This window comes from Candidatus Chloroploca asiatica, from assembly GCF_002532075.1.
GTDB classification, from domain to species: domain Bacteria; phylum Chloroflexota; class Chloroflexia; order Chloroflexales; family Chloroflexaceae; genus Chloroploca; species Chloroploca asiatica.
The window spans coordinates 1-57055 of the sequence record NZ_LYXE01000089.1 but is presented as its reverse complement, the minus strand read 5'-3'; the positions used below and the strand labels follow the sequence as shown (position 1 = coordinate 57055).

The following is a 57055-nucleotide window of genomic DNA, read 5'->3' as shown; positions in this document are numbered from 1 at the left end:
CTTTTCATAAAGAGAATCTCGAAAAAATCGCCAATCGCCGCATTGTCGAAGACGTCATTAGCCGTCAACTCGGTGGCACCTACGGGATCCGTTGCACCATCGAGGCCCGTGCCGAGGTCCAAGATCTGCGGGGGAAAATCCGCGAAGCGCGCAAGGATGACCTTGTGCGGGCAGCGATGAATATCTTTGAAGCGCACATTGTTGACATTGAAACCGACGAGGGCTGATCGCTATGACGACTGAACTGTTGGACGAGCGCTTTGCCTCGCTCCAACGTCGCTACCAAGAGCGCAACCCTGCATCCACCTGGCAGCGGCGGGCTGGGGAATTGAGTTCACCAAATACCCATCGTTTTTGCGCCGTTTGTGAGCGCACGATGGGCTGGGATCCCGCTCAGGAAGGTGTCGCGTCGTTCGGAGCGTACCAACTCGGTGCGGTGCGCTAGCTCATGCTTGGCCCGTGCGATGAGTTGCTCGGCCCGTGGATCGCCCGCAGCCCGCAGCGTCTCGGCGGCGCTCAGCAGCGTGCGGATCGGCTCGTCCATCCCCGTCAGTGGGCCACCGAGCAGCAGCGTGAGCTGGGGCGCGATCACGCCGATCGCGCCAGTGCGATCGCCCTGGGCGTGGCGTATCGCTGCGAGGGCGACGCTGTCGGCGGCAACCCGGGCGCTGTGGGCGAAAACGAGTTCGTACTCCAAAGCCTTTGTGAAGCTCTCTGCCGCCGCGGCGAAGCGGCCGAGCCCGGCCTGCGTGTGTCCGAGCATGACGTACGTGCGCGGGATCAGGCGCTGGAAGCCTTCCTCGTAGGCTAGGCGTAGGGCTTCGTCGGCGAGGACCAGCGCACGTGGATTTTCGCCGCGCTGCTCTGCTACCCGCCCTCGCCCCAGCAGCGCTAGGCATGCGAGCAGCGGCGCGCCCAGGGCCTGCCCACGCTGCAGGGCGTCCAGGTAGAGTTGGTCGGCCTCGGCCCTATCGCCCTGCCCAAAGACCGCGTCGGCAAGCTGGAGCGTCGCGAGGATCGGGACAAAGCCATTGCGCAGCGACATGGCCCGCTCCAGCGCCGGGCGCATCAACTCCTCGGCCCGTGCGTAGCGGCCCTCGGCGCAGGCGACAAACCACTCCAGCGACCAGCGCCAGTACTGCATCTGGTGGTGCTCCAACTCGCCTGCTGCCCGCTCCTATAGATAAAATTTTGGGTCGTTGGAGGCCAGGTTTCAAGGTTGGGGTGCTGAGCGCAACGCTTGCGACCACGCCGCATATTTGCGTGCGTACGGGATCGCTGCGTTGGCCGGGCTGGTCGACGGCAGCTGAACATAGACGAGATCTGGGCGCACGGCACGGATCCTGGCTGCTAGATGCTTGTCGTAGATAGCCTTCGCTTTGGCACCATTGAAACAGACCTGGTGAATGTAGGGATGGTTGGCCAAAAACAGCGCCAGGTCGTTGGGCACCACCGACCTGGCATCAATGTCTGCATCGAGGCTCGACGTACGCGTGCAGCATTGCACCACATCCCAGAGCGCGATCCGGGCGGCCTGGAGGGCCAACTGACGTTGCTCATACGAAGCCTCGGGCGAGAACCCCAGGATTTCCGCCATGAGCCGCCAGAAGAGGTTGCGCGGATGCGCATAGTATTGCCCGGCTGCCAGCGAGGCCTTGCCCGGCATCGTGCCAAGGATCAAGCGTTCCGCTGTCTCAGCGCTGATCGGGGGAAAGCTATGAAGATATGGTGGTACGTTCATCAGCCGCCATCCTTTGATTACACACGTTAGGCGACCACCAGCGCTTACCTGGGGCAGGTCGGTGCTGCTGAGATCGCGGATAGTGGACGAGCGCAGATCGATCATCGTTTGTGCAGCCGCCGATCCCAGCGGTTCATACACCAGCGGCGCGGCCAGCGACGTGAGGCTAGCCATCAACAGAAGTCGGTCATCCTCGACGAGTTTGTCGCTGCCACGGGCTCTGCCCGCACGTATGCTGTCCGGTTGCTGACCGGCCCGCTCGTCGCCCCTCGCCCCGCCATCACCCGGTCGCGGGAGCGACGCGATGGGCCCGAGGTGCAGGCGGCGCTCCGGCTCGCCTGGGAGGCGACCAACGGCATCTGTGCCAAGCGTCTGGTACCGTTCCTTCCCGAACTGATGCCAGTGCTCGAACGCCACGGTTATCTGACGCTAACCGACGAGGTGCGGACACAACTCCTTGCCATCAGTCCAGCCCCTGTTGCGTTACGGCACTGTCTGCTCGAGCGAGCGGCTCTCCGTTTCACCCCAGATCTGCACACAATTGCGACCAGCATCTTTGGCTGCATAGAGAGCTTGATCCGCCCGGTTGATCAGTTCATCGAGGTGCGTATTGTGGAGACAAGTCTCCACGACAACGCCGATACTCGACGTGACCTGGATCTCCTGTTCGTCGAACTGGACACGCAAGCTTTCGATCGCATGCCGGATCCGCTCAGCCACCCGTGCGGCTCCTTCAAGATTAGTACTGGGCATCAGGACGGATAATTCTTCCCCTCCATATCGCCCCACAAGGTCTTCGGCACGCACGCACGCCTGACAGGTCTGGGCGACACATTGCAAGACACGGTCGCCTGCCTGGTGCCCATAGGTATCGTTGATCAGTTTGAAGTGATCAAGATCGAGCAAGAGCAGTGTAAGCGGCTGGCGTTGCCGCCGTGCGTTCAGGATGGCCTGCCACATCACGGCGAAAAAATGACGTCGATTTGCCAGGCCCGTTAGCGGATCGGTTGTTGCGAGCCGTTCGACTTCGGCAAAGAGCGTACAATTTTCCATCGCTGTCGCCACATGCGAGGCAAGCAGATCAAAGATGGCGAGATCATCGTCACTATAGGCAAAAGCCTGCGGGCTATGGATCACCATCATCCCAATGACATCCTCACGTCCATGCAGCAGCGTGGCAAGCACGGTGCGAGTCGCGAGCCTGAAACCCGGAAGTTCGGGGTGCAATTCGGTGTCATTCAGATGCGTGAGACACCAGGTCTGACCACGGTTGAGCAGCGTCTCGGCGAAACTATGCGCAAAGGCATAACAACTACCCTCGCGACTCTCACGCGGATCAGCGATATAGAGATCGCAAACTTCGCTGCGGGCCAGGTCAAAACGACTGATCACCAGCACTTCGGCCGCCAGGAGCTCCTCTACAGCACGATAGACCTCGTGAAAGAGGGCCGCAGGGTTGGCGCTATTGGCTGCAATCTGGCGGGCCGCCTGTTGCAATTTGGTCAGGCGGCGCTGCATGCGCACCTCACGTCCATACATCTGGGCCTGTTCAAGTGAGACCGCGACGTGACTGGCAAACATCCGCCCGATACTGGCGTCTTCTTCGGTGAAAAAGCTCGCTCGCTGACTGTCAATCGTCAGAATACCGATCACGCGCTCGCCAACAATCAGGGGCAAGGCGAGCCAAGAGCGAATGATCATACCCGGTGGATGGGTAAACTCAGGATGCTCCAGTTCGGTGTTGTCCAGTCGGATTGTCTCGGCACGCTCGTAGATCGCCTCTTCATAGCTCCCTGGCTTGATCTGAAAACGTAGGCCCTTGACCTGCGCTGGATGAGCAAAACCGCGGCAATCAAAGATTTCACTGTATTCGCCGCGCCGCAGTTGCACCGATGCGCTGTCATAAGGCACCACGTGGGCCAGCTGCTCCATCATCCGGCCAACGGCTTCGTTGGCATCCAGGGTGGCCGCAACGGTGGCAACCGCCTGTCGGAGTGTCTCTACCTGATCGGCACGCTTCCGGGCCTCTTCATAGAGACGGGCATGTTCAAACGCGAGTTCCCGAAAGGCTCCTTCGCTCTCACGTAGCGCTTCGTTCGCTTCAGCCTGCGTCGTAATATCACGCAGTACCACTAGCATCCCTCCGACCCTGCCCCAACGGTCGTGCAGGCGCGTTATCACGGCTTCGTAGAGCACCCGTTTGCCGTTGGCTTCTGTATGGCTCAGGCTTGTGATGAACAACTCGCTATTATTCGGCTTCGTCGTGGGCCCCAGTTCTGGGAGCAGGCTCGTTAGGCTGATGGGTAGGCGTTGTTTCGCTCCCAGGCGTTCATATGCCTTTTGATTCATCGCTACGACCTGGTTGTGCTCATCAAGAATGAGCACACTATCAGGCAACTTCTCAAAGAGCATGTCATAGGCAATGGGCATCAACTCAAAGAGCCGTTTATAAAAGATGCTCCAGCCCATAATCGGGTAGCCAACCAGAAAACTGATTGGTGAAACCTCAAAGTCGGGGATGGCTGGCACGGGGACGATCTGCATCACGACCAAGAGCGAAATCATGGTGGGCAAGAGCAGGCTTATAGGTAGAGCCCAGGCTTGCAAACGGGCATAGCGGGTTGCCTTCGCAGCAGCTTCGGCAAGTATCAGAATGGCTGACCCAATTAAGAGGTATTGATAGCTCGTGATGACCCAGAACCACGGCCCGTAGCTGTAGAAGAGCCAGGGAAAGGCTCCATCAGTCAGCATCGTAACATTGGTTCGTACGAGGCCGTGAAACCCATCCGACCAGATGATCAGGACATTGAGGAACGGGATGATCATCAGCAGGTAACGGAGCCGACGGGCTAGTTCTTGACGGCCAGTATAGCTGAGGGCAAAGAGCAAGGCCCCGACAACCGTCAGGTCAACGGCGAGAAAAATCAGGCTGTCCCAGATGAGTTGTCCTGTGAGGGTCGGGGTTACGGCTTTGCCAAGGGCAAACGCTGCCCACGCGCTCTGGCCGCCGAGCATCAAGCTAAACGAGACAGCGCCGGGCATCGCCCGGTGGCGTAGGGCATAGAGGGCCAGTAAAAAGGCTACGATGGAGGATACGGCAAGAAGGAAAATGAGAATGCTATTGATTGACATGGCCTCAACCCTGGTTTGCCAAGACTGTCTCTATTGTAACATATGGCCTTTACCACAACATAATTCCTTGTGAAAAAAGGTCTTTATTATGAATAATAGCAAGCTCTAAACATCGTTTTAGCCCATCAGAATGACAAATAACATCTGAAGATGAACCTTGCACAGGTTTTGCATATACACATGCAATGTTGACTATAGTGCTATAATCTTGTTGCACGAATGTAGTTTGCAGTCTGCACTACGAAACCTGTCTGGAAGTGTGGGGGGGCTATGGATCTGGTTCGGCACAAGGCTCAGTTGCGCCAGTATTTCAATGGAGTAGGTTTTGAACGCTGGTCGGCAATTTATGGCCAGGCCGAACTTTCACCGATTCGACGGTCGATTCGGCAAGGCCATACCACCATGCTTGCCGTTGCCAGTCAGTGGCTCGACGCAACGGCTATGTCGGCTGATGCGACAGCCCTTGACGCAGGTTGTGGCACCGGGCTCTTTACCCTGGAGCTCGCCCGTCGTGGTTTTCAGGTCACGGCGACTGACCTGGCCCCTCAGATGGTCGCGGCAACCGCCGAGGCCGCAGCTCAGGCAGGCCTCGCTGAGCAGGTCACGACGCGAGTCGCCGATGTCGAAGAGTTGCAGGAACGCTATGACGTGGTTGCCTGTTTCGATGTGCTCATTCACTATCCAGCCCAGCCCTTTGCCTTGATGTTGGCCCAGTTGTCCAATTGCTGCGAACAGACCCTCCTCTTCACCTATGCACCTCACAGTACGCTGCTCGCTGCACTCCATCGTGTTGGTGGGTTCTTTCCCCGCAGTCAGCGTCGCACGACCATCCAGATGATCCCTGATGCGTTGGTGCGCTCAACCCTCGCTGATGCCGGAATGAAGGTGTGTCGCGCCCAGCGTATTAGCTGTGGTTTCTATCACGTAACGCTGGTGCAGGCCCAGCGCTAGCCGGGTCTCCGTCGGATTGATAGATCTTTTCAGGCGAAATAATTATTGTCTTAAAATGTTGCTGTAGTTCACAGTCTGAACTACAATCATCCTCTCGGGGAAGGGTTTGCGCATGCGGATTATCTTTCTCACCATTGATGGCAATCACGCTGCGGCTCTGCACGCTGCCGCTGCCCGGATCAAGACCGAGCACGGCGTTGAGGTGCATGCAGCGTGTTACGACGCGGCTTCGCTTCGCGATGAGTCGGGTTGGCAGCGCCTTGAACGTGATCTCAAGGGGGCTGCGTTTGTCTTTGGGGCGCGCCTCTTTGGTGAGGAGTATGTGCGTCCCCTCGAGCGTTTGCTTGGCGCGGCGTCGTGTCCGGTGCTTGTGATTACGTCCAATCCGGCGCTGATCCGTATGACCCGCATTGGTAAGTTTAGTCTCGCCCCCCAGGCAGAAGAGTCGGGCGGCATGTTGCGCCAGTGGGTCAAGAAGTTGCGCCCGCAAGGTGGGGCCGGTGAGGCGCGTCGCCAATTGGCGGTGCTCCGCAACCTTAGTAAGGTGCTCAAGCTTATCCCCGGCAAGGCGCGTGATCTCTATACCTATATTGTTGCGCATCAGTACTGGACCAATAGCTCGCCCGAAAATGTCTATCGCCTGGTCTGTCTCTTGATCGAGGCGTATGTGCCGGGCTATAAGGGGAAGTTGCCGGTGCTTGATCCTGTGACGTATCCCGATCAGGCGCTGATCCATCCTGATGCCCCGGCACCCTTTGCGACGCTTGAGGAGTATCAGAAGTGGCGACGTTCGCTGCGCGGCAACAAGCGGGTTGGTGAGCAGGGGAGCGTGGGTATTCTGGCGATGCGAACCGTGGCGCTTAGTGGCAATACGGCCCACCTCGATGCACTGGTACGCTCCCTTGAAGCCCGTGGTATCGAGGCCCGGATGGCCTATGCGACTGGTCTTGATATGCGGCCAGCCATCACGACCTTTTTTCAGTCCCACGCCCATGGCAAGGCGAAAAAGGGTGCCCCTACGACCAATGGACACGCCGCGACCGTTGATTTGCTGGTCAATGCGAGTGGTTTTGCGCTGGTCGGTGGCCCCGCCGAGAGCCGTCCCGCCGATGCTCGCGCTGCGCTCGGCGCGCTCGATGTTGGCTATCTTGCGCCAGTGCCGCTGGCGTTTCAGCGCGTGGAGGATTGGCGTCGTGATTGGGCCGGGTTGACACCCGTGCAGGCGGCGTTGAGTGTGGCCGTGCCTGAACTCGAAGGGGCCGCTGATCCGCTGGTCTATGGTGGTCCCACTGCGGCTGGTGATGGCTTTGTCCCGGCGACGGCTGAGGTTGAGTTGCTCGCCGGGCGGATCGCCCGCCGTTTGGCGCTGCGCCGTACCCCTAACCATGCCAAACGGCTTGCCCTGGTGCTCTTTAGCTTTCCCCCGAATCTTGGCAATCTTGGTACTGCCGCTTACCTCGATGTCTTCCGTAGTCTCCATAAGCTCCTGGTGGCGCTCAAGGAAGAAGGCTATCAGGTGGAGGTGCCTGAGGATGCCGAAGCCCTGCGCAATCTGGTGGTTGGTGGCAATGCGCTGGCCCACGGGGCTGATGCCAACGTGGCGGCGACCTTCCCCGTCGAGCACTATATGCGCCTCTTCCCCAGTTATACCGAGATTGAGCCATGCTGGGGGCGGGCCCCCGGTGAGTTGTTGAACGATGGGCGACGCTTCCGTATCCTCGGGCGGCAATTGGGCAATATCTTTATTGGGGTTCAGCCGCCGTTTGGCTACGAACGTGATCCGATGCGGATGCTGATGGCCCGTGATGCGGCCCCCAACCATGCTTTTGCTGCTTTTTATACCTGGCTGCACCATACGTTTGACGCGCATGCGGTGGTGCATATCGGTACCCACGGGGCGCTCGAATTTATGCCCGGCAAGCAGGTTGGCCTCGGTGCTGATGATTGGCCTTCACGCTTGATTGGCGAACTGCCCAACTTCTACCTCTATAGTGTCAATAATCCGAGTGAGGCCGCGATTGCCAAGCGCCGGAGTGCCGCAACGCTCGTGAGCTATCTGGTGCCCCCCTTGCAGCAGGCCGGTCTCTATAAGGGTCTCCGTCAACTCAAGGATAGTATCGACGCCTATCGCCAGCGGCCCGACCCCGGGATGCTCGATGTGATCCGTGAGCAGTCCGCTAAACTTGGTATGCAGCAGGTCAATGCGACCTTGCAGCACGGTGTTGGTGAGGCGCACGCGACGCTTGAGGTTGCGCCAGATACCTACCTGGCTGCGTTGAGCCACGAGTTGCTGCAGATCGAAGAGCGCATGATCCCCGCTGGCCTGCACGTCTTTGGTCAACCCCCTGAACCAGTTGAGATGGTTGATCTGCTGAGTCTGACGGCGACGTTCCATCAGTTCCCGTTGCGGGGTGCGCTCGTGACCTTCCCAGAGTTGATCGCACGCAGTCTCGGCCTGGAATATGCCGCCCTCCGTGAACGCCTCACGACCGATCTTGAGGCACAGGCCGCTTGGCAGCGGATCGAAGGGCTTGGCAAGGACGCGATCCGTCGGTTTGTCGAGGGCGGGCCGTTTCACGTGCCCGGTCTTCATCATCGTGATCTTGATCCGCTTGCTGATTTCCTTGGCGATTTGCTCAACCGCCTCAGTAGCGATAATGAACTCACCGGTTTGTTGCACGGGCTCGAAGGTGGCTTTGTGACCCCATCGCCGAGCAATGATATTGTGCGTGATCCGTCGGTGGTGCCAACCGGGCGCAATGTCTATAGCCTCGATCCCGCCCGTGCGCCAACGGCCCAGGCGGTCGAGAAGGCCGAGCGCCTGACGAATGAGTTGCTGGCGCGTGCCGTTGCCGATACGGGTGCGCCTCCTGAAAGCGTGGCGGTGGTGCTCTGGGGGAGTGATAATCTCAAGAGTGACTGCGAAGGTGTCGCGCAGGTGCTGGCTTTGATGGGTGCACGCCCGGTGCCTGATGAACTGGGCAATATCTCGGATGTCACCCTTATTCCGCTCATCGAACTGGGTCGCCCCCGCGTTGACGTGGTGGTGACGGTCAGCGGCATCTTCCGCGATCTCCTTGGGCATCAAATGCGCTTGATTGACAAGGCGGCCCGTCTGGCTGCCTGTGCCGATGAGCCCCTCGAGGGCAACGCGGTGCGGCGCCACGCGCTGGCAACCGCTGCCGAACTTGGCCTTCCTCTGGAAGAGGCCGCTACCCGCGTCTTTGCCAATGCACCTGGTAGCTATGGTGCCCATATTAACCACATGGTCGAGAGCGGTTCGTGGGAAGATGATGAGCAATTGAGCGAGACCTTCCTCAGTCGCAAGGGTTTCACGATGGGCAAAGGTGGCGAGTGGAATGACTCGCGCCCGTTGCTCGAAAAAGCCCTCGCGAATGTCCAGGTTACTTTCCAAAATGTCGATAGCTTCGAGGTGGGTATTTCGGATATTGATACCTACTACGAGAGCCTCGGCGGTGTGACCAAGAGCATTGAGCATCTGCGTGGCGAGCGCCCCTCGATCCTTGTCTCAGACGCGGTCAGCACGGGGGCGAACCGGGTCGGCTCGTTAGACCAGATGGTGCGCTTGGAGACCCGGGCCAAGTTGCTTAATCCTAAGTGGTATGAAGCGATGCTGTCCCATGGGTACGAAGGTGCCCGCGAAATCGAGGCGCGCCTGAACAATACCTATGGCTGGAGTGCGACGACGAATGCGGTGGAGGGTTGGGTCTACCAGGGGGTTGCCGAGACGTACGCACTCGACGACGAGATGCGCGAGCGCCTGGCGAAGTTGAACCCGCACGCGGCGGCTGGCATGGTTCGCCGCCTCCTTGAAGCCAATGGCCGCGGTTTCTGGGATGCGGATGAAGCGACCATCGAGCGTCTGCGCACGCTCTATGAGGATCTGGAAGACCAGTTAGAGGGTATCGGAGTGGCGCAGGCATAAGTGGCCTAAGATGAGGAGTTTGTGATGAACCGTGTGCGCGTGACGCCTGAACAGATCGATCACTACAATAAGCCCGGCCCCCGCTATACCAGCTACCCGACAGTCCCGGTCTGGGATAATACGTTTGGCGAAGCTGACTATCGTGAGGCCCTGGCTGCGGTTGCAACCCAGCCTGATGATGGACTCTCTGTCTATGTTCACTTGCCTTTCTGTGCCGAGCGCTGTGCCTACTGTGGCTGCAATGCAACGGTGACGCGCCACCCCCATGTGGTGGACGCCTACCTGGATCGTGTCGAGCGCGAGCTTGCGCTGGTGGCTCCCCAACTTGGTGGGCGACGCCAGGTGGTGCAGTTGCACTGGGGTGGGGGCACGCCGAATTTTCTCAATGAAGCCCAGACGCGGCGCTTGATGGCGATGCTTGACGAAGCCTTTCTTATTGACCGCAATGGCGAAGTTTCGCTTGAGATGGATCCTCGGATCGGTAGCCGCGCTCAGGTTGAACTCTACCGTGAGCTGGGCTTCAATCGGGTGAGCCTCGGTGTCCAGGATATTGACGCGCAGGTTCAGGTTGCGATTGGCCGGATTCAGCCTTTTAGCCAGACCGAAGGCCTCTATGAAGCCTGTCGTGAACTCGGCTTTGCGAGTGTCAACGTTGATCTGGTCTATGGCTTGCCCTATCAGACCGCTACGGTCTTTGGCCGGACGCTTGATGCTATCATCGGGTTGCGGCCTGACCGGTTAGCCTGCTTTAGCTATGCCCATTTGCCCCAATCGCGCTCCAATCAGAAGCAGGTTGATACCAATGGCCTGCCCGAGCCATACGCCAAGTTCGGGCTCTTCCAGATGGCGGTCGAGCGCCTGACTGATGCGGGCTACGACTGGGTCGGGATGGATCATTTTGCGCTTGAGGCCGATGAAATGGCCGTGGCCGCCCGTGAACTCAGGCTCCATCGCAATTTTATGGGCTACACCACGCGCCCGGCGATGCACATGGTGGCCTTTGGGGTCAGTTCGATCGGTGATATGGCTGGCTACTATGTGCAAAATGATGTCGGTCTGGGGCGTTATCAGAAGAGTCTTGATGCTGACAAACTGCCGGTTGTGCGGGGTATGAAGCTCACCGAAGATGATCAGCGGCGGCGGGCGGCGATTACCCATCTGATGTGCAACCTCGAATTGCCCTTTGCGATGGCGGCTGATGAGGCTATGCACGAATCCTTCTTGCGGGTGGCAGGTTATGCCGATGAAGGCCTGGTCATTGTCCATCCTGATCGGATCGTCGTGACCCCGCTCGGGCGTTATTTTGTCCGTAATCTCTGCATGGAACTGGATGCCCATCTGTCACGTACGGCTGGTCGTCCGATCTTCTCCAAGACGGTGTAACCTTGTTCGGCCTGCCCCTCGCTCGATGGGCAGGCCGCTTGCGCCCCCAACCACAGGCAGATCAGGCATCTTCGGGGAAGGTTGGTTGGACGTAGCGTTCAGGTGCCCCTATCTTCCCAAAAGATGTCATTGATAAGTGTCTAGTGTGGAGAGAGTTATGCGACCGTTTCGTCTGGTGTTATCGCTCGTTGTTTTGCTGGTGCTGGTCGCCTGTGGCAGCCCCCCGGTGGCCGCCCCGACTGCGGCCCCGACAGATGCTCCTGTGGCTGAACAGCCGGCCACCACTGTCCCCGAGGTTCCTGCTGCGCCGACCGAAGTTCCTACGCAAGAGCCTCAGGTGCAACCAACTGGGCCAGTGCGTGGTGGTTTTGTCACCCGTGCGCTGACAACCGAGCCAACCGGGCTTGATCCGGCAGGTGCGCAGGGTTCTGGTCAGAATGTTGTTTTGCCCTACATCTTTGATACGCTCGTTGCCGCTGATGTGACGAACACAACCCAGCCGTTGCTCGCAGAGCGCTGGGACGTCAGTGAAGATGCGTTGAGCATTGTCTTTACGTTGCGTGAAGGCATTACGTTCCACGACGGGACGCCGCTTGATGCTGATGCCGTCGTTTACAGCTTCGAGCGCCTGCGTGCCCCTGAGAGCACTTCGCCTATGAGGGCCAGCTTGAGTAACGTCACAACTATCGAAGCGGTTGATGCACGTACGGTGCGCTTTGACTTTAGCGAACCCTCGGCAGTCTTTTTTGCGACCATCACTTCCCCGTATGCTGGTATCGTGAGCCCGACCGCGGTTGAGGCGCTTGGCGAAGGCTTTGCCCAGCAGCCGGTGGGCAGTGGCCCCTTCAAGTTGAGAGCGTGGAATACGGGCATCGATATTACGCTTGAGCGCAACGAGGATTATGCGTGGGCTCCCCCAATGGTGACGAATGAGGGCGCTCCTTACCTCGATGGCGCGATCTTCAAAGTTGTCCCTGATGCCTCGACTCAATTGACCGCACTCCAGGCGGGTGAAGTTGACCTGATCTTCCTCAATTTGCCCGATCAGATTACTCGGCTTCGTCAGGAGGCTACGATCAATCTGCTCCCCCTGACGCTCAACAGTCTGTCCTATCTGGGCTTTAACATGGTGCGAGCGCCTTTTGATGACTTGCTGGTGCGCCAAGCGATCTCGCACGCGATTGATAAAGACGTTATTGTCCAGGCTGCTGCCGGTGGCGAAGGTACGCCTGCTTTTGCGCCGATGGCCGTGACGCTACCCGGTTTTGACCCGAGTTTGCAAAGTGGTGAACTGGCCTATGATCCCGAGGCGACGACAACGCTCTTGACCGAGGCTGGCTTTGTGCAGGGTAGTGATGGTTCCTGGAGCAAAGATGGGACGCCGCTGGCGTTGACGTTGCTCACCTTTACGCGCGCACCAAACCAGGATATTGCGACGGTTATTCAGGCTCAACTGAAGGACGTCGGCATTCCGGTCGAGATTCAGCAACTTGACGCACCGGCGGCCGGTCGGCAGGCCGTCGAGGGTCAGTATGACCTGTTGCTCTGGCGCTACGATTGGAATGACCCAGATGTGTTGAATATCAACCTCAGTTCGAGCCGGATTGGCAGCACGAACCGGGTCGCCTATAGCAACCCTGAGGTGGATGCGCTGCTTGATGCGGCTAGTCGTGAGCTTGATCCTGCGGCACGCGCCCAGATCTATGTTGAAGCCCAACGGCTGATTATGGCCGATGCCCCGTGGCAGCCACTCTATACTCCGGTGGATATGTTGGCTGTGCATGGGCGCGTCAAGGATGTCGTCTTGTCGGCGATGGGACGGGTGTTGCTGAACGATGCCACGGTAGAAGAGTAAGAGGATTGTCCTTATGCTGCGTTTTCTCGTTCGCCGTCTGCTAGGGGCGCTTGCTGTATTGCTGGCTGTCAGTTTCTTCACTTTTGTGATGCTGGAACTGGCCCCTGGTGATGCGGCCGATACGCTGGTGGGTGAAACCGCCAGTGCCGAGCAGATGGCGGCGATCCGCAGCAGTATGGGGTTGGATCTGCCGTTATTGGTACGTTATAGCAACTTTCTCACGGCGGCAGTCTTTGAAGGTGATCTAGGACGCTCGGTGATTTCGGGGCGTTCGGTGGGCACACTGGTAGCCGAGCGGTTTAAGTATACGTTTGTGCTTGCGGTGACGGCGATGAGTGTCGCCGTTGCCGTGGGTGGCTTGGCTGGTGCCGTCGCTGCGGCGCGTCCGCGGGGTTGGTTTGATCTGCTGGTGATGGGTTTTATGACGTTGGGGCAGGCGTTGCCGACCTTCTGGATTGCCCTGTTGATGATCTTGGTCTTTGGCCTGCATTTGCGCTGGTTACCTGTGCTTGGCGCAGGTACCCCACAGCATCTGATCCTGCCAACGGTCGCGCTGGCTTTGCCAGCGGCGGCGGTGGTGGCACGGTTGGTGCGGGCCAGTCTGCTTGATGTGAAGGGTGCCGATTATGTGCGTACCGCTCGCGCCAAAGGGCTTGGGCCAGTTACGGTCTGGGGGCGGCATCTCTTGCCCAATAGCCTGATGCCAGTCATTACGCTGATCGGGCTCTACCTTGGGCAGATGCTCGGCGGGGCCTTTGTGATCGAGACGATCTTTGGGTGGCCCGGGTTGGGGCGCTTGCTCGTGCAGGCGGTCTTTGACCGTGATCTGCCGGTGGTGCTTGGGGCGGTGCTGTTGATTGCGGTAATCGTCGTGTTCCTGAATGTGCTGGTAGATGTTGTCCATGCGTTGCTTGACCCACGCATTGGCCACGAGGCAGTCTAACGATGACAGTGCGGATCGAGCCAGGGCTCCATCAGAGTAAGCAGGCGCACGCTCCCCTGCGTCGGGCGCTGCGTCGGGCGCGTACTCGGCAGCGGCGTGGTCTGATGTGGGCACTGCAGCGGTTGAACCTGACGGTTGGTGGCCTCTTGATTGGGACACTCCTGTTGACTGCGCTCTTTGCGCCGCTCCTTGCCGTGGCACCCCCTGATGCGATTGCGCCGGCGAGCCGCTTTCAGCCGCCCGGTCTGGCGCATCCGTTTGGGACGGATGGGCTCGGGCGGGATCTCTTTAGTCGGGTTGTCTATGGTGCGCGCACAGCTTTGCAGATGGCCGTGCCGGCGGTGATGATTGGTTCGTTTTCGGGGATCATCCTTGGTTTGCTGGCTGGTTACTATTGTGGCCCGCTTGATCAGATCCTCTCCCGGATCATGGATGCCTGGTTGGCCTTGCCGGGCCTGCTGCTGGCGATTGTCTTTGTGGCCCTGCTCGGGCCTTCGTTGCAGACGACCGTGATTGCGCTGGGGCTTGTGGGTATCCCTGGCTACTATCGTATGGTGCGGAATGGTACCCTCTCAACGCGCGAGATGCTCTATGTCGAGGCGGCTCGTACGATGGGGCTTGGTGATGGGCGTATTTTGCTGCGTCACATCTTGCCCAATCTTACTTCGCCCCTGGTTGTGCTCATTACGCTCCGGCTGGGGACAGTCATTCTCGCTGGAGGCGCGTTGAGCTTTATTGGCCTTGGGGCGCAACCACCAACCCCCGAATGGGGTGCGTTATTGGCCTCGGGTCGGGATAGCATGGATCGGGCCTGGTGGGTCGCTTTCTTTCCGGGGATGGCAATTACAGCCAGTGTGATGGGGTTCAATCTGCTGGGCGATGGCTTGCGCGATCTGCTTGCCCCTGAAATGGCGCAAGACCATCGTACCCATGCCGGCGCAGATGAAGATGAATGTGGATCTTAGGGTGGAGTAGCAAGATGCATACCTATGATGCGGTCATTGTTGGCGGTGGAATTAGTGGTTTGAGTGCAGCGTATACGCTCTATAAGCGCGGCTTTGAGGTGCTTGTTATCGAGGCCCATGCCGAGGTTGGTGGCTCGATGCAGAGCATGACAACCCCTGATGGCTATGTGCTCGATTGTGGCCCCAATACCGTAACCACCAAAGATGCGCGGCTGTGGGCCGAGTTTGCTGATCTGGGGTTGCTTGATTCGTTGATCGCGGCTGATCGTAGTGGCACCAAACGCTATATTTTGCTTGATGGCAAGCCGGCCATCATTCCCTCTTCGCCCCCCGCGCTTATCAAGACTCCGCTGCTCTCGACGGCGGCCAAGTTGCGCTTTGTTCGTGAGCCCTTTGTCCCGCGCAGTGGGGCTCCCGATGAGAGTGTCGCCGCTTTCTTTACCCGTCGGCTTGGTCCTGAACCAACCGAACGCCTGATTGATCCGTTTGTTTCGGGCGTCTACTCGGGTGATCCGCGCAAGATGTCGGTCAAGGCAGCTTTTCCTTCGCTCTGGGAGGCCGAGCAGCGTGGCGGCAGCATTGTGCGTGGCATGCTGAAAGGGCGGCAGCGACCGGCCAAGGGCACCCCCAAAGGCCCCAAGATGCGCAGTGTGCTCTTTGGGTTCCCCGGCGGGATCGCCGATTGGCCCAAAGCAATTGCGCGGACGCTTGGGCCAAATCGGGTCTGGTCTTCAGCCAGGGCAACTGATCTCTTCCAGGAAGGCGCAAACTGGCGGTTGGTGGTCGAGCGCGATGGCCGTACCGAGCCGGTCGTGGCGCGGGCGGTGGTGCTGGCTACCCCGGCCTTTGTTGCCGCCGACCTGATTGACGCCATTGCAAACGCGGCGGCGGCGGCGTTGCGCGCTATTCCCTATGCGCCCGTCAATGTGGTGCATCTTGGCTATCGGCGTGACCAGGTCGCTCACCCGCTCGATGGCTTTGGTGTCCTGGCTCCTTCATGTGAGCAGCGTAACTTCCTCGGCATTCTCTGGTCTTCCACGCTCTTCCGTGGGCGCGCCCCCGAGGGCAAGGTTTTGACGACGACGTTGGTTGGTGGCTCGTTGCGGCCTGATCTGACTGAACTAGACGATGCTAGTCTGGTCAAGACGATTGCCGCCGAGAATGCCGATGTGCTGGGCATTACCGGTCTCCCCGCGATGAGTAACGTCGCACGTTGGCCACACGCGTTGCCGCAGTATACCTTTGGGCACACCGAGCGCATTGCTACCCTCGAAGCGGCCGAGCAACGCCTGCCAGGACTCTTCTTTGTGGGCAATTACCGGGGTGGGGTTGGCGTGCCGAAATGCTGGAAGAACGGGGCTACGATGGGCGAACGGGTCGCTGCAGCGCTGCACGCTCAACCCGCCCAGGTGGCAGTAGAGAAATAAGTACTGAAGGCTCTCGTATGGCCTACGATGAGGCAAGGATAAGGATTGCAGGGAGAAGCGTATGAACATCGTCAAGAACTTTCGTCTGGGGTTGCTCCATGTGGCTGTGGCTGTCTGTCTTGTACCGATTACCGGTATCCTCAACCGGATTATGATCCACGAGATGCAGTTGATGGCGACCCTGGTCGCGGGCCTGATTGTTTTGCCCAACCTAATGTCGCCGTTGCAGCCCTTTCTCGGCCAATATTCTGATCACCATCCTCTTTTTGGCTATCGGCGCACGCCCTATATTGCGTTGGGCCTGTTGCTCTGCATTACCGGCTCGGTGCTGACACCGATGGCTGCGCTAATGATGGATGCAACCTTCTGGCCCGGCCTGGCCTTCTCAATTCTTGCCTTTGCGCTCTGGGGGTTGGGTTATAACCTTTCGGTGGTCTCATACCTCTCCCTCGCTAGTGATATGTCTGGCGAAAACGATCGCTCGCGTACGATTGCGGTCATGTGGTTTATGATGATCACCGCCGTCATTTTGACGGCGACCATCACTGGACGAGCGCTGGAAAACTATAGCTCTGAGGCGCTGGTTCGCGTCTTTATGGGATGTGGCCTGGTGGCGTTTGTGCTGAGTGCCATTGGTCTGATTGGCCTCGAACCACGCAATGCGCAGTTGACCGAGCAGGCGCGCCATAGTGTGCGCGAAGCGGTCGGCGCCGTGGTCAGCAATCCCCACGCTCAGGTCTTCTTTGTCTATTTGATGCTGTTGCTTGCCGCCATCCTTGGCCAGGATGTCTTGCTTGAGCCGTTTGGGGCGCAGGCGTTTGGCATGAGCGTCCGTGAAACGACGCAACTCACAGCGATCTGGGGAAGCGCGACGCTCTTCTCTCTGTTGCTGCAAGGACTCTTGTTGAGCCGCTTTCTGGCCAAAAAGACGGCGGCAACGATTGGGGCAGCCGTGGCGGCCTGTGGCTTTATCCTGATCGCGTCAAGTGGTCTGTTCCATATGCAACCTCTCTTCATTCTTGGTATCGTTGTGCTTGGCCTGGGAACGGGTATTGCAACGACGACCAACCTGGCCTTGATGCTCGATATGACTACCCCCGCGAATGTTGGTCTCTTTATTGGTGCCTGGGGCATGGCCGATGCCGCCGCACGCGGCGTCGGTAATGTGATGGCCGGGGCTGTACGTGATGTAATGAGTGTCACGCTCGGTAGTCCGGTTGGTGCGTATGTCACCGTCTTTATGCTGGAGGCGTTGATGCTCTGTGCGGCGTTGGTCTTGCTCCAGCGGATTGATGTCTCGGCGTTCCGTGGCGAACAGCAGAAGATTACGACGCTGATTGCCGTAGCAGGTGATGCATAGCGCGGGTCGATGCCCCTGGTTTTGCTGCTGGACGTGTCCCGATACAAGAGCCAGCGCTCGCGATGGCCGACGGATAAGCCTGTAGACACACAGCGAGAAGGATACCGTATCACAAGGGAGTGATCGACTCTCTAGGGTGTTATGTTCTTCTTGTCTGTCTAGATTTGCCTAGGTTTATGAAGGAATACTGAGGATCTCAGGTATGAAGCTTCTCCTTGCTGGGCTCGATCACACAACGGCACCGGTGGAGATTCGCGAACGGCTGGCCTTCAGCACGACGGATATTCCGGCGGCACTGATGCAACTGACAACCGCTCACGATGATTGCCCCGCACTGCTCTCTGAAGCGGTGATACTCTCGACTTGTAATCGGGTTGAGATCTATGGCGTTACGCACGGCGCAACGACAGCACAGAGTCTTGTGCGTTTCTTGGCCGATTTTCACGGCCTGGACGAAGAGCAGTTTGCCCAGGCGCTCTTCTTTTTCAGTGGCGAAAGTGTTGCGCGCCACCTCTGTGCGACGGCGTCTGGATTGCGTTCACTTGTGCTCGGTGAGGCGCAGATCCAGGGTCAGGTACGAACGGCGTTTGAAGCCGCCCAGTCGGCCGGGAGCATTGGGCCGATTCTGCACCGGCTCTTCCAGCATGCGCTGACGTCTGGCAAGCGTGTCCGCAGCGAGACGGCCCTCGGGCAGGGGGCGGCCAGTGTGTCGCAGGCGGGGGTTGAACTCGCACGACATCGTCTGGGCAATCTGGCCGGATGTCGGATCTTGCTTGTCGGTGGCGGTGAGGTGAGTGAACTGGCTGCCCAGAATCTGCTCGCGAATGGGGCCGACTCGCTCATCATCGTGAACCGTACCTCGGCGCGTGCGCAGCAACTGGCCCGGCAGTACAACGCGATTGCGATGGGGTTCGACGATCTTCCCGAGGCACTGTCGATGGCTGATATCGTGATCAGTTCGACCGCCGCACCGGTGCCGATCATCTATCGTGAGCACGTTGCGAATGCGATGACGACCAAGGCGCAGGCGCGCGCCGTGGGTGTGTCGGGCCCACGCGAACAGCCCTGTATGCTCTTGATTGATCTGGCTGTTCCACGTGATATTGCCGGTGATGTTGCGACGGTGCCCGGTGTCCATCTCTGCACGGTTGATGATCTGCAAGAGGTGGTGCGAGCGACGTTGGGGCATCGAGCCGGGGCTGTCAGTACGGCCGAGGCGATTGCGACAGCCGAGGTGGCAGCCTTTCAAGCCTGGTGTCAAACCCAGGATGCCGTGCCGGCTTTGACCCGCTTGCGCGAACGGGCCGAGACGGTACGCAATGCCGAGCTTGATCGTGCCCTGCGCCGCCTACGCGATCTTTCGCCCGAGCAACGTACGGTGATTGAGGGCCTTACGCGCAGCTTGGTGAACAAGTTGTTGCATCCACCGACGCGTTGTCTCCGTGATGCTGCAGCGCACGGTGATGGTCAGCGTTATGCCGCAATGGTGACAGAACTCTTTAATCTTGAGACGATGTAAGACCGTCTGGCAAGGACAGAATGCGTATGGAACGTCCGCTTATTCTTGGCACGCGTGGTTCACGGTTGGCTCTGGCGCAGTCAGAGATGATGGCGGCAACGCTTCGGATGTTGCACCCCGGTCTGGTGATCGAGTTGAAGGTGATTTCGACCAAAGGCGATCGGGTGCTCGATGTGGCCCTCTCGGCGGTTGGCGATAAGGGGCTCTTTGTCAAAGAACTCGAGCAGGCCCTGCTCGATCACGAGGTTGATCTCTGTGTCCATAGTTGCAAAGATCTGCCCTCCCAGGTTCCTGATGGCTTGACCCTCGCCGCTTTCCCCGAGCGGGTCTCGCCACTTGATGTGCTGGTGGTGCCTGACCAGGGGCAGGGCGCGCTTGATGGGGTGCTTGGCTTGGCGCAGGGCGCTGTGGTCGGGACGAGTTCGCTGCGGCGTGCCTGCCAGTTGCGGGCGCTCCGGCCCGATCTGGATCTGCGTGATGTGCGCGGCAATGTTGATACGCGCCTGCGTAAATTGGCCGAGGGTCAGTATGATGCGTTGATCCTCGCGGCGGCTGGTCTGGCCCGTCTTGGCTTGCTTGAACCCGATGGTTCGCTCGAGAGTGATGGGGTGGCGTTTGTTGCCTATCCGATCCCTGCCGAGATGATGCTGCCTGCCGTGGCCCAGGGTACGCTGGCAATCGAGTGCCGCGCTGATGATCACGTGACCCTCGATCTGCTTGCGCCTCTTGACCACGCGGTCACCCGGGCGACCGCGCTGGCTGAACGGGCTTTCTTGCGGCGCCTGGAGGGCGGTTGTCAGGTGCCGATGGCTGCCTATGCTGAACGCGAGGCCGATGGAACGTTGTATGTGCGTGGTCTCGTTGGTTCTGTTGATGGCACGACTGTTGTGCAAGGCGTATGCTATGGTTCGCCTGATGACGCTGAAGCCCTCGGCCTGGCGTTGGCTGATGACTTGCTGGCACAGGGTGCGGCCGCAATTTTGCAGCAGGTCGTCGGTAGCTAGCGGGAAGAAGGGACGTCAACGATGAGCGTGGCACAAGAGTTGCCGCTGGACGGGGTGCGTGTGCTGGTGACGCGGGCGGCAGAACGCTCGGATGGTCTGGTTCAGCGTCTACACAATCTGGGCGCGATCCCACTGGTGCGTCCAACCATCGCCTATGGGCCTCCCGCCGAGCCTGCCCTGCTCGCCGAAGCCTTGACCCGGTTGGCGGCAGGTGCCTATCACTGGTTGCTCTTGACCAGTGTGACTACGGTCGAGGCGGTTGCCTGTGGCCTCGGTGATCAGGTCGGTCAATTGCGCACGCAACCACTGTTGCAGATCGGGGCCGTTGGCCCAGCGACGGCTGAAGCATGTCAGCGGTTATTGGGGGTGACCCCGGCGGCTATGCCCGAGCGCTTTCTTGGTGAAGAACTCGCTGGGGTGATGGGTGAGCTGGTCGGACGCCATGTCCTCTTACCCAACGCCGACCTGTCGCGTCCGGTGCTCGAAGAACGGCTCCGGGCTGCCGGGGCGATCGTTGACCGGGTGATTGCCTATCGCACTGTCCCGGCCCCTGGCGGCGAGGAACTGGCGGCCATGCTTGCTGCAGGCGAGCTTGATGTCATCCTCTTTACCAGTGGCTCCACGGCACGCTATTTTGTCCAACAGATCGGCGTGCATGGCCTTGACGCCGCTCGGCATACGACGATTATCTGCATTGGCCCGGCGACTGCTGATGTCTGCCGCGAATTGACCCTCCTCCCCGCCGCTGTCGCTGACCCATATACCGAAGAGGGTTTGATTGCAGCATTGCTTGACATAAAAAGTTGAGTGTTGCGCTGGTCGAACACATCAGCTACGCTGGTTTGTTCGACCAGCGCACAGTACCAGTACCTCAAGAAAGGTTCACCGCATGGCTGGATATCCCCACATTCGCCCGCGCCGCTTACGGCGGACAGACGCCCTGCGCCGGATGGTGCGTGAGACGACTGTCCGGGTTGATCAGTTGATCGCGCCGCTCTTTATTCGTCATGGGACGGGCGTGAGTCGCCCGATTGGTTCGATGCCCGGGCACGCGCAACTGTCGGTTGATCGTGCGGTGCGTGAAGCCGAGGAGTTGGCTGAGCTTGGTTTGCCTGCCGTTTTACTCTTTGGCATTCCCAACCACAAAGATGCATGTGGTAGTGAAAATTTCGATCCCGAAGGCATTGTCCCTCAGGCAGCCTATGCCATCAAGCAAGCCGTGCCGCAGTTGATCGTGATTTCGGATATGTGCTGCTGCGAATATACTGACCACGGCCATTGTGGTCTCATCAACCAGCCCGGTGTCCCTGGGTATGACGAGCACGAGAGCGAAGGCTATCTGCTGAACGATGCAACGCTTGAACTTCTCGCCAAGGCGTCGGTCGTTCATGCGCAGGCTGGGGCTGATGTCATCGCCCCCTCGGGCATGATCGATGGCATGATCCACACGATCCGTACGTCACTCGATGAGGCTGGTCTGATCAATACAGCGATCATGAGCTACGCAGCCAAATATGCCTCGGGCTTCTACGGTCCCTTCCGTGACGCCGCCGAGAGCCCTCCTGGCTTTGGGGATCGCAGCCAGTACCAGATGGATCCGGGCAATGCCCGCGAGGCCATGCGCGAAGTGCGCCTTGATGTCGAGGAAGGGGCCGATATGCTCATGGTTAAACCGGCCCTCGCGTACCTCGATATTATTAGCAAGGTGCGCGACAACTTTGCATTGCCACTCGCGGCCTACCAGGTGAGCGGTGAATACAGTATGGTCAAAGCCGCCGCCGAGCGTGGCTGGATCGATGAGCGCCGCGTCGCCATGGAGAGCCTCACCTCGATTGCGCGCGCTGGGGCCGATATGATCATCACCTACTGGGCAAAAGATGCTGTTGGATGGCTCCGCGCCGGGGGCTAATCTTTCGTTTTTGCTTTCACTGGCTGTTTTCGCCAGTGAAAGCATAGGTTTTGAGGGCGTCAGCCCTCAAAAAATAAAGGACACCACATGACCAGGCTACTCATCCGTGCGTGTCGGCGTGAGCCGGTCGAACGCACACCAATCTGGCTGATGCGCCAGGCGGGACGCTATATGTCGGTCTATCGGGCGGTGCGCGAGCGCCACGGTTTTCTGCAGATGGTCAAGCAACCCGATGTGGCTGCTGAGGTGACGTTGCAGCCGATCGAGGCATTTGGCATGGATGCGGCAATTATTTTTGCCGATATCCTTCCTCCCCTCGAGGGGTTGGGCTTGCAGTTGACCTTTGAGAAGGGTGAAGGCCCCGTTATCCATAATCCCATTCGGGTACCCGCTGATATTGCGGCGCTGCGACCCTACGAGCCCGAGGCGGTTTCGGGGTATACCCTCGAAGCGTTGCGGATCGTCCGGGCGGCCCTTCCCGAAACAACGGCGCTCTTTGGCTTCAGTGGTGCACCGTTTACCCTGGCAAGCTATGCGATTGAGGGCGGTGGTAGCCGTGAGTATCGGCGTACCAAGATTATGATGTACCGCGACCCGGCGTCGTGGCAGACCCTGATGACCAAGCTGACTGATCTTGTCGTGGCCTACCTGATTGCCCAGGTTCAGGCCGGGGCCGATGTGGTGCAGATCTTTGACTCGTGGGCAGGTGCATTGAGCCCCGGCGATTTCGCCGAGTATGTGCTGCCCTATGTCCAACGCGCCGTCGCTGAAACCCGTGCGGCAACCGGCGTGCCGATCGTCTATTTTGGCACCGATATGAATGGCATGCTGCCCCTCCTGCGGGCGACCGGGGCCGATGTGCTTGGGCTTGACTGGCGCATCAGGCTCGCCGACGGATGGGCACAGTATGGCTACGATGTCGCCGTCCAGGGCAACCTCGACCCGACGACGCTGCACGCGCCCTGGCCTGAAATCGAACGACGAGCCAAAGCGATCCTCGATCAGGCCGCTGGCCGTCCAGGTCATATCTTCAATGTTGGTCACGGTATCATCACCGAGACCCCTGAAGAACACGTCGCACGCCTCGTTGAGTTTGTCCAGAACTATCGTTATGCGGGAGAGGCCTGATCATGTCTGAACGCTACACGCGCTCGCAAGAGCTCTTTGCCGCCGCACAGCAGGTGATTCCTGGTGGGGTTAATTCGCCTGTACGTGCCTTTCGTGGGGTTGGTGGCACCCCGATCTTCTTTGCCAGCGGCTCGGGCCCATGGCTCACCGATGTTGATGGCAATCGCTACCTCGACTATGTGCTTTCGTGGGGGCCGCTTTTGCTGGGCCACGCCCATCCGGTTGTCGTCAAAGCGATTGCTATGCAGGCGGCGCACGGCACAAGTTTTGGTGCCCCGACCAAGCAGGAGACCGAGCTTGCCGAAGAGGTCATCAAACTCATGCCGGGCATCGAGCAGATACGCTTCGTCAATTCGGGCACCGAGGCGACGATGAGCGCTCTGCGCCTGGCGCGGGCCTATACCGGGCGCGAAAAGATCCTCAAGTTTACCGGATGCTATCATGGCCATGCCGATATGCTGCTCGTCCAGGCTGGTTCAGGCGTCGTAACCCTCGGCCTCCCTGATAGCCCTGGCGTCACCGCAGGTGCCGCAGCAAACACGCTGACTGCCGAATACAATGATCTCGAGGCTGCGACAGCGATCTTCCGCGAACAGGGCAACGAGATTGCCGCGATCATTGTCGAGCCGATTGCGGCCAACATGGGCTTTGTTCTTCCCGAACCGGGCTACCTCGAAGGGCTGATTGAACTCGCCCACAGCTACGGTGCCTTGCTGATCCTCGATGAAGTCATGACCGGCTTCCGGGTGGCCCCCGGTGGTGCCCAGGGCCTCTGGGGCCTGAAACCGGATCTCACCTGTCTCGGCAAAGTGATTGGGGGCGGTTTGCCAGTGGGTGCCTATGCCGGGCGGCGCGAAATCATGCAACATGTTGCGCCGGCTGGCCCGATGTACCAGGCCGGCACCCTCTCGGGCAACCCGCTCGCGATGGCGGCGGGCCTGGCGACGTTGCAGACTGCGTTTGGCACCCACGGCGATGCGCAGGCAAGCCCCTTTGCGCAGGCCGAGGCTCGTGCGCGGGCACTCGCCGAGGGTATGCGAAAGATCGGTGAAGAACTGGACGTGCCCTTGCAGGTCGGCCAGGTCGGCACCATGTTTGGCTTCTACTTCCTCAAAGAGTCTGGCCTTCACGTGCGCTCATACGCCGAGGCAAAGCAGATGGTCGATCCGTCCCGTTACGCCAGTTTCTTCTGGGCCATGTGCGAACGAGGTGTCTACCTGGCCCCCTCGCAATTCGAAGCAGGCTTCATCAGCGCCGCCCACACCGACAAAGATGTCGCACGCACGCTGGATGCCGCCCGCGAGGTCTTGAAGGGGTAGGTTGCGCCGCAGGCCTCCGCCTGCCAAGCCCGCGCTCTGTGCCGTGAAAAAAGCCGTTGCGCCGCAGGCCTCCGCCTGCCAAGCCCGCGCTCTGTGCCGTAAAAAAGCCGTTGCGCCGCAGGCCTCCGCCTGCCAAGCCCGCGCTCTGTGCCGTAAAAAAGCCGTTGCGCCGCAGGTCTCCGCCTACCAAGCCCGCGCTCTGTGCCGTAAAAAAGCCGTTGCGCCGCAGGCCTCCGCCTACCAAGCCCGCGCTCTGTGCCGTGAAAAAAGCCGTTGCGCCGCAGGCCTCCGCCTACCAAGCCCGCGCTCTGTGCCGTGAAAAAAGCCAGCTACGCTGGCTTTTTTCACGGCACAAAAGACTCCTTGGGCAGAGCTATGCCCCCAAAACCCCAGCCGGAGGCTAAATATAGTACATCACATTGCCCGTACGCTGGCGCTTGCGCTGACAGAGATCATCAAGCGTCGTTTCGCGGAGCATCCGTTCCATGCGTGTGCGTAGATCGACCCAAACTTCACTCACTACTTCGTGATCCTCAGGCACAGTAGGCACCAGATCATCACGTGTTGGTTCATCAGGCAACAGGGGGCCTTCAAGGGCGGTTAGGATCTCGAAAAGATTGATCGTCTCAGGGGCACGGGCGAGCATATGGCCGCCCTGTGGCCCGCGGACGCTCTCGATCAAGCCGGCGCGCCGCATCGTGATCAGCAACTGATTTAAATAGTTGACCGGAATCCCCTGACGGTTGGCAATTTCTTCGCTCTGCACAAGACCCTTGCCATATTGCTGGGCTAGATCAAAGAGTGCCCGCAGGCCATAATCACCCTTGCTTGAAATACGCATTGTCTCACTTCTTGGCTCGCTTTTTCCGTGTAGCTCTTTCTATGATAGCATAGCTACGGGATCTGGTCTTTGCGTCAACAAAACCGCCGTATTTGAAACGTATGGCGCTTAGTTTTCGGCTAGCGCAGCTACCTGAGTATCGATGGCCTCAATGATCGTGCCAAGGCGTGCGCTCGCCTTGGCGTGCGTTGTCCGCTGGTCATGATGGATCTGTTCCCACGTAGGCCGGTAACGCTCGGGGATGTCATTTCTCAATTCATCAAGCACCGCCTGGTGCAACTGCTCAAAATCGAGCCGCCACCAGCGAAGCAGACGCGGGCCAGGTTGTCGCCCCGGTGGCCCAAAGTCGGCCAGGATGCGCCGCAAGACGGCCTCTTCTAATTCGTCAATCTGTGAGGCGAGGTGGGTTGCTTCCAGGGCAAGACCGGCAAGGTTGCTCTGGGTCGGCCCTGGTACCTCGGGAATCCGCAATGACTCCAGGGCAATCCCTTTGCGTAGCGCAGCCAACCCAGTTGCCGATCCGAGCCATGCCAGCCAGAAGGGGTCGGCATCTGCGATGATCTGGGTCGGCCCGGCGATCAGGGCCGTCGTGTCATCCCACGCAACGGTTGCCTCATCCTCACGCACAAGAATGCGTGGTGCGGCGACTGGACGTAGTGCCTCATCAGGAAGAACCCACCAGGGTGTCGCCGAGTTTGCCTCTTGCCGTGGTGGCGTCAGGCTATCCAGATGACGCGCCAACGCCGTGTACTGATGTATCGTTGCTGCCTGCGCCTCGGGAACAGCGATGATCCAGCGCTGTTCTGCGCGAATCCGCCACGGTAACACCGCTGCAGCGCGGATTAGAGGCCGCAACAGCGGTGCCGACGCTGGATCAAAGATAACCAGACGATCCCGTGTCGCCCGGTCGATACTCAGGGTTTGCGCCAGCGCTGGATCAAGCCCATGATACAAGCGCTCTACGCTAGGCGTGTGCGGTGACTCTTCAAACGGGTCTGCAGGCGCACTTTTTTGACGCAACATTTTATCATGCATAACAGATCTATTTCATTCTTAAATCATGTGAGAAGGTGCTGTTGCTGGCTCGTGGCGTAACCACGAGCCAGCACACAAACACTTTTACCAACTGGTTCGGATTATTCTATTATACCAGTTTCGTTGTGCGAGCCGCTTGCACGTTGGCATAGATTGCTTCGATCTGCTGGGCGGCGCGATCCCAGGACAATGCCGCCACGGCACGTTCACGTGCCGCCTGGCCAAGCCTGGCCGCAAGGTCTGGCTCATCAAGCAACAGTTCCAGCTTGGCCGCCAGATCCTCGGTGCTCCCGTGGCGCGCATAGATCCCTGTGTCGCCCAGGATCTCGCGCGCGACCGGCGTCTCAAAGGCAACGGTTGGCAGACCCATTGCCATATAGTTTGCGATCTTGCCATTGCCTTCGGTCAGACTCATCTTGGGGGCCACGGCAAGCTCACCAAGAGCCAGGTAGCTGTGCAGATCACGGTAGATAATCCGTCCAGGCAAGGTCACGTGGTCCTCGATCCCCAGACTCGCTGCATAACGACGGTAACTCTGTGGATCAGGATGGCCCATAATCAAAAAATGAACCTCGGGACGACGGGCAACGAGCAGGCGTGCGGCCTCAATCAAGACGTTTGTTCCCTGATAGGGGGCAAGTAGGCCAATATAGACCACAACCCGTCGCCCCTCAGGAATGCCCAGTTGTTGCCGCAACTCATGCCGTTGCGCAGCCCAGGCCGATGAATGATCGTATGGCCGAAACCGTTCGGTGTCAACGCCATCAGGAACCGCATGCAATCGGTGCTCAGCTAGACTCCCGTCACGCCGCAAGAGTTCCGCCGCATTATGAGTTGAGGTCAAGACGGCATCCGCCTGTTGATCAAGCAGTCGTTCGAGGCGTACGAGTGGTAGATAGAGCGGACTCGTCTTGCGCAAAAAGCCGTGATCGAGCATCTCGCTGGTCATGCTCCCCTGATAATCGAGGATCAACGGCACCTTCAAGAGCCGCTGCAGGGGTAAACCAATTGCGGCAGCTTCGTGGGTATGGGCGTGAATAATCGTCGGACGCTCTTGGACGGCTACCCGCAGGCCACGCCAGGCCAGGCCAACATCAAGATAGAGCTTGTGGCGCGAAGAGCCGACCACGGCGCGTTTGATCCAGGGCACATCCCACGAACGCCGAATATCAAGCCCGGGCATATTATCGCCGTTATGATAGGTTGCCAGGATGACCCGATGGCCGCGGCGTTGAATGGCCCGCACCTCTTCCCAGATGCGCACATGATTGCCATAATCTGAGAAGAAACTCGTCGAGGCAAGCATAAGAATGGTCTGCAACATAACAGGCTATCACGATTCCTACTATAGAGCGCTCGCATAGCGCCGCGCTATTGTACGGCAGCCACGCGCCCTCTGCAACTCGGATTATCCTGGGGTATACTATGAAAGGGGCAGCCTTGACCGTAATACGCAGAGCGTCTGCGGCCCCACACGAATCTCATAACCACGAGTTTTACCGATGCAAGAGCTCCGCAAAGACTATACCCTGCGTGGGTTAGCCGAATATGAAGTTGCGGCTGATCCAATCATGCAGTTCCAACGCTGGTTCGATGATGCCATTGCCTCCGGTCTCCGTGAACCAAATGCGATGACGTTGGCGACGGTTGATCGTGATGGTCGCCCCTCGGCGCGCATTGTCTTGATGAAAAGCTTTGATCAGGCTGGTTTTACCTTTTTTACCAATTATGCCAGTCGTAAAGCACAGGCCCTCGATGCTTCCGGTCTGGCCGCACTCATCTTTTACTGGACTGACCTCGAGCGCCAAATTCGGATCGAAGGCACCGTCTCCCGTCTCGACGCTGCCGAATCAGATGCCTATTTCGCCGAACGGCCCCTTGCCGCGCGCCTCGGGGCCTGGGCTTCACCGCAGAGCCAGGTAGTCGCTGATCGCGCTGAACTTGATGCCCGTTTCAATGCGGTGGCTCAACAATTCCACACCCAGGATCCTCCACGCCCTTCCTTTTGGGGAGGCTATCGAGTCGCTCCTGATCGGTTGGAGTTTTGGCAAGGCCGTCCGAGTCGCCTGCACGACCGGATCCTCTATCAACGCATCGCTCAGGGTTGGCAGATCGTTCGCCTTGCACCATAGGGTGATGCATCAGCCGCAGTTCAGTTGCCGGTTAAAGCCAGGTAGATTATAATGGATTGCGTTGCATACCTTTGATCTGCGCATCCTCATTGCCCTCAGCCCTGATCGCATCCCCAACTCATAGGTGGCGAGTGTATGCAGCACCAGCGAGGAGGTTCTGTCTATTATGTTTGGTAGTTCGAAAAAAAACCAGTCGATGCCGTCAACAATGAATACGAAGCCTGAAACCGTTATCGGGGCCAATACCCGTTTTCAGGGTACGCTTACCTCTGATGGCAATGTGCGGATTGATGGCTCGGTTGAAGGCGATGTCGAGATCCTGGGTAACTTGATCGTTGGTGAGACCGGGCGGGTTGTGGCGATGATTAAAGCGCAAAACGTTCACGTCTCTGGTGCCGTCAAGGGCGAAATTACGGTGATCGAGCAACTCGAGATCTCACCGACGGGTAAAGTCTGGGGTGATATTACTGCAGGTGCGTTGCATATTGAACCCGGTGGTCTCTTCCGTGGGCAGAGTTCGATGGTCAGTAATATTGATGAGCCATTGATGCTCGAAGCTCCGCGCCCAAGCGAAACATAGGACATGGATGAAGCGACGGTTACAGCATGCGCGTCGGCAACTCTTTGGGCGTCCGCGCGTACGACGCCAAGCGACAGGCTTCCGCCTACGCGTTGACTCGATGCTTGGCTTGTTGCACTTGAGTGGCAAAAGTGCGCTCACGATTGGCTTGGCTCTGGTGATGATGACCTTCATTGCCTTGCTCATCGTCAATTTTGTCGGTCAGGTGATGCAGAGTGGGCGCCTTGAAGCACAGCGTGTCGAAAGTGAAGCTGAGCTTCAGCGTATCCATGCCGAAAATGCACGGCTCGAAGGAGCTGTTGCGTTTACTGAGTCTGATGTGTATGTGGAGCGTGCCGCCCGCGATCACCTGAGCTACGCCTATCCCGAGGATACGGTCATTTTACCGCGCCTCGTTACTCCTGTCCCCGTCGATGAGCCGGTCGTAGAAGCGCCTGAACCTTCTGTCCTCTCAGAAACGGTGCGTCGTGAAAATTGGCGCCTCTGGTGGGAGGCTTTCTTCCCAGCAGAATCCTAAGCTACGATGACGCACGCTACCTGGGGAACCTTCGCCCGCGCAAGAGGCTCTCCGAGCGCCTCGTCATCCTCTCGTACCGGTAAGACCACAAGCTCGCTGCTGTACTGGTTGGCAACGATGAGAAAGTTGCCATCTGGGCTTAGCGTGAAGTTGCGGGGCCAGTTACCACCGCATGGCTTGACTGTGGCTAGCTGCAAACTACCGTCACGTTCGACCGTAAAGATGGCAATACTGTTGTCGCCCCGGTTTGAAACATAAAGTCGCGAGGCTTGCTTGTCGAGGTGAAGATCCGCAACCTGGTTTGCGCCTGTCTTGACCAGAAGTGTGCTGATAATCTGGCGCTCAACCAGGGTGCCTTTGCCTGGATCATACCCGTAGACGGCAATGGTGTTGTCCAGTTCATTTGCAACATAGAGGACTCGCCCGTTTGGGTGCCAGCACAGGTGGCGTGGGCCAGCTCCGCGACGGGCCAGTGTATGGGTGTGCGGTGTGAGGCCTCCGTGCGGTGTGTCAAGCGTATAGATCCGTAGCTGATCGATCCCGAGATCACTCGCAATGACAAAACGCCCATCCGCACTCACGGTGCTGGCATGTGGATGGGGATGTTGCTGCCGTTCAGGATCAACACTGCGCCCCTCGTGTTGCGCTACATCACGCAGCGGCCCGAGGACGCCTTCGGCGGTGAGGGGCAAGAGGCCAACGCTGCCCCCTCCATAGTTGGCAACAATGGCCCATGTCCCACGCGGATCCAGCGTGACATGACACGGCCAATCGCCCCCCGAGCGTTGCCACCCGAGGATCGTCAGGCTGTGACTGGCCCGGTCAAGCCGCAGGCTTGTTACCCCTCCCGGGTTGCCATCGCCCGCCCCGGTCTCACTTGTTGCTAGTACAAGGTCACCCCCAGGGTGTAAGGCGAGAAACGAGGGATTTGTTACCCCGGCACACGCTCCTAGTGGAGTCAGTTCTCCTGTTGCGCTGGTAAGGGCGAAGAGATAGATCCCGGGCTGATCAGCTGCAGCATAGCTACCTGCGAGCAACAAGACCTGTTCTGATGCCATTCTTGTACTCCTTAGCGGGGTACCACCCCTGAAGGTGTTGCGACCGTGTTATCATGCATGAGTGTTGTGCAGGCCCAATAAGGTGTAGGTGCAAGGGTAGATGGAGGATGAAACAATGATGAAAGGACCGAGTGCAAACTGGTTGGAGGTCTTTCCTGGCGTACGGCGTCATCGTCTGCTTGCGACCGATCAATCATATCTGATGGAGGTTGCGCTCGAAGCAGGGAGTACTGTCCCGGTGCATCAGCACCCACAAGAGCAGATTAGCTATGTAGTACGCGGGCGGTTACGTTTTCAGTCCGGTGATACCATCACCGAAGCTGGACCTGGTGAAGCGGTTGCCGTGCCTGGCAACACCCCCCATGCCGTCTGGGCCCTAGAAGATGCCCTGGTCATTGATACATTTGTACCACCACGAGCAGAGTATCTGGCGGCTGATGGTGATTAAAGTGCCATCAGGACAGGCTCATGCAGTTTGACGGGCACCAGTCTGCCCTGACCTGGGGCCAGCGTACGATCGCCTTGTAAAAAAGCTCTGGCCTGTTATACAGGCCAGAGCTTGAACATGGCTCAACAGCGTAGGTGGATCGTTGCCCTACTTAGCGTTATTCACTTGCGGTCGCATGGGCATCAAGATACATGAGCGCGTCTTCAACGCTCAGGATTTTCTCGGCCTCGGCATCACTAATCTCAACCCCGAACTCTTCTTCGATTGACATAATCAACTCAACAAGATCCAACGAGTCGGCATTCAGATCTTTCGCAAACGAAGCACTGGGAACGATCTTGCTCTCGTCCACCCCCAACTGCTCAGCGATAATCTTCTTCAGACGCTCCTCAACTTCAGGCGAAGCCATAGATATGTTACCCTTTCTACAATTCGTCAGGTTCTGGCCGATAGCGGTTGACCACAGTTCCAAGAACCCCATTCACAAAACGACTCGAATTATCGCTTCCAAACTGTTTGGCAAGTTCAACCGCTTCGTTGATGACTGCTTTTACAGGGGTCTGCTCAACCTCATCGAGCAGAAGTTCAAACAGTGCGATCCGCAAAATCGCTTTATCAACACCTGGCATCTGGAGCAAGGGCCAGTTGGGGGCCGCCTCTTCAATAATGCGATCAAGATAGGAGCGATGTTCCCAGACACCAAAAACCAGACGATGCAGAAACTCCACCCCATCACCGGTTACGTGATCTTCTTCACGACGACGTTCATAAACCACATCGAGTGCATGATCCGTCGCATCAACCTCAAAAAGGATCTGTAGCGTGGCAACCCGCACGCGATGACGTAGACTACCCACAGGGAACCTCCCCGATCAGGGACAGACGTACCATCGGGCGTAGACCTGCCAGTTGATGCAACCACGTACGGTCACAGAGACTGGTGACAGTTGTTAAGCAACAGTTCACAATCACACCAGCGTTGCTGCGCGTTCTTCTTTCCAGTGACGCAACAGCTCTGCGACGTAGCCAGTATGATGGCGGGCCGCCCGAAATTCTGGATCATCAATCAAGACCAGTTGGAACGGAATCGTTGTCTTGATTCCCGTAATAACACACTCGTGCAAGGCTCGCCGCATACGATTGAGCGCATCGTCACGTGTTTCGCCAAAAGTGATAATCTTGGCGAGCAACGAGTCGTAGTTGCCTGGAGGCGTATAACCCGCATAGAGATGCGAATCAACACGTACACCAGGGCCACCGGGCGGCAGATAAAACTCGATTTCGCCGCCAGCTGGCAAAAAGTCACGCTCAGGATCTTCGGCGTTGATGCGACATTCCACCGCATGCCGAGCTATTGTAATATCTTTCTGTTGGAGCGTCAAGCGTTCGCCGGCCGCAATCATGAGTTGCCAGCGCACGAGATCGACCCCGGTGACCTGTTCCGTCACTGGATGCTCGACCTGGATGCGGGTATTCATCTCGATAAAATAGTAATTGCCCTCTTGATCCATCAGAAATTCCAGAGTACCTGCATTGACATACCCAATCGAGGTGATGCCACTCAGCGCATCGCGGCCCATCCGCTCACGTACTTCGGGGCTCACAATTGGTGAAGGAGCTTCTTCGAGGATCTTCTGGTGGCGGCGCTGCGCTGAACAATCGCGTTCACCAAGATGAATCGCGTGGCCGTGCTTATCGGCAAGCACCTGGATCTCGACGTGGCGCACTTTGGTCAGAAACTTCTCGAGCAAGAGATCGCCGCGACCAAAGGCCGCTTCAGCTTCAGCACGTGCGGTGGGAAACGCACGCACGAGGTCGCTCTCGTCATTGGCAACCCGCATCCCTCGTCCACCACCACCAGCCGATGGTTTGAGCAAGACCGGATAGCCGATTTGACGGGCAAGCTCAACTGCTTCTTCCACGCTCTTGAGCTCTCCCTCTGAGCCAGGTACCGTGGGGACGCCGGCTGTGCGCATCGTCTGGCGTCCAATCGACTTATCACCCATCAGTCGCATTGTCTCGGCGGTCGGCCCGATAAATTCAAGGTTGCAGTCGGTACACATCTCGGCAAAATAGGGGTTTTCCGAGAGGAACCCGTAACCGGGATGCACCGCATCGCATCCAGTGATCAGAGCCGCACTGATCAGGGCCGGTGGATTAAGATACGAACGCGCAGGAGGCGGTGGCCCGATACAAATCGCCTCATCGGCCATGCGGACGGCCAGCGAGTCGCGATCAGCCTCACTAAAGGCCGCAACGCTCTTGATGCCCAGTTCCTGACATGCCCGTATAATCCGAACTGCGATCTCGCCCCTGTTTGCTACCAGCACTTTGTTAAGCATTGTTCCGCCATTTCTGACAAGCTAGGAATGCATCACCATGCCGCCATCAATCGTTATTGTTTGCCCGGTCAGATAGGCTGCCGCATCAGAAGCCAAAAAACAGACGAGTTGCGCTACCTCACGGGCCTGACCAAAACGCCCGAGGGGAATTGTCTCGAGAATCGCTGTGCGCGTTTCGTTATTCAAGACATTGGTCATCTCAGTTTCGATAAAACCTGGTGCAACTGCATTGACTGTCACGTTGCGCCCGGCCATTTCACGGGCTGTTGCTTTGGTAAAGCCAATGATCCCCGCTTTTGCGGCACTGTAGTTCGCCTGGCCGGCATTGCCTATTAACCCGATCACCGAGGCGAGGTTGATAACTCGCCCGCTGCGCTGCTTGCTCATCTGGCGCAACACGGCGCGTGTACAGACAAACACGCTGCGTAGGTTGGTGGCGATCACCTGGTCAAAGTCCTCATTCTTCATCCGCAAAAGCAGGCCATCACGCGTGATCCCCGCGTTGTTGACGAGAATGTCGAGCCGTCCATAGGTCGCAAGCACTGTCTTGACCATCGCCTCAACCGCGTCGCTCTCACTCACATCGGCCTGAAGTGCCATCGCTTGCCCACCGCTGGCCGTAATGGTCTCCACAACCTCGGTGGCTCCAACAGCACTTTCGCGATAGTTTACCACGACTGTTGCCCCTGCTTCGGCCAGTTCAAGCGCAATCGCCCGCCCGATGCCACGGCCTGCGCCAGTTACCAGGGCGACTCGTCCTGTCAGGTCTACCTTCATCCGCGTTAGCTCTCCGAGATATCAAAGAGGGTTTGCCCATCAATCAAGATGATATTTTTGCGATCACGCCCGCTCTTCATCGCATCGGGCGTGAATTCGGTCGATGTAATCACCAGGCCTTTGTTGATCGAGCGCCGACGCATATCCTGGATCAGACTCTCGAGCGTACCGGGGCGGACTTTGTCGGCAACGGTCAAACGTAAGATATACGCGTCACCTTCATACACCATGTCGAGGTCGAGGTGTTTATCTTTATCGGTAAACCGATAATCCGTAAATTCAAAGCCCTTCTTGCGATACAGGTTCAGCACAAAGGAGCCGAGCTGGGGCAACGAGAGCCCGCGCAGATCTTCCAACGTCCGCACGACGCCCGGTCGTTCGAGCCGCCCACCACGCTCGGCAACCTCTTGCTGCAACTGGCGATTGCGCTGCTCGGCGCGCCCCGACATGACGGTGCCGAAGGCTGGAAAGGGAATCAGGGCAAAGACCGAGAAGGTGGCATAGAAAAAGAGCAACTCTTGCATCGTGACCTGTGTGGGTTCACCCTCAGGACTGATTTGCAAGGCCGGCAATTCAACAAAGCCTGCTTCGCCGAGCCCACCGTAGATCAAAACAACAACCAGGCCAAAGAAAAAACCGCTCACCCCCAGCACCAGACCGTGCATCAACCAGTCACCTTTGACGCGACGGCCAAGGTAGAGCCCCGCCATGACCGGCACAATCCCCGCAAGAATCTGCAAGATACTGCTTCCGAGAAAGAGCGCACACCAGCCAATTGCCATCATCAGGGCAATCAGGAGGGTCTGCTGCCACTCGACACGTTTGAACGAGCCGACAACGCGTTCACTCCAACTGGGCCGCGGGGTGCTTGCCTCGGGCGCACGCTGTTCGCGCTGCTCGGGCGTGGTATCAACACTCATCCGACATTGCTCCCAACATTATGAATTCTCTAAGAGTTCATCAACGGCTTCACGGAGTTTGCCAATATCGGCAAACGAGCGATAGACTGAAGCGAAACGGATATAGGCTACATCATCGAGTTCACGAAGGCGGCGCATCACCTCATCACCGATAGCAGTACTGCTGATCTCCTGGTCGTCAATCGCCATGATCGCATTTTCTACATCGTTGACAAGTTGTTCCATTCGGGTTACGGCAATCGCACGACGATAACAGGCGGTGCGGATCCCCCGCATCATCTTTTCCCGGTCGTACGGTTCACGTTTGCCGTCTTTTTTGACGATCGTCAAACTGACGGTCTCGACCCGTTCATAGGTCGTGAAACGCCGCCCACAGGCGCGACATTTGCGCCGACGACGTGTCATCTCACCGTCATTCAGCTTGCGTGTGTCCAGAACTTCAGTTTCAGCATACGAGCATGAAGGGCAGCGCATAGGCTATCCGTAAACCGCACAGTGTTTGCCATTCTGTGCATTATAGCACAGGCCCTGAGGTCACAACATCAGCCCTGCACAATCTCAACGTCGCGTTCGAACGCTTTGCGAAAAAGACCGGTGCGCCGGTTGGCATCCCAGATGCCTACCGAGGCATCGCCATCAGCTTCAACCACGATGCGAATGCTTTCGCCTAGTTCAACGCGCACGGCTCGGACGACCTGGCTTTTGCTGCGTTCTAGGTATTCGGCAATGCGTAAGAGCGAACTCAGCCGGGCAATGCGCTGACTATCATCGGCTGCGAAGATCTGGGCATACGGGGAGAGATCTGCCTGGCCTTTGCGATGGTTGCGCACCAATGCGCCGAGGATGGCGATCTCGCGATGGGTAAAGCCAAGCAAGGTTCCGTTTTGCACCAGATATTCGCTGTGTTTGTGATGGTCGTAATAGCCAACAGCTACGCCGATGTCATGAATGATCGCAGCATACCCAAGTAATTCCCGTTCCCAGGCCCCGTAGCCGTGCAATGGGGCGAGTTGATCAAAGAGGCTCTGGCTCAGTGAACCAACCTTGTCGCAGTGGGCCTCTTCATAGTTGCTTAGGCGGGCCAGGTTTTTGATGCTAAACGTCCGGGGATTATCGAGCAGTGGCGGTTCAATCCCCTGCAGGAAATGGGCATAGAAAAGCCCTTCGCGCACGCCCTGACCGCTGACCGTCAGGCTCTCAAAGCGGCCACAAGTCATCAGTTGTTCAATGATGATCGCTCCGGCTAGGGTGACGTCAGTGCGATCGGTTTTGAGCCCTGGTATCTGCTCGCGTTCGCGCCGATTCGAGCGGCTTAAGACTTCAATGATGTTGCTCAGCGCTTCGCGACTCAGTTGATAGCCGTGAACCCGATCAAGGGGGTACTGCCGTTGTTTCTGGTCAATGCGGGCCAGGGTACGAATAGTCCCGCCCATCCCAGCTAGCCGATAATCGGGGTGAGCCTGTAACCATGTCAGGCCTGCGAATGACTCTTGTGCCGCCTGGCGGAGGTTGCGAAGATCGCGTTTGCTGATCGGATCACTGGAGACATAACGCTCGGTAAACCGCACCACGCCAGCCTGTACCGAATAAGTCTCGGTTGGTTGTCCATTGCGCACGGCCACAACCTGGGTCGAGCCGCCACCAGTGTCAAATGTGAAGCCATTGCGCAAGCCGAGGGCATTGGCTGTGCCGACAAAGCCGTAAAACGCTTCTTCCTGGGCACTGATGATGCGTAAATCAAGCGTTGTTTCCGCCCGGAGCGCGTCCCAGAACTCGTGCTGATTCTCGGCTTCGCGGATGGCGCTGGTGCCCACGGCAATGACATGATCTACCCCCGTGCGGCGGCACAGGGTTTCAAACATGCTGAGGGCAACTACGGCACGCCGAATAGGCTTTGGTTGAAGCCGGCCCGTGGCTCCGACCCCTTCGGCAAGGCGAACGACTTCACTTACTTCGTCAACCAGGCGAAAACAGCGTTCTGGCTCATAGGCCATCACAATGAGACGGGTCGTGTTCGATCCAAGATCAATAATCCCGATCTTTTGCATCTGCGATCCGATTTCTATGACAGCACAGTCTGTAGCGTTGCGATGACCTGTTCGAGATCCTCGTACCCAATGACCAGAGGGGGTAACAGGCGCAGCACATTGGGGCCTGCGGGCAAGGCGAGCACGCCTTGATCAAGGAGCGCCTGGAGGTAGGGTTGTACCCGGGTTTTTAATTCAAGCCCAACCAGCAAGCCGAGGCCACGGATTTCACGGACCGGCGGCAAGTGCAAAGCTGTCAGCCGCTCAAGTAACCATGCCCCTTTTTCAGTTGCCTGGCGCGGCAACTCTTCGTCGCGATAGGCCTGCAGGGCAGCGTGGGCCGCAGCACAGAGCAGGGGATTGCCTCCAAAGGTTGTGCCATGCGCCCCGCCCGGTAGACTCCCGTGGCGTTCGTGGATGGCGACGGCCCCCATCGGTAAGCCGGCTGCAATGCTTTTGGCGAGCAGGAGGATGTCGGGCACAACCCCGCTATGTTCAAGTGCAAAGAGACGCCCAGTTCGGCCAAAGCCTGTCTGTACCTCATCAATCAGGAGCAAGGCCCCGTGACGATCACAGATCGCACGCGCTGCCTCAAGATAGCCTGCCGGGGCGAGGCGAACCCCACCCTCGCCCTGGACTGGCTCAAGCAAGACCGCTGCGGTAGAAGCATTGACGCGGTTGGCCAGCGCTTCGGTATCGCCATAGGGCACATGGGCAAAGCCAGGCACGAGCGGTGCAAACGGCTCGCGATACTTTGGTTCCCAGGTTGCACTGAGCGCCCCCATCGTCCGTCCATGGAACCCTCGCATCGTCGCGACTACCTCGTGGCGACCGCTCAAAAGGCGGGCAAACTTGAGGCCCGCTTCGATCGCTTCGGCCCCTGAATTGCAGAGGAAGATCCGTGCTGGAAACGGCAGCACACCTGCGAGTGCCTGCAAGTACGCAGCGCGCTGGTCGTTGTAAAAGATCTCGGGGCAACTCATCAGGGTTGCTGCCTGAGCCTGGATCGCAGCGACTACCGCCGGATGGCAATGACCCAAATTGGCCGCCCCTTGCCCGCCAACACAATCAATGTAGACCCGGCCCTCGGCATCATACAGCCGCGCCCCTTCGCCACGTACTAGTGCTACGCCACGCTTGGGATAGAGGCCCGATGTATGCTGCTGTTCGGTTGCGATTATCGTTGCATTGCTGATCATAGTGCTTCCCAGTATACCATATTCACTTGACAAAGCTCGCCTCTCCTGGTATATTAGTGTCGTATTTACACTAAATCAATTACATGAGGTTTGCCTAACCGCAAGGAGAAGATACGATGCCAACAATGACCCGTTTGACGGAACGGTCGGCCCCGTTTCTCGACTATCTCGAGCAGTGGTATGCGACCTTGCCAACCGTTGCGTTGGCCGAGGTGATTGGGACGCAGCCCGAGCGCGTGATGGTTCTCTCGGTTGATATGATCAACGGCTTTTGCAAAGCAGGCCCGTTGAGTGGGCCACGGGTCGCCGCCTTGAGCGAACCAGTGGCGGCCTTGATGCAGCGCGCCTATGCGTTTGGGGTGCGCAACCTCGTCTTGAGTCAGGACACCCACGATCCGCAGGCTCCTGAGTTTGCCGCGTACCCGCCGCATTGCCTTGCTGGCACCGAAGAGAGCCAGACGATCGTCGAACTCGCGACGCTTCCTTTTGCCGACGAAATGACGGTCATCCCCAAGAATTCGCTCAGTTCGCACCTGGGCACCACCTTTCAAGCGTGGCTCGACCAGCGTCCCGCGTTGGAAACCTTCATTGTCGTGGGCGATTGCACCGATCTCTGTATCTACAGTGCCGCAATGCATTTGCGTTTAGAAGCGAATGCCTTGAATCGTCAGCGTCGCGTCCTGGTGGCTGCCGCCACGGTCGATACCTTTGATACGCCCGTAGAGGTGGCGCATGAACTCGGCATTATGGCGCATAATGGCGACTTGCACCATCTGCTCTTTTTGCACCATCTGGCGCAAAATGGCGTCGAAGTCGTGGGGGCGTTCTGCTAGCCTCACCGAAAACTTGCCGAGAACGCAGACCCCGGCTATAGTGGTACCATTGAAAAAGAGCTTCATATCCTTAAAAGGAGTAGTTTCTGATGGCGGCTGGAACAACAACTGATTTGCGCAATGGTATGGTCATTCGTTACAACAATGACCTCTTTCAGGTGGTGGAATTTCAGCATGTCGCGCCAGGCAACTGGCGTGCCTTTGTGCGTGTCAAGCTGAAGAATCTTAATAATGGCAAGGTGATGGAGGATCGCTTCCGTGCGGGGGCTGATATTGATATTGTGCGGATTGAACGTCGGCCCATGCAGTATCTCTATCGCGAGGGCGAGAGTTTGATTTTTATGGATAACAGTACCTTCGATCAGATCCCTGTCACGGAAGCGATGATGGGTGATGCGGCTCGTTTCCTCAAAGAGAATGATAATGCTGATCTCGTCTATGATGCCGACCGTGAGGTCTTGCTGGGCGTTGAGTTGCCGATCTTTGTCGCACTGGAAGTCGTCGAGACGACGACTGCGGTACGCGGTGATACGGCAACCAATGTGACCAAGGCGGCCACTCTCGAGACGGGGGCGGTGATCCAGGTGCCTGGGTTTGTTAATGAGGGCGATCGCTTGAAGATTGATACCCGGAGTGGTGAGTATATTGAGCGTGTCTAGGATCTAGAAGAAGGTTTACGATGAAGAGCATGGTGCGCTCCCTGAGCGTTGTCTTGGTGCTGGGGTTGGCGCTTTTGCTGGCGGCCTGTGGTGGGCGTGAAAGTTCTACTGAGGGCAGTGGCGGTGGGCGTACGGGTACGGCAGGTGATGGTGTGACGATTGATCTTGCTTCTGATGGTGAAATGCTCGCCTTTGATAAAACCACGCTTACCGTCGAAGCAGGTCAAGTGGTGACGCTCAATTTCCAAAATACTTCGATTGCGCAACAGCACAACTGGGTACTCGTTGATGGCGGTGAAGATGTCTCGCGTCCGATTGCCGAGGCTGGGATTCTGGCTGGCTTGCAGGGCGAATATTTGCCCGCTGATCGGTCAAAGATCATTGCTCATACGGGCGTGCTCAATGGTCGTGAGTCGGGCTCGGTCACTTTCACGGCCCCTGCCCCTGGGACATATCTCTATATCTGTACGGTGCCTGGACATTATCCAATCATGCAGGGGACGTTGATCGTCCAGTAGGCTTGGGGAACGATAATCCGACTTGGCTGTACGCACCAGAGGCCAGCTTTGCTGGCCTCTGGTGTATTAAGATCGACTCCTGTTTCTCCGCGATAGGGCTTCAGCTTTGTTCCTGTAGCTTCTTGCCGTAAGCGTGATAGAGCGCACGCAAAAAATGTTGTTCGGTTGTGATGATGACCGCCTGTTCGCCTTCGTTAAGTGGCAGTTGGCGCACTTCCTCGAAGAACCAGCGTACCATTGCGTCTTGATGTTCAAAGGTAACGCCACGACGCGGCAAAACGCCCGAGGCCCACTCGAGTTCATTATCGGCTAGCGAGGGTAGATCAAAGAGCAAGACGGAACGTACCAGTTCATTCAACCGCTCAACGGCTACCTCCGAGAGCCGCTCGATCGGCGAGTAGTTTTCTTCGAGGCGCAGCGACCGTTGTAGTTCTGGAAACCTGTCAAGCATACGTGTCGCAACACGCTGACAGATGAGGGCATGTTCCTGGCTTAGCCGATGGGCAAGCTGATCGGCAATGGTGGTGTCCATACATTACTTTCCAGGGATACACCAGCATGACGCTGATGCACATGTGGCTTGCCATTGGTGATCATGGTGATTATACCTCTTCACCTGTTCGTATGCCAGGGCAATCTCCTGGGGTTTGCGGATCTTGAGGGCGTCAGCCCTCAACCCTGCTCTGCCCTGGTCGAACAAGCGAGCCTTGCTCGCTTGTTCGACCAGGGCAGTTAAGCTTTTTGCGCGCCGCATGCCCTCGGCTTTTACCGCCGTAGTAACGGCAGATAGATTCGATCTACGGGCAACCCCGCTAATTCGCGCAAGGCCCAGAAGGAGGGCCGTCGGTAGGCCGGTTCCCCGCCAGGCACGTAACATGCCCCTCCAGGGCAACGGCTATCTTCGGTGAAGGGGATATGCACGATCCCCCATTGCTGGGCATTGGGCCCCTCGGCTGGCGGGAAATCTTCGTATTTGAACCAGAAGATGCGGGCCAGATCATTGCGCTGAGCCAGTTGCAGAAAGACCGTTCGGAGGAAGAGACTCTGGCCTGCGATGGTCTGGCGACTGTAGGCGACATTGTAGCCCACCTCGGTGATCCAGAAGGGCACGCTGGCTCCTGCTGGGCTTGCGCCATTGGTGAGGGCTGTGCGTACCTCGTTCAGCCGCTGGTCCATGCGTGCTACATCACTTTCAATGGTAGCCAGGGTGGTGACGATTTCGACGGGATAGGGGTGGTACCCCAAGCCATCAAGCGGATACCGCCCGTTAGCAAGAAAATAGTCGCGAAAAGGTTCGGTGGCAAAGAGTTCGAGGAGATAGGCGATGTCGCTGATTGGCTTGCCGTCGACCTGGATGCGATTGCTGGGCAAGAGCCGGTCGCTGCCACGAGGATGCAAGCCGCCGGAAACGATGTCAAGGCCTGCACGCCAGGCTGGATCAGGTGAGGTGAAGGCGCATTCGTTGCGTTTGAAGCAACGGTAGAATTTGGTGTGCAGACGCCCTATCAGAACCGGATCGAGCCCCTCGCCACCGCCAAATTGCCCTGGCGAGACAGGCAGACGATTTTGTTCGTTGAGGATCTGATAGGCATGAAGCTGTCCTTCGTAACGCGTCGCAATCGTGAGTGCCCGATCAAGCCAGGTTCGCATGTAGCCATTGACGCCGCCGCCATAATTGGGATCAATGCTTCCTGCGACAACCAGGCCGTACTCGGGGTGGCGCGGATCTACATTGATCACCAGGGCAAACCCGAGCAAGCCTAGCACCTTGAGATTGTAGCGTGGGGCTACCTGGGTAAGGAAGTAGTCGTACCGCGCTAGATTCTCTTCAACACTCCCTACCTGTTCGTCGATGATGAATTCAAGGCGTACCCAGCGCACCCCCGCAGCGGCCAGTTCCTGTCCCATGCGATCCTGGGCAACATAATCGACCTCGTTGGGGAAAATCGGATTGGCGTTAAAGTCGTACCATGGATCGCGTACGACCATCCCAATGAGTTCGCGGTCAATCAGGCCGGGCGCTTCTGGGGCGTCACTGTAGACGCGGGATGGTTGGACGTATAGGCTTATCAGCATAACGACGATGAGCAGCATCATGCCTGGAATTGATCTCTGGGCTATCATACCTGTCTAATCTTTCTCAAAACTTCGATCTTCTTGGGGGCCGCAGGCCCCTTCCATTTGCGGGCCACAGGCCCTCGGATTTTAGCCAACGGCAACGTCCCCACACTATTATAACGATGAACGGCTTCCTCGTTTCGTTTTGACTTGCACAGACGCACTACCAATGGTACGATCAGTCCTGTTCTACTCTACGTATTGTGCGGTAGAGAGTGTATCAAGGAGGATACGATGAGTGATCTCAAGGCTCGCTTTGAGCAGGCAGCCCAGCAAGTACAGCAGTTGCCAAAGCGCCCCGATAATGATGCCTTGCTGAAGTTGTATGCGCTCTACAAGCAGGGGACGCTTGGTGACGTAACCGGTTCTCGCCCGGGAATTCTTGATATGCAGGGGCGGATGAAGTATGACTCGTGGGTGAAATTGAAGGGTACCTCTAATGAGCAGGCGATGAACGATTATATTGCGCTGGTTGACCAACTGAAGTCTGCTGTCAAGTAGCTCATGTCCAGTCTGTTTGTTCGTAACCGGCCAGGCCATTCTCCACCGTCAAAGCGCCGGTTGCGTCTGGTGCTGGCCGGTTTGCTCTATCTAGCGCTCGCGCTCTTGATGCTAAGCCCCTTTTTGCCTGCCTTTGGGTGGGCGATTCCTGGTGGGGCAATTGCTGAGGTTGATGGCTGGCAAAATGTTTGGCATCTCTGGTGGGCCGCCCATGCTCTGCGCAATGGGCTCGATCCGTTTGTTACGCCGCTGCTCTACCATCCCGGAGGGGTGGCCCTCCATCTACAGCCGCTTAATCTGAGCAATGGGTTGCTGGTTGCCCCAGTGACACTGCTCTGGGGGCCGATCGCAGGCTATAATCTGGCCGTGGTGCTGGCTTTTGTCCTCTCGGGCCTCGCTGCGTATCTGCTCATCTTTCATCTGGTGGATGATGTCTGCCTCGCCTTGATCGGCGGGGCGATCTTTGCGTTTTCTCCTTTTCATCTGACCCGCCTCTGGGATGGGCAACTCGAGTTGCTGACCCTCCAGTGGCTTGCCTTCTATGTTCTGGCGTTACTCCGTTTTCTTCAGGCACCTTCATATCCTCGTGCCTTGCTGGCTGGGGCCTTGCTGGCTCTGACAACCTACACCAGTCTCTATTATGCGCTTGCGGCGGGTCTCTATAGCCTCTTCGCGGTGTTGCTCTGGTGGCCGTGGCGTGCGACGTATGCGCAGTGGTTCCAGCGGTTGATTGGTTTGCTGCTCGTTGGTGTAACGGCCCTGGTTTTGCTCGTACCCTTGTTGGTGCCCGTGCTTGTGTCTCCCCAGGGTGCATATCTGAGCCCCAATCCTGATGAGGTGCTCAATCGTTCGGCGAATCTGGTCGATTTTTTCCTGCCCAGTTACCTCCATCCGCTCTGGGGTGAGCTCGCCTGGCAACGTGGTTCGGTCTGGCATACCTTGACCGGCGATTGGAATGTGGCGCTGGGCTATCTTGTCTTGTCGCTGGCGTTCCTTGGCTTGGTGATGACTTGGCGCGAAACCTGGCGCTGGACGATCCTGACAGGGTTTTTTCTGCTCTTGACCTTCGGCCCTGTCCTTCAGGCTGGCCCCTGGCGACTCAACCTGCCCTTGCCCTATTTGCTGCTCGAGGCGCTCCCCGGGGCCGCCCTCGGGCGCCGTCCACTCCTCTTTACCGCACTGATTACCCTCTTCCTGGCGATCCTGGCGGTCTATGGTCTGCGTTGGCTCTTGAGTCGGGTTGCCCCACGAATGCAGGTGCCGTTGTTGGTGGTTGTGATTGGCTTGCTCACCCTGGAATATGCCCCGCCATTTTGGCCGCGGCTTGAGCCTGTAACTCACCCGGCTTATGCCCAACTGAAGGCTTTGCCGGGGGCGGTGATGGATGTTCCGCCGGCAAGTTTCAAACGGGTTGTCCCCCAACAGGTGCAGATGAGCCACGAACGCCCCATTCTCGGTGGCTATCTGGCCCGGATGCCGCTGGTGCCCCTGGTCGAGGAGATTCCACTGATACGGCAGTTTTGGTATATGCAACCAGACGATGCCCGGCTCTTTGGCGATCCGGGTGAGGCGCTCGCGATCTTCCAGGCCTATGACTTCACGAGTGTGGTGGTGCGCTGGGATCTTGTTCGCCCCGATCTTCGCCCCGGTGTGCGTGCGCTCTTGGCGACCTATTTGCCCGAGCTTGCCCCGACGTACCAGGATGATCTGCTCTCGATCTATACCCTGCCTGACGGCCCTCGTCAGCCCTTTGGCCTTTATGGTGAAGGCTGGTATCCCCAGGAACGTGAGCCGGGACGCGTCTGGCGCTGGATGGAGGGCGAAGCAATGCTGCGCCTGATCAATCCGTTGCCCATGGTGCAGCCGGTTGAACTTGAGTTGACGATGGCGAGTTATGCTGAACCTCGTGACCTGCAACTGAGGCTTGCGGATACGCCAGCAATCTCGTACACTATTCCTGCCCAACCGCGCGAACAGCGTGTGACCTTGCATCTCCTCTTACCACCCGGCGAACAACACGTCTTTTTAACGGCACCGACAACGGTTGAGGCTGACTCGCGTAGCCAGCGTGCCTTGAGCATTGTTTTGCTGAACCCGTCGCTGCGCCCGGCGAGTCGCCCCTAATGGAAAAGGAGCAAGCATGGCCTCGATCAAAGGATCGCACCGCCGTCTCAATCGTCTTACGGGTGAGTGGGTGGTTGTTTCGCCGCATCGTACGGCTCGCCCCTGGCTCGGCCAGATCGAACCAGTTGCCGCGCCTCCGCAACGCTCCCATGATCCCGACTGCTACCTCTGCCCTGGCAATCGGCGGGCGAACGGGGAGCAGAATCCTCACTATACGACAACCTTTGTCTTTCAAAATGACTACAGTGCGTTGCGCCCAGATCCCCCTGAGGATCTGAGTGAACCCGTCGATTCGTTGTTGACGGCGCAGCACGAGCGTGGCATCTGCCGGGTGATCTGTTTTTCACCGCGCCACGATCTGACCGTCGGTGAGATGGATTGCACGGCGATCCGGGCAATTGTTGATGCCTGGGCCGCGCAGTATGAAGAATTGAGCGCCATTGATTGGGTGCGCCACGTGCAGATCTTTGAAAATCGCGGGGCTATGATGGGGGCCAGTAATCCCCATCCCCACGGACAACTCTGGGGAACTGAGCATCTGCCGAATGAGGCGTTGAAAGAACTGGCGCAACAGCGGGCGTACCTGTCTGCCCATAACTCGTGCCTGCTCTGTGATTATCTGGCGCTGGAACTTCAACAGCAAGAACGCATTGTCTGTGCCAACGACTATTTTGTGGCGCTGGTGCCCTTCTGGGCGATGTGGCCGTTCGAGACGCTGGTCTTGCCGCGTCGTCACTGCGGGGCGCTGACCGATCTCTCGGCAGAAGAGCGTGACGGCTTGGCCTGGATGTTGCAGCACCTCAATCAGCGCTATGATCGCCTTTTCCAGGTGACGTTTCCCTATTCGATGGGGTTTCATCAGCGCCCTACTGATGGCGACCCATTCCCCGAGTGGCACCTGCATGCCCACTTCTATCCGCCGCTCTTGCGTTCGGCAACGATCCGTAAATTTATGGTTGGTTACGAAATGCTTGGCGAACCTCAACGTGATTTGACTCCTGAGGAGGCGGCTGCACGGCTGCGCGCCCTATGAAGACACTCAAGTGGTGGCAACAGGCGGTCTTTTATCAAATCTATCCACGGAGTTTTGCCGATGGCAATGGTGACGGCATTGGCGATTTTCCTGGCATGCTTGCGCGGCTCGACCACATGGTCGAACTGGGGGTTGATGCGATTTGGCTCTCGCCACACTATCCTTCGCCTTTTCGTGATTGTGGCTATGATATTGCGGACTATACTGACGTGGCACCCGAATATGGCTCGCTCGATGGTTTTTGCCGTTTTCTGACGGCAGCGCATGCCCGTGGTCTACGGGTGATCATCGATCTGGTCCTGAACCATACCTCTGATCAGCATCCCTGGTTTCAAGCCTCGCGTTCAAGCCGCACGCATCCGCAACGGGACTGGTATGTCTGGCGTGATGGCACTCCCGATGGCCCGCCGAATAATTGGGTTTCGATCTTTGGCGGTTCAGCCTGGACTTATGATGAAGCGACTGGTCAATACTATTATCATGCATTTTTGAAAGAACAGCCCGATCTCAACTGGTGTCATCCAGACGTCAAAGAGGCGATGTGGCAAGTCGTGCGTTTCTGGCTTGACCTGGGCGTTGATGGCTTTCGCCTTGATGCGATTGGTACCATTTTTGAACATCCCGATCTCTCCAATCACCAGTTTCCCCTCACCCACAAACCAATCATTGATATCGGGTCTCTTTCAGGCGAGGAAATCCGCCAGATTTTGCAGTTCCAGATCCACCAGCCTGGCCTCCACGAACTGATGCAGGAATTGCGCACGCTGGTTGATACCTATCCCGGTGAGCGGGTGTTGGTTGGTGAAGATGAGAATGTAATGTTTCACGGCGATGGTGACAACGAGTTGCATCTCGTCTTCAACTTTCCCCTGATGCAGACGCATGCGTTGACCCCGGCTCATATCCGTGACAACCAAGCCCTACGCCTGACTGATCTTCCCTCTGGGGCTTGGCCGTGCAATACCCTTGGTAATCACGATGTCTCGCGGATGTGGCACCGTTATGGCGATGGCTTGCACAATGATGCGTTGGCCCGCGTCCATCTGGCGTTGCTGTTGACCCTCAGAGGTACACCGTTTCTCTACTATGGCGAAGAGTTGGGCATGACCGATCTGCACTTCAGCGCCCTTAGTGATGTGCGTGATACGATCGCGCTGCACCAGTTCCGTCTCTTGACTGAACAGGCTGGCGTCGGCTATGCCGACGCGCTCCAGCACGTCCTGGCCCGTACGCGTGACCGTTGCCGTACCCCAATGCAGTGGGATCGCTCGCGTCATGCCGGCTTCAGTCAGGCTTCATCGGCGACCTGGTTGCCCGTGCATCCCAATTATTTGCAGGGCATTACTGTTGAGGATCAAAAAAGTGACCCCCAATCAATGCTGAGTTTTTGTCGGCAAATACTCGCTTTGCGCCGAAGAACGCCCGCCCTCATTGCCGGTGATTACCGCGTCTTGCACCCGCACAGCGAGCACTACCTCGCTTTTCTGCGTCATGATCCATTATCGGGCCAGCTCTGCTTGATCTTGCTCAACTTCTCCGCACATGTCCAGGAACTCACCCTCACCTGCAACCGTCCTGAGGCACGGTTGCTCTTTTCCAGCGGTTCGCGCAGTGAGCCGCAGTTGCCTCTTGCCAGTGTAACGCTTGTGCCGTATGAAATCCTGATCGCTGAGCTTGATCCATGTGCGCCTTATGGTTCAGACTGAGCTTTGCGTACGGTAGCGTACAGCGCGAGCGCCCGTTCGCGCTGAACTTTATGCTCAACGATTGGATGTGGATAATCCCGTCCGATCTGGAGATCAGCCCGAATCTGGTCGGCTGATGCCATCCGGTGAGGCTCGTGGATGAATGTATTGGGGACATTGCGCAGTTCGGGGAGGTAGTGCCGTACATAGGCGCCTTCGGAGTCGAATTTTTGCCCTTGACTGACTGGATTAAAGATTCGAAAAAAGGGCTGCGCATCAGTGCCAGTACCTGCCGCCCACTGCCAACCTCCATTATTGGCCGCTGGATCGCCATCAAGGAGCCAGTGCATAAAGTGACGTTCACCCCAACGCCAATCAACGAGCAAATCTTTGGTTAAAAACGAAGCTACAATCATCCGTGCCCGGTTATGCATCCAACCCTCCTGCCGCAACTGGCGCATCGCTGCGTCAACAATTGGGTAGCCGGTATGACCGGTTTGCCAGGCCTCGAAATGGGCTGGATCATTCTCCCATGCCAGGGCATCGTAGGCCTGACGAAAAGCCCCGCGCAGGACATACGGATGATGATAGAGCACCTGCACATAAAAATCACGCCAGATCAGTTCTCCGAGCCAGGCCTCGACTCCGGTGAGCGCGTTGTTACCATCAGGATGATCGCGCAATGTCAGCGCTGCCGTCAGCAATTGACGTGGCGAAATGATGCCAAGCCGGAGATACGGCGAGAGACGCGAGGTTCCAGCAATCCCGGGCAGATTGCGTTGTTCAGCATAGGCTGCAATAGGCGCGTCACGGTGCAGGGAGACGAAACGAGCCAGGTATGTTTTGGCGGTGTGTTCGCCAGCATCCGGCAGCGGATACGGTAATTCCATCCCAAATTGAGCGAGGGTGGCCCCAGTTGTAGCTGGCAAAACTTCGCTCGTGGTCGCTAGTTCTGGTGGGCGCACATAGGGAATCAGGTCTGGTATGCCAATGCTGCGCACCGGTTGCTCAGCAAGGAGTTGCCGCCAGCGTCGGGCATACGGCGTATAGACAGTGTAGGGACGGCCTTCTTTCGTCAGGACTTCGTGAAACTCAAAGATGACTGCGTCCTTGAAACTCTCGGCCTCGAACCCCGCCTCACGCAGCTGCGTCTTTAGCGCAGCATCGCGCCGTACCGCATAGGGCGTATAATCGCGGTTCCAGTAGACTCCACGAGCGCCGGTTGCTCGCACCAGGGCCGGTAGCACCTCAACTGGATTGCCCCGGGCCACCACAAGTGGGATCCCACGTGTACGCAGATCCGCCTCGAGTTGCTGCAGATTCGCGAGCAACCAGGCTGTACGCCCCGGACTGGCAAAGCGCCCGTGGAGGATCGTCTCATCGAAGATATAGACTGCTAGCACGGCCCCGCCACTTGCCTGTGCCGCTGCCGCCAGGGCGGTATTGTCTGTAAGGCGCAAATCGCGCCGAAACCAGTGGATCATTGGATGCATAAAGCTATTGTGACACAGGTCTTGCGTCTGCGCCAGTTCTTGACAAAAAGAACTTTTGTGCTACAATGAGCTATAAGGAACAGACAATGCTCTTCAACGCTTTCAGTGTATTGCAATGATCACGAGAGGAATCAGGACATGATCGGGCGTAACAAAGTGCGGACGATCCACGACGCGGCTACCCTTCAGTATGCCAACGGCAAAAGTGTTGCCCGGCGTACCATCGGAAGCGGTCGGTTTAGCCCATATATTGGTTTTCATATCGAAGCCGGGCGCGACGCGGCCCTTGATGAAGCGCTGCGCGACGCGGGCATTAGCCAGTGCGAGATCAAGCACCAGCGTCCCGGAGGGGCCGAGGTCATCAAGCACTGGGATCTCGGTGAGAGTATCGAGATCTATCCAATTACCAGTGGGCCAGTTGCCACAACGGTGGCTGGCAGTCTTGCGGGGGGCAACGCACGTGAGACAGCATCTTCAGGCATTGGGTTGCGGTGGGCCAATGGTGAACGGAGCAAACTCGCCGTGCGAGGATTTCTCCGCCCGCTCGTCAAGGTCGGCTATCTCCGTTTGGTGCAATTTTCGGTGCGGTCGAGGATGACCGACGAGTTATTGAAAGCGCTGCTCGATCATGGCCGGGTGTGCGAGCTCGCCGATCAACTGATTGACCGCACCACCCATGCCGAACCGGTTACGTTCCATGAAATTGCGCTCCCCCTTGGTCCGGGCGAAGAGACCGAATGGGGCAAAGGCGATACGGCTACCGTTATCCCAGTGGTGAGTTACCACCCACCTGCGGTTGATCAGGCCTACATTGTCGAGCGATGGCGTCCCGAGACTGTTCACGAGGCGGCCTTGCGCGAATGGGAAGGCATTCAACTCTGGGCACGCGAATACGCGCTCCAGAGTGATGAACGCACTCCCCACGGCGATGAGGCCGCCCTTGCTACCGTTGGCGGATAGAGGAGAGGAACGTCGTCAGCCGATCCGTTGGCGCACCAGACGGTAAAGCGGGGGGAGCAAGACGCGATCATAGGCGGGAAGATAGCGCGCAATGCTCCCCCCAAACCCTTTTTTGAAGCGGTAGACACCAATCAATGGGTCATCCTGCGCAGCCTCTTCGAGCGCTACACGACTTGTCTCGTCAGGCGCATTGATCATCTGACCAAACGCGTCGGGAATGCCCCAGAGATCGTACCAGGCGCAGCCGCGCTCGCGTGCCCAGTTCAAGGCATGCCAGGTGAGTAGATGATTGGCCCCACTCTTCATCCCAACGCTGTTGCCCCCGCTGTAGAGGTAGTACCCGGTCGTTGGATCGGCAAAGACCATCTGTGCGGCAACTGGCTCACCGTCAACTGCGGCCACGAGCAGCAAGGCATCAGGTTGAAAGAGCCGCCAGGCGGTACTATAGTAGTCAGCACTATGCACGCTGAACTGTGCCCGTGCGCCCGTGGCCTGCATGAGTGCAAAAAAGGCGCTCAGGTCAGCTTCACCACCAAGGCGTACTTCCACCCCATTCCGCTGCGCCCGGCGTATATCGGCGCGATGCCCCTTCGAGCAGGCCGCCCGCAGCGCCTCTTCGCTACAGGTTAGCGCAACATGAAGCGAACTGCGCGGCTGAATCGTTGGCACTGGTTGCAAGCCCTGGCGCAAGAACCATGTATGCCATTGTGCCGCAGCCGGATCATGCTCAGTGAGATTTGGCTCGAGTCGCAGAAAGACTGCACGTGCGCGTCGGGCTACCCGTTCAAGACCTTTGAGCAGTAGGTGATCGATCGCTGAGTCGCCTGACCAGAGCGGGCCGCGTGGCGTATAGCCAATGCTCAAACCGTAGCGCGAACGGAACAACACCAACGCGCCGGCTTTCAACGCCCCATCTGTGCCTACAACGGCAAGGCGTTGCATGCGCCAGCCGAACGAAGCTTTCAGTTGTCCCCAGTTGTGTTGCTGCAGCAGGCTTCCCTGGGGATGCTGCTTGACAAAAGCGTCCCACACTGAAGGATCTGGTTCAAGCAACGCCAGGGCTTGGCGTTGCTGAGGGCCTGGTGTACGCAGGGGGGGCGTTATCATCGTCGTACCCAGAGCCGTTCGGCACCACTGCTCTCTTCACCAGCAAGCGAGGCGGTATAATGCGTCACCGTCGCTGTCATTGCCGCGAGATCGCCAAAAACTGTTGCGATCTGGCTATGATACGCCTTGATCGCATCAAGCTTGCGCGCCAGGGTCACCGCATCAACTGGCATTAGGATTGGAGTAAATGCCTCTATTCCGCCCAGAACCGTCATACGTGCGTCAAAGGCACCTGGTTTTGCCACATATGGCACATCCTCATAGAACGCAACGCTCACCCCGTTACGCGCCAACTCGGCGGCCACGCGATAGACAGCTTGATGATCAACATGATTACCCACGGCGAGAGGGGCATAGACGGTAGCATCAGGGAAACGTTCGATCAGCTTCTCGATATGTGGGCGTACTTCACCAGCAAGCGGATCGTCTTGGGCAATCGTGCCAAAGAGGGTTGCATCATCGACATAGGCGTGAGGCACCCGATAGATCGCATCAAGCAGATCAAGTTGATAACTATCTACACCGAGAATTTCGAGCGCTGCCTTATCCTCCTGCAAGCGTAACCGCATAGCCTCAGCTGCAGGTAAAGCCCACTGTTTATGCAGGGCCTCCGCAAAACGGCTCCAGCGGGTTGTTGGGGGCGGGCTTCCACTACAAATATTGACGACCAGGGCTGGCTGTTTGCGGGCAGCAAAGCCTGCTAGCATGCTCCCGCACGAGAGAGCCGCATCATCAAGGTGCGGTGAAAGCACCAGATGGCGATAGGCTTGCGTCAGTTGCTTCAGGCTCGTATAGTGGAGGGGCATGTCTCTTCCGTTGTGTGCTCAACCGAGTGCTTGCTACAATTCATCGAGACTCAACTCATCGAGCGCATCCGTCGCTGCCTCGCGACGGGCCGCATCACGCGAACGTACGAGTCGTTCAAGCACACGCTTGGCTCCTGGCCCACCAACCTGACCAAGTGCCCAGATTGCCATCAGGGCAATCTCGGTATCGTCATCTTCAACCAGGGGCAAGAGCGCTGGCAAAAGTGGACGCCCATCCTCTGCGTACTCACCGACGGCGCGTGCCGCCTCATAACGCAGTGCTGGCGAAGGACTCTGTAATTCACGCTCAATATAGGGAAGCCACGTCGGCCTCATCGAACGACCCATCGCGAGCACCGCACTCTCACGCATTGCCAGTTCGGCGTGGGCATAGGCGCGTCCAATCTCGGCCTGCGCCTCTTTTGATTCGGCAAAATACCCGAGGCCTTCAATAGCTCGTCGCCGAACCTCTAGTGGTTGTTCTGGATCAATCGTGACGTTGAGCAACGCTGACAACAATCGTTGACCCACGGCTGGCTCAAGTTCCCCAACTTCAGCCTGATAGGCAAAACGGGCCAGGGCGACTGCTGCCGTTGCGCGTACAACCCCTGCGCGATCATCGGTCATGAGCATAATGAGCTGATCCATTGTTGTTGCATACTGATCTTCCCATAGCCCGACAATTGCTGTAGCACGGACATCAGCCTCGCTATCATGCAGACACTCACGCATAATCGGACGAAAATCGAGGTCAAGATTATCTTCGCCGAGTTCGTTCAGGGCACGAAGAATCGCGATCCGGCGTTCGGCAGGGAACGTCGGCCAAGTCGCTTGGAAGAGCTTGAACCCTGCGGTATCAAGCTCTGCCAGCGACTTCAGTTCTGCATATGCGAGGGGGCGATCAAGATCGCCCAGATGAATCAGTTGAAGCTCAAGAGTTGACGAACTACTCATCATCTTCATCATACCGACCACCATAGCGGCGGCGGGTGGGTGGTACATCAGCGCGACTGACCTCTGGTTCGCGCTGCTCCTCATCCTCGTCCTCATTCGCTTCAACATCTGTCCCGGTCATCGGAACATAGGTAAAGAGATCGGGCGTTGTCTCATCGGCGACAAACCCGGGGCTATGCTCGATGAGCGAGCGAAGGAGCCTTTTTGAAGCAGGGCGGAGCACATTGTAAGCCACAAAGAAATCGTCAAGCGTAATGGCATACTTCGGTTCAGCGCGGGTGCCCACCTGTTCACCAATCACCTCGGCAACATGTTCCAGGATCATTTCGGCCTTGCGGCGCTCACCCATAGGGAAAGCCTTGAGGCGATTCAAGCGACCGAGGCGACTTTGACTGGGCAAGAGATCTTCATCAATCGCGCAATAGAACGTCACATTGTTGAAGCCGAGCTTATTCTTCTTCTCATCGAAGGTCAGAATGCGCTCATCACTCTCATTGCCTTCCTCATAGGTCAGGGTAAAGATGCCCGGTTCATCGGTGCGCGTCAACGTTACCAGCGCACTGGGCACGAGATGTTCGTGGAAGAACTCTTCGAAACCCTGTAGCCAGCCACCGCGGTTACCTGTGGGATAACGCACTTCAACCAGAACCTGGCTATAGCGCTGAGGTAAGTCAAAACGGAGCACGGCACTGCGTTGATCAGGCAAGACTGGGCCAGGCAACAAGGCTGCCAGGGCTGCATCAAGCGGAATAATCCCATACTCCCACTCAAAGAAGGTCAACTGATGCGTGACACTGGTCACTTCAGTTGCCGTCTCTTCATCAATGCTGTCGCGACTATCGTCAAAGCCTTCGACGAGATATGAGGTGATCTGTCCCATCTCAGCAGCCTTGATACGTTTGCCGCCAATCACGGGCAAGCCTCGGGTTGACCAGAGGTTAGCACCCTCGACGCCAACAAATTCGAAGTCTTTTTCGCGATGCAACCGGTAATTAATCGAAAAACGCAGGCCTTCGTAATCAGCCTGACGTGCATTATGATAAAACACGTCGTTGATCAACTCGGCATCAAGCAAGGGCTCATTCCGCTCAAGCATGTACTCACGGATCTTGCGCAGGTCGTTCTTCCCCAGATTAACGACATTGGCTTCAGGGAAATAGTAGCGTCCAAAACTGACGATGCGGCGGAGAGGATCCTGCTCGATCTTATCAGCCAACAGCTGCGCCATCGCGCTCCCATGCTCAGCCAACAAGGCTTCACTCGGTTGCCGCAGATCGATCATCGTTCCGTCAGGCAGCGTAAAGATCGTTGCACGCTCGACAGTTTGTCGTCCTGCTGGTGGCATTTGAACTGACGGGACTGGTGTAACCGGTGCGACCGGTGCGTGCGCGATCGTCTCTCCCTCAACTGGTTCAACAACCGTCTGAGGCATGTCAGGGCGCAGCACCTCAGTTTCAACTGCCTCTTGTTGCCCTGTAGCCTGGGCGGTGATGGCTGGTTCCGTTTCAGCGAGCGTGACAACATTGGCTGTTGGCAGCCCCTCATCGAAGGGAACGACTGGTGAACTCACAAGGTCGATCGATGCATCTGGTTCATGAATGGGAGCCACAAACTGCCCGGTCGCTGCTTCGTCTTCATCGCCCCCATCTTCAACTGGCGTCATGCCAACCTGGACCTGCCAGTAATCAGAAATATAGACGGGCTCAACCGAAGTAATCGCCGGGCGTGACGTTGAAACAACGACGCTAATATCATCAACTGGTAGCGGATGGTCAGGCTCATGCAGTCGCTGCCGAAAGGAATGGGTATCAACGTCATCGCGAGGCATATATGCCCCGTGGCGTGAGGTCACAAAACGCACCTCACCGGTAACTTCCTCACGGGTAAAGCGTGGATCGGCCTCAAGTGCTACTTCAATGGCTGCTGCCAGAGTTGTGTGGTCATACTGATAGCGTAGAGCAAGGAACTCGGTGAGATTGGTCAGTGTCTGTCGGATCGGTGCATGCAGGGCAAACAATGTCCCCTGGGCGATCAACAGTTGATAGATCTCATCAGCCAGATCGTGCTGCTCAACGGTGCCCATTGGTGGTGCGCCGGTCATTCGTTCTCCTCCATCACCAAGCTGCTCAGGATTTCGAGATACTGCCGCAAAAGATCATCTATATCTTTTGGTTCACCTACCGAGCGCAACCACTGCAGGAGTTTCTCCATCGCGGTATCGCCAAAGGTAATCATTTTTGCGTCCATGCCTGCTCCATGTTAAGCCCTGCTCATCGGATCGAGCAGGGCTAGCGTGATCATGATCCCGATGTTTTTGGCGTAACAGTCACCAATCCGCAATTATACCATGCGCATTATGGCCCTGCAACTTTAATCAGAGAGACTATCAAGGGCATTGGCAATGGCACCGACGGTGACACTTTCAGGCCCCAGGACTGAGGCCACGACAGGCAAGGGGCGGGCAAATTGTGGTGCGATGAAGGTGTTCACTTTCTCTGCAATAGCTCGCACAAAATCCTCGCCACCAATGCGAACGACGATACCTCCAAGTACGATCATCTCAGGATCAACCAGCGCCACCGTTTGTGCACAGCGCACAGCGAGTAGATCGACCGTCTCTTGGACCACACGCTGGCCGATACTGCTCTCTCCAAAGATCTGGTCAAGGTTATCAGTCTCGAGGCCATAGCGTCTGGCGCGCTGTAAAAGACCCGTAATCGACACTAATTCTTCGAGTGTTTCGGGGCGACCGGTACCGTCCCATCCTTGGCCAACCACCGCGTGACCGATTTCGCCTGCAGTCGAGGTTGCCCCGTGGTATAGGCGGCCATTCAGCACCAACCCACCCCCGACACCACTACTTAAATGAAGATAGACAAGGTGTTGACATCCAGCCCCAACACCGAAGGTTGCTTCACCAAGGGCAATCACATTCGCATCATTATCAATCACGGTCACAGCGTCAAAGGCCTGTTCAAAGCGTTCCTGCAGGGGGTAATGTTCCCAACCGGGCTGCCGTGGGGCCAGTCGAACCGTACCAAAACGCAAATCCACCGGGCCACCAAAACCTACCCCAACCCGAACAAGATGATCAGGGGTGACCTCATGGGCGTTCATCAACGCACGTGCCATGGCAATGACCCGTTGAACGACCTCATCAGGTGACTCATTGACCTCTTCGCTGGACATGGTATGGAAGGTATGGTGTTGCAGGTTGGCTAGGGCCACCCGGAGCCCATAGCTACCGAGATCGACCCCGAGTACATATCCCTGATTGCCAAGGATACCCCAATGGTTATGGGCCAGACGGTCTCGGATCAACGTCTCTAACGTAGCCATGCAACGACTCCTTTCTTGCACTCCCAAGCTGAACGCATCTGCATTGTAGCACATCTATTAATATCGCACGTCATTCCTGCTCACAAAGGTTTAAAATACACACTTGACAACTTCTTGCCACAGTGATATACTACCGAGGCTGAAACGAACGAGGCCTCGCTAAGCCGAAAGGCAACGCAGACCGAGACAAGTGGAAACAACAACCGAGCGAACCGCGCTGATGTATTGATCAGAGACGTCGCCAGGAACTCAGAGCATTCTGAAGCTTCCTGGTTTTGTTTTCCCAGTTTGTTCTCAGCAGGCACCTTCACAACCAGATCACAGTAGCAAATACAGCGAGTCCATGTTTATTCAGTGGCGTAGACCTGACCGTAAGGTCAGAGCTTCACCATTCAACGCAGAGTTTGATCCTGGCTCAGGACGAACGCTGGCGGCGTGCCTAATGCATGCAAGTCGCACGCAGGGTG

At 57.6% G+C, this 57055-nt stretch carries 51 protein-coding genes and 1 rRNA gene (1 of these 52 cut by a window edge); 28 read left to right on the top strand and 24 right to left on the bottom strand.

Annotation, left to right across the window (positions count from 1 at the left end; all coding sequences use genetic code 11):
- On the top strand, positions 1-227 hold the end of the coding sequence (gene dnaX, locus A9Q02_RS10755; protein ID WP_097652970.1) for a DNA polymerase III subunit gamma/tau. It extends 1621 nt beyond the left edge of the window; the window shows 227 of its 1848 coding nt (coding positions 1622-1848); its start codon lies off the left edge, out of view; the stop codon is at positions 225-227.
- A gap of 107 nt (positions 228-334) precedes the next feature.
- Here the strand turns inward: dnaX and A9Q02_RS10750 are convergent, their stop codons facing one another.
- From A9Q02_RS10750 to A9Q02_RS10740, 3 genes are all read right to left on the bottom strand, one after another.
- Complete coding sequence (locus tag A9Q02_RS10750; RefSeq protein WP_097652968.1) at positions 335-1144, bottom strand: tetratricopeptide repeat protein; 810 nt, start codon at positions 1142-1144, stop codon at positions 335-337.
- Between the two features lie 69 nt (positions 1145-1213).
- Positions 1214-2158, bottom strand: a complete 945-nt coding sequence (locus A9Q02_RS24625; RefSeq protein WP_216361499.1) for a DNA-deoxyinosine glycosylase — start codon at positions 2156-2158, stop codon at positions 1214-1216.
- 66 nt (positions 2159-2224) lie between these two features.
- Positions 2225-4873, bottom strand: coding sequence for a diguanylate cyclase (locus A9Q02_RS10740; RefSeq protein ID WP_097652967.1), 2649 nt, complete (start codon positions 4871-4873; stop codon positions 2225-2227).
- 270 nt (positions 4874-5143) lie between these two features.
- On the opposite strand from A9Q02_RS10740, the gene bchM reads away from it, so the two are divergent.
- From bchM to hemL, 14 genes are all read left to right on the top strand, one after another.
- Entirely contained in the window at positions 5144-5824 is a 681-nt protein-coding gene (gene bchM / locus A9Q02_RS10735; protein ID WP_097652965.1) for a magnesium protoporphyrin IX methyltransferase, read from the top strand.
- Positions 5825-5936: 112 nt separating this feature from the next.
- Positions 5937-9770 carry a magnesium chelatase subunit H gene (bchH, locus tag A9Q02_RS10730; protein ID WP_097652963.1) on the top strand — a complete coding sequence of 1278 codons (3834 nt, stop codon included), beginning with the start codon at positions 5937-5939 and terminating at the stop codon, positions 9768-9770.
- Between the two features lie 24 nt (positions 9771-9794).
- Entirely contained in the window at positions 9795-11153 is a 1359-nt protein-coding gene (gene hemN, locus A9Q02_RS10725; RefSeq protein ID WP_097652961.1) for an oxygen-independent coproporphyrinogen III oxidase, read from the top strand.
- A gap of 157 nt (positions 11154-11310) precedes the next feature.
- Entirely contained in the window at positions 11311-13008 is a 1698-nt protein-coding gene (locus A9Q02_RS10720; protein WP_097652959.1) for an ABC transporter substrate-binding protein, read from the top strand.
- Between the two features lie 13 nt (positions 13009-13021).
- Entirely contained in the window at positions 13022-13951 is a 930-nt protein-coding gene (locus A9Q02_RS10715) for an ABC transporter permease (RefSeq protein WP_097652957.1), read from the top strand.
- A gap of 2 nt (positions 13952-13953) precedes the next feature.
- Positions 13954-14916, top strand: coding sequence for an ABC transporter permease (locus A9Q02_RS10710; protein WP_245860494.1), 963 nt, complete (start codon positions 13954-13956; stop codon positions 14914-14916).
- Between the two features lie 14 nt (positions 14917-14930).
- A complete protein-coding gene (hemG, locus tag A9Q02_RS10705; protein WP_097652955.1) occupies positions 14931-16343 on the top strand; it encodes a protoporphyrinogen oxidase in 1413 nt (470 codons plus the stop codon).
- 61 nt (positions 16344-16404) lie between these two features.
- The gene (locus A9Q02_RS10700) at positions 16405-17703 is read left to right on the top strand and encodes a BCD family MFS transporter (RefSeq protein WP_097652953.1); all 1299 of its coding nucleotides are present in this window, start codon (positions 16405-16407) and stop codon (positions 17701-17703) included.
- Between the two features lie 202 nt (positions 17704-17905).
- Positions 17906-19222 carry a glutamyl-tRNA reductase gene (gene hemA / locus A9Q02_RS10695; protein ID WP_097652951.1) on the top strand — a complete coding sequence of 439 codons (1317 nt, stop codon included), beginning with the start codon at positions 17906-17908 and terminating at the stop codon, positions 19220-19222.
- Positions 19223-19248: 26 nt separating this feature from the next.
- Positions 19249-20226, top strand: a complete 978-nt coding sequence (hemC, locus tag A9Q02_RS10690; RefSeq protein ID WP_097652948.1) for a hydroxymethylbilane synthase — start codon at positions 19249-19251, stop codon at positions 20224-20226.
- A gap of 21 nt (positions 20227-20247) precedes the next feature.
- Positions 20248-21033, top strand: a complete 786-nt coding sequence (locus tag A9Q02_RS10685; protein ID WP_097652946.1) for a uroporphyrinogen-III synthase — start codon at positions 20248-20250, stop codon at positions 21031-21033.
- Positions 21034-21115: 82 nt separating this feature from the next.
- Positions 21116-22135, top strand: coding sequence for a porphobilinogen synthase (gene hemB / locus A9Q02_RS10680; protein ID WP_097652945.1), 1020 nt, complete (start codon positions 21116-21118; stop codon positions 22133-22135).
- 87 nt (positions 22136-22222) lie between these two features.
- Complete coding sequence (hemE, locus tag A9Q02_RS10675) at positions 22223-23263, top strand: uroporphyrinogen decarboxylase (protein ID WP_097652943.1); 1041 nt, start codon at positions 22223-22225, stop codon at positions 23261-23263.
- Positions 23264-23265: 2 nt separating this feature from the next.
- Entirely contained in the window at positions 23266-24582 is a 1317-nt protein-coding gene (gene hemL / locus A9Q02_RS10670) for a glutamate-1-semialdehyde 2,1-aminomutase (protein ID WP_097652941.1), read from the top strand.
- Positions 24583-24982: 400 nt separating this feature from the next.
- Here the strand turns inward: hemL and A9Q02_RS10665 are convergent, their stop codons facing one another.
- The 3 genes from A9Q02_RS10665 to A9Q02_RS10655 all read right to left on the bottom strand — a co-directional run bounded on the left by A9Q02_RS10665 (position 24983) and on the right by A9Q02_RS10655 (position 27782).
- On the bottom strand, positions 24983-25423 hold the full coding sequence (locus A9Q02_RS10665; protein WP_097652939.1) for an RrF2 family transcriptional regulator: 441 nt from the start codon (positions 25421-25423) through the stop codon (positions 24983-24985).
- Positions 25424-25531: 108 nt separating this feature from the next.
- Positions 25532-26458, bottom strand: coding sequence for a hypothetical protein (locus A9Q02_RS10660; protein ID WP_097652937.1), 927 nt, complete (start codon positions 26456-26458; stop codon positions 25532-25534).
- A gap of 109 nt (positions 26459-26567) precedes the next feature.
- Positions 26568-27782 carry a glycosyltransferase family 4 protein gene (locus A9Q02_RS10655; protein ID WP_097652935.1) on the bottom strand — a complete coding sequence of 405 codons (1215 nt, stop codon included), beginning with the start codon at positions 27780-27782 and terminating at the stop codon, positions 26568-26570.
- Between the two features lie 178 nt (positions 27783-27960).
- Between A9Q02_RS10655 and pdxH the strand changes: the two genes are divergently transcribed.
- The 3 genes from pdxH to A9Q02_RS10640 all read left to right on the top strand — a co-directional run bounded on the left by pdxH (position 27961) and on the right by A9Q02_RS10640 (position 29687).
- Positions 27961-28590, top strand: a complete 630-nt coding sequence (pdxH, locus tag A9Q02_RS10650; protein WP_097652933.1) for a pyridoxamine 5'-phosphate oxidase — start codon at positions 27961-27963, stop codon at positions 28588-28590.
- Positions 28591-28756: 166 nt separating this feature from the next.
- Positions 28757-29170 (top strand): bactofilin family protein, encoded by a 414-nt coding sequence (locus A9Q02_RS10645; protein ID WP_097652931.1) that lies wholly within the window; start codon positions 28757-28759, stop codon positions 29168-29170.
- A 7-nt stretch (positions 29171-29177) separates the two neighbouring features.
- Complete coding sequence (locus A9Q02_RS10640) at positions 29178-29687, top strand: FtsB family cell division protein (protein WP_097652930.1); 510 nt, start codon at positions 29178-29180, stop codon at positions 29685-29687.
- On the opposite strand, the gene A9Q02_RS10635 is transcribed toward A9Q02_RS10640, so the two are convergent.
- Entirely contained in the window at positions 29684-30745 is a 1062-nt protein-coding gene (locus tag A9Q02_RS10635) for a lactonase family protein (RefSeq protein ID WP_097652928.1), read from the bottom strand. The genes A9Q02_RS10640 and A9Q02_RS10635 overlap by 4 nt on opposite strands.
- 115 nt (positions 30746-30860) lie before the next feature.
- Here A9Q02_RS10635 and A9Q02_RS10630 point away from each other — a divergent pair, with 115 nt between their 5' ends.
- The gene (locus A9Q02_RS10630) at positions 30861-31193 is read left to right on the top strand and encodes a cupin domain-containing protein (RefSeq protein WP_245860493.1); all 333 of its coding nucleotides are present in this window, start codon (positions 30861-30863) and stop codon (positions 31191-31193) included.
- Between the two features lie 157 nt (positions 31194-31350).
- On the opposite strand, the gene A9Q02_RS10625 is transcribed toward A9Q02_RS10630, so the two are convergent.
- From A9Q02_RS10625 to A9Q02_RS10590, 8 genes are all read right to left on the bottom strand, one after another.
- Entirely contained in the window at positions 31351-31602 is a 252-nt protein-coding gene (locus A9Q02_RS10625; RefSeq protein WP_097652926.1) for an acyl carrier protein, read from the bottom strand.
- A 16-nt stretch (positions 31603-31618) separates the two neighbouring features.
- Positions 31619-32050 carry a transcription antitermination factor NusB gene (nusB, locus tag A9Q02_RS10620; protein WP_097652925.1) on the bottom strand — a complete coding sequence of 144 codons (432 nt, stop codon included), beginning with the start codon at positions 32048-32050 and terminating at the stop codon, positions 31619-31621.
- A gap of 111 nt (positions 32051-32161) precedes the next feature.
- Positions 32162-33535: an acetyl-CoA carboxylase biotin carboxylase subunit gene (gene accC / locus A9Q02_RS10615; RefSeq protein ID WP_097652923.1), complete on the bottom strand. Its 1374-nt coding sequence runs from the start codon at positions 33533-33535 to the stop codon at positions 32162-32164.
- Between the two features lie 21 nt (positions 33536-33556).
- On the bottom strand, positions 33557-34312 hold the full coding sequence (fabG, locus tag A9Q02_RS10610; RefSeq protein ID WP_097652921.1) for a 3-oxoacyl-[acyl-carrier-protein] reductase: 756 nt from the start codon (positions 34310-34312) through the stop codon (positions 33557-33559).
- 5 nt (positions 34313-34317) lie between these two features.
- Positions 34318-35232 (bottom strand): restriction endonuclease, encoded by a 915-nt coding sequence (locus A9Q02_RS10605; RefSeq protein WP_097652919.1) that lies wholly within the window; start codon positions 35230-35232, stop codon positions 34318-34320.
- An 18-nt stretch (positions 35233-35250) separates the two neighbouring features.
- A complete protein-coding gene (nrdR, locus tag A9Q02_RS10600; RefSeq protein WP_097652917.1) occupies positions 35251-35706 on the bottom strand; it encodes a transcriptional regulator NrdR in 456 nt (151 codons plus the stop codon).
- 68 nt (positions 35707-35774) lie between these two features.
- Positions 35775-37280, bottom strand: coding sequence for a Ppx/GppA phosphatase family protein (locus A9Q02_RS10595; RefSeq protein WP_097652915.1), 1506 nt, complete (start codon positions 37278-37280; stop codon positions 35775-35777).
- A 14-nt stretch (positions 37281-37294) separates the two neighbouring features.
- Positions 37295-38458: an aspartate aminotransferase family protein gene (locus tag A9Q02_RS10590; RefSeq protein WP_097652913.1), complete on the bottom strand. Its 1164-nt coding sequence runs from the start codon at positions 38456-38458 to the stop codon at positions 37295-37297.
- A 116-nt stretch (positions 38459-38574) separates the two neighbouring features.
- Between A9Q02_RS10590 and A9Q02_RS10585 the strand changes: the two genes are divergently transcribed.
- From A9Q02_RS10585 to A9Q02_RS10575, 3 genes are all read left to right on the top strand, one after another.
- Complete coding sequence (locus A9Q02_RS10585; protein ID WP_097652911.1) at positions 38575-39291, top strand: cysteine hydrolase family protein; 717 nt, start codon at positions 38575-38577, stop codon at positions 39289-39291.
- An 89-nt stretch (positions 39292-39380) separates the two neighbouring features.
- A complete protein-coding gene (efp, locus tag A9Q02_RS10580; protein WP_097652909.1) occupies positions 39381-39950 on the top strand; it encodes an elongation factor P in 570 nt (189 codons plus the stop codon).
- A gap of 20 nt (positions 39951-39970) precedes the next feature.
- On the top strand, positions 39971-40468 hold the full coding sequence (locus tag A9Q02_RS10575) for a plastocyanin/azurin family copper-binding protein (RefSeq protein WP_097652907.1): 498 nt from the start codon (positions 39971-39973) through the stop codon (positions 40466-40468).
- 100 nt (positions 40469-40568) lie between these two features.
- Here A9Q02_RS10575 and A9Q02_RS10570 read toward each other — a convergent pair whose 3' ends face one another.
- The gene (locus A9Q02_RS10570) at positions 40569-41000 is read right to left on the bottom strand and encodes a hypothetical protein (protein ID WP_097652905.1); all 432 of its coding nucleotides are present in this window, start codon (positions 40998-41000) and stop codon (positions 40569-40571) included.
- 233 nt (positions 41001-41233) lie between these two features.
- On the bottom strand, positions 41234-42592 hold the full coding sequence (locus A9Q02_RS10565; RefSeq protein ID WP_245860492.1) for a hypothetical protein: 1359 nt from the start codon (positions 42590-42592) through the stop codon (positions 41234-41236).
- A gap of 228 nt (positions 42593-42820) precedes the next feature.
- On the opposite strand from A9Q02_RS10565, the gene A9Q02_RS10560 reads away from it, so the two are divergent.
- The 4 genes from A9Q02_RS10560 to A9Q02_RS10545 are packed head-to-tail and all read left to right on the top strand — an operon-like array spanning position 42821 to position 47950.
- Complete coding sequence (locus A9Q02_RS10560; RefSeq protein ID WP_097652902.1) at positions 42821-43087, top strand: acyl-CoA-binding protein; 267 nt, start codon at positions 42821-42823, stop codon at positions 43085-43087.
- Between the two features lie 3 nt (positions 43088-43090).
- The gene (locus A9Q02_RS10555) at positions 43091-45211 is read left to right on the top strand and encodes a glycosyltransferase family protein (RefSeq protein WP_141508842.1); all 2121 of its coding nucleotides are present in this window, start codon (positions 43091-43093) and stop codon (positions 45209-45211) included.
- Between the two features lie 16 nt (positions 45212-45227).
- Complete coding sequence (locus A9Q02_RS10550) at positions 45228-46244, top strand: UDP-glucose--hexose-1-phosphate uridylyltransferase (RefSeq protein WP_097652897.1); 1017 nt, start codon at positions 45228-45230, stop codon at positions 46242-46244.
- Positions 46241-47950: a glycoside hydrolase family 13 protein gene (locus A9Q02_RS10545; RefSeq protein WP_097652895.1), complete on the top strand. Its 1710-nt coding sequence runs from the start codon at positions 46241-46243 to the stop codon at positions 47948-47950. The genes A9Q02_RS10550 and A9Q02_RS10545 overlap by 4 nt, the downstream gene beginning before the upstream one ends.
- On the opposite strand, the gene A9Q02_RS10540 is transcribed toward A9Q02_RS10545, so the two are convergent.
- On the bottom strand, positions 47935-49422 hold the full coding sequence (locus A9Q02_RS10540) for a cryptochrome/photolyase family protein (protein WP_097652893.1): 1488 nt from the start codon (positions 49420-49422) through the stop codon (positions 47935-47937). The two genes, A9Q02_RS10545 and A9Q02_RS10540, sit on opposite strands and share 16 nt — an antisense overlap.
- A gap of 138 nt (positions 49423-49560) precedes the next feature.
- Here A9Q02_RS10540 and A9Q02_RS10535 point away from each other — a divergent pair, with 138 nt between their 5' ends.
- Positions 49561-50382 (top strand): hypothetical protein, encoded by an 822-nt coding sequence (locus A9Q02_RS10535; protein WP_097652891.1) that lies wholly within the window; start codon positions 49561-49563, stop codon positions 50380-50382.
- Between the two features lie 15 nt (positions 50383-50397).
- On the opposite strand, the gene A9Q02_RS10530 is transcribed toward A9Q02_RS10535, so the two are convergent.
- From A9Q02_RS10530 to A9Q02_RS10505, 6 genes are all read right to left on the bottom strand, one after another.
- Complete coding sequence (locus tag A9Q02_RS10530) at positions 50398-51489, bottom strand: lipid II:glycine glycyltransferase FemX (RefSeq protein ID WP_097652889.1); 1092 nt, start codon at positions 51487-51489, stop codon at positions 50398-50400.
- Positions 51486-52295 (bottom strand): PIG-L deacetylase family protein, encoded by an 810-nt coding sequence (locus A9Q02_RS10525; RefSeq protein ID WP_097652887.1) that lies wholly within the window; start codon positions 52293-52295, stop codon positions 51486-51488. Before A9Q02_RS10525 ends, A9Q02_RS10530 begins: the two co-directional genes overlap by 4 nt.
- Positions 52296-52328: 33 nt before the next feature.
- A complete protein-coding gene (locus A9Q02_RS10520) occupies positions 52329-53261 on the bottom strand; it encodes a HEAT repeat domain-containing protein (protein ID WP_245860491.1) in 933 nt (310 codons plus the stop codon).
- The gene (locus tag A9Q02_RS10515; RefSeq protein WP_097652885.1) at positions 53242-55350 is read right to left on the bottom strand and encodes a hypothetical protein; all 2109 of its coding nucleotides are present in this window, start codon (positions 55348-55350) and stop codon (positions 53242-53244) included. The genes A9Q02_RS10520 and A9Q02_RS10515 overlap by 20 nt, the downstream gene beginning before the upstream one ends.
- Positions 55347-55496, bottom strand: a complete 150-nt coding sequence (locus A9Q02_RS24215; RefSeq protein ID WP_097652883.1) for a hypothetical protein — start codon at positions 55494-55496, stop codon at positions 55347-55349. The genes A9Q02_RS10515 and A9Q02_RS24215 overlap by 4 nt, the downstream gene beginning before the upstream one ends.
- A 123-nt stretch (positions 55497-55619) precedes the next feature.
- The gene (locus A9Q02_RS10505) at positions 55620-56588 is read right to left on the bottom strand and encodes an ROK family protein (RefSeq protein WP_097652881.1); all 969 of its coding nucleotides are present in this window, start codon (positions 56586-56588) and stop codon (positions 55620-55622) included.
- 392 nt (positions 56589-56980) lie between these two features.
- On the opposite strand from A9Q02_RS10505, the gene A9Q02_RS10500 reads away from it, so the two are divergent.
- Positions 56981-57055: ribosomal RNA gene (locus A9Q02_RS10500) — 16S ribosomal RNA — on the top strand; the annotation flags it as partial.

What these genes read in the sequence shown, in the direction of transcription:
- A9Q02_RS10750 (WP_097652968.1), bottom strand. Translation starts at nt 1,144, where the DNA reads ATGCAGTACTGGCGCTGGTCGCTGGAGTGGTTTGTCGCCTGCGCCGAG.
- A9Q02_RS10740 (WP_097652967.1), bottom strand. Translation starts at nt 4,873, where the DNA reads ATGTCAATCAATAGCATTCTCATTTTCCTTCTTGCCGTATCCTCCATC.
- bchM (WP_097652965.1), top strand. Translation starts at nt 5,144, where the DNA reads ATGGATCTGGTTCGGCACAAGGCTCAGTTGCGCCAGTATTTCAATGGA.
- bchH (WP_097652963.1), top strand. Translation starts at nt 5,937, where the DNA reads ATGCGGATTATCTTTCTCACCATTGATGGCAATCACGCTGCGGCTCTG.
- hemN (WP_097652961.1), top strand. Translation starts at nt 9,795, where the DNA reads ATGAACCGTGTGCGCGTGACGCCTGAACAGATCGATCACTACAATAAG.
- A9Q02_RS10720 (WP_097652959.1), top strand. Translation starts at nt 11,311, where the DNA reads ATGCGACCGTTTCGTCTGGTGTTATCGCTCGTTGTTTTGCTGGTGCTG.
- A9Q02_RS10715 (WP_097652957.1), top strand. Translation starts at nt 13,022, where the DNA reads ATGCTGCGTTTTCTCGTTCGCCGTCTGCTAGGGGCGCTTGCTGTATTG.
- A9Q02_RS10710 (WP_245860494.1), top strand. Translation starts at nt 13,954, where the DNA reads ATGACAGTGCGGATCGAGCCAGGGCTCCATCAGAGTAAGCAGGCGCAC.
- hemG (WP_097652955.1), top strand. Translation starts at nt 14,931, where the DNA reads ATGCATACCTATGATGCGGTCATTGTTGGCGGTGGAATTAGTGGTTTG.
- A9Q02_RS10700 (WP_097652953.1), top strand. Translation starts at nt 16,405, where the DNA reads ATGAACATCGTCAAGAACTTTCGTCTGGGGTTGCTCCATGTGGCTGTG.
- hemA (WP_097652951.1), top strand. Translation starts at nt 17,906, where the DNA reads ATGAAGCTTCTCCTTGCTGGGCTCGATCACACAACGGCACCGGTGGAG.
- hemC (WP_097652948.1), top strand. Translation starts at nt 19,249, where the DNA reads ATGGAACGTCCGCTTATTCTTGGCACGCGTGGTTCACGGTTGGCTCTG.
- A9Q02_RS10685 (WP_097652946.1), top strand. Translation starts at nt 20,248, where the DNA reads ATGAGCGTGGCACAAGAGTTGCCGCTGGACGGGGTGCGTGTGCTGGTG.
- hemB (WP_097652945.1), top strand. Translation starts at nt 21,116, where the DNA reads ATGGCTGGATATCCCCACATTCGCCCGCGCCGCTTACGGCGGACAGAC.
- hemE (WP_097652943.1), top strand. Translation starts at nt 22,223, where the DNA reads ATGACCAGGCTACTCATCCGTGCGTGTCGGCGTGAGCCGGTCGAACGC.
- hemL (WP_097652941.1), top strand. Translation starts at nt 23,266, where the DNA reads ATGTCTGAACGCTACACGCGCTCGCAAGAGCTCTTTGCCGCCGCACAG.
- A9Q02_RS10665 (WP_097652939.1), bottom strand. Translation starts at nt 25,423, where the DNA reads ATGCGTATTTCAAGCAAGGGTGATTATGGCCTGCGGGCACTCTTTGAT.
- A9Q02_RS10660 (WP_097652937.1), bottom strand. Translation starts at nt 26,458, where the DNA reads ATGCATGATAAAATGTTGCGTCAAAAAAGTGCGCCTGCAGACCCGTTT.
- A9Q02_RS10655 (WP_097652935.1), bottom strand. Translation starts at nt 27,782, where the DNA reads ATGTTGCAGACCATTCTTATGCTTGCCTCGACGAGTTTCTTCTCAGAT.
- pdxH (WP_097652933.1), top strand. Translation starts at nt 27,961, where the DNA reads ATGCAAGAGCTCCGCAAAGACTATACCCTGCGTGGGTTAGCCGAATAT.
- A9Q02_RS10645 (WP_097652931.1), top strand. Translation starts at nt 28,757, where the DNA reads ATGTTTGGTAGTTCGAAAAAAAACCAGTCGATGCCGTCAACAATGAAT.
- A9Q02_RS10640 (WP_097652930.1), top strand. Translation starts at nt 29,178, where the DNA reads ATGAAGCGACGGTTACAGCATGCGCGTCGGCAACTCTTTGGGCGTCCG.
- A9Q02_RS10635 (WP_097652928.1), bottom strand. Translation starts at nt 30,745, where the DNA reads ATGGCATCAGAACAGGTCTTGTTGCTCGCAGGTAGCTATGCTGCAGCT.
- A9Q02_RS10630 (WP_245860493.1), top strand. Translation starts at nt 30,861, where the DNA reads ATGATGAAAGGACCGAGTGCAAACTGGTTGGAGGTCTTTCCTGGCGTA.
- A9Q02_RS10625 (WP_097652926.1), bottom strand. Translation starts at nt 31,602, where the DNA reads ATGGCTTCGCCTGAAGTTGAGGAGCGTCTGAAGAAGATTATCGCTGAG.
- accC (WP_097652923.1), bottom strand. Translation starts at nt 33,535, where the DNA reads ATGCTTAACAAAGTGCTGGTAGCAAACAGGGGCGAGATCGCAGTTCGG.
- fabG (WP_097652921.1), bottom strand. Translation starts at nt 34,312, where the DNA reads ATGAAGGTAGACCTGACAGGACGAGTCGCCCTGGTAACTGGCGCAGGC.
- A9Q02_RS10605 (WP_097652919.1), bottom strand. Translation starts at nt 35,232, where the DNA reads ATGAGTGTTGATACCACGCCCGAGCAGCGCGAACAGCGTGCGCCCGAG.
- nrdR (WP_097652917.1), bottom strand. Translation starts at nt 35,706, where the DNA reads ATGCGCTGCCCTTCATGCTCGTATGCTGAAACTGAAGTTCTGGACACA.
- A9Q02_RS10595 (WP_097652915.1), bottom strand. Translation starts at nt 37,280, where the DNA reads ATGCAAAAGATCGGGATTATTGATCTTGGATCGAACACGACCCGTCTC.
- A9Q02_RS10590 (WP_097652913.1), bottom strand. Translation starts at nt 38,458, where the DNA reads ATGATCAGCAATGCAACGATAATCGCAACCGAACAGCAGCATACATCG.
- A9Q02_RS10585 (WP_097652911.1), top strand. Translation starts at nt 38,575, where the DNA reads ATGCCAACAATGACCCGTTTGACGGAACGGTCGGCCCCGTTTCTCGAC.
- efp (WP_097652909.1), top strand. Translation starts at nt 39,381, where the DNA reads ATGGCGGCTGGAACAACAACTGATTTGCGCAATGGTATGGTCATTCGT.
- A9Q02_RS10575 (WP_097652907.1), top strand. Translation starts at nt 39,971, where the DNA reads ATGAAGAGCATGGTGCGCTCCCTGAGCGTTGTCTTGGTGCTGGGGTTG.
- A9Q02_RS10570 (WP_097652905.1), bottom strand. Translation starts at nt 41,000, where the DNA reads ATGGACACCACCATTGCCGATCAGCTTGCCCATCGGCTAAGCCAGGAA.
- A9Q02_RS10565 (WP_245860492.1), bottom strand. Translation starts at nt 42,592, where the DNA reads ATGATAGCCCAGAGATCAATTCCAGGCATGATGCTGCTCATCGTCGTT.
- A9Q02_RS10560 (WP_097652902.1), top strand. Translation starts at nt 42,821, where the DNA reads ATGAGTGATCTCAAGGCTCGCTTTGAGCAGGCAGCCCAGCAAGTACAG.
- A9Q02_RS10555 (WP_141508842.1), top strand. Translation starts at nt 43,091, where the DNA reads ATGTCCAGTCTGTTTGTTCGTAACCGGCCAGGCCATTCTCCACCGTCA.
- A9Q02_RS10550 (WP_097652897.1), top strand. Translation starts at nt 45,228, where the DNA reads ATGGCCTCGATCAAAGGATCGCACCGCCGTCTCAATCGTCTTACGGGT.
- A9Q02_RS10545 (WP_097652895.1), top strand. Translation starts at nt 46,241, where the DNA reads ATGAAGACACTCAAGTGGTGGCAACAGGCGGTCTTTTATCAAATCTAT.
- A9Q02_RS10540 (WP_097652893.1), bottom strand. Translation starts at nt 49,422, where the DNA reads ATGCATCCAATGATCCACTGGTTTCGGCGCGATTTGCGCCTTACAGAC.
- A9Q02_RS10535 (WP_097652891.1), top strand. Translation starts at nt 49,561, where the DNA reads ATGATCGGGCGTAACAAAGTGCGGACGATCCACGACGCGGCTACCCTT.
- A9Q02_RS10530 (WP_097652889.1), bottom strand. Translation starts at nt 51,489, where the DNA reads ATGATAACGCCCCCCCTGCGTACACCAGGCCCTCAGCAACGCCAAGCC.
- A9Q02_RS10525 (WP_097652887.1), bottom strand. Translation starts at nt 52,295, where the DNA reads ATGCCCCTCCACTATACGAGCCTGAAGCAACTGACGCAAGCCTATCGC.
- A9Q02_RS10520 (WP_245860491.1), bottom strand. Translation starts at nt 53,261, where the DNA reads ATGATGAAGATGATGAGTAGTTCGTCAACTCTTGAGCTTCAACTGATT.
- A9Q02_RS10515 (WP_097652885.1), bottom strand. Translation starts at nt 55,350, where the DNA reads ATGACCGGCGCACCACCAATGGGCACCGTTGAGCAGCACGATCTGGCT.
- A9Q02_RS24215 (WP_097652883.1), bottom strand. Translation starts at nt 55,496, where the DNA reads ATGGACGCAAAAATGATTACCTTTGGCGATACCGCGATGGAGAAACTC.
- A9Q02_RS10505 (WP_097652881.1), bottom strand. Translation starts at nt 56,588, where the DNA reads ATGGCTACGTTAGAGACGTTGATCCGAGACCGTCTGGCCCATAACCAT.